We start from the raw sequence: 57,671 nt of genomic DNA on the forward strand, positions 1-57,671 counted from the left end.
ATTTGGAGAAAGGGCATAATATTCTTTTCACTCCTTGGGATCTGGATGCAAGTCTGGGGCGCACTGCCGGTGGAGGCATTCACGGAACCGATGACCCCAAATGGCACCCTTTCGGAGAACAATGCTCCCCGAAAAACGGTATGTATTTCACTCTTTTGCAGCATAATCCTCTTGAATATAAAACTCGATTACGTAACCGTTGGAATATGCTGAAAGATAACCTCCTCTCTCCCGATGCGGTATATACGCGCATGAAAACTTATGCCGACAAACTTACCAATAGCGGTGCATGGACACGGGAGAAAGCCCGTTGGCCCGAACATGCCGGAGACGTGTACGAAGAAATAGATTATATGAAATCGTATTTTGAAATTTATCACGACCTCTTCGAAAAAGCGGTGGCAAATTTCCCGACGGGCATAACGTCACCCGCTATGGACGAGTCAGATGACATCCTGCTGGTTTATACCGGTACAGGCAGCATAAACGCCAGTGTTTCCGACCCTAATAATAAAGGTGTAATTTCTGTGTTCAACGGGGCAGGACATCTCATTACCTTTTCGGAAACATCACAGTTGCAAATTGACGGATTGGTACCTGGTATATATTGTGTGCAACTCAGGTTTGCTAACCGGATTCTGGTTCAAAAAGTGGTTGTGAGAGAGTAGGGGGGACGTCGACACATTACCAGAAACAATTTAGAACGATTGCTGAATGATCATGAGGGATATTCTGAATGTATATAGCCCGATAACGCTCGACGAGATGAGTGGAATAAGTTTGATGAACCGGACGGATACCAAATTTGTTACCGGCATTGAAAGGGTTCGTGAACTGTTGTTTATGGCAAAGAACGATTATTTTGTACAGCAAACCGGTGGAATGCGGATATTGTCATACTATTCGGTGTATTTTGACACAAAGACATTCGATATGTACGTAGCCCATCAAAATGGTAAATTGAATCGCCAGAAGATACGTATTCGTTCGTATGTCGACTCGGGAGACAATTTTCTTGAAGTGAAAACAAAGAACAATCGTGGACAGACTGATAAAAAACGCATACCTGTCGATGCATTCGATCCGTTTAAACCGCAATACAACATTATATTTTCCGGTGACGTTTATGACGATAAACCAAACTGTGTCGATTTTCTCAAAGAATATCTCTATTATTCTCCCGTCACACTTAAGGAGTCGCTTGAGATTCGTTTTGATCGTATCACTCTCGTGAATAAGAAAAAGACCGAGCGACTGACAATTGACATGAATCTGAATTTCTTAAACACATATACTGGCATTACAAAGTCCCTCGAAAAACTTGCCGTAATTGAGCTCAAACGTGACGGATTAGTATATTCGCCCGTTCTTGAAATGCTTCGTACTTTGCGTATTTTGCCGATGGGATTCAGTAAATATTGCATAGGGTCGGCTATTACTAATCTGGCTTTAAAGCGTAATCGGATTCTCCCGAAATTGCGGCAGATTGAAAAGATATCCGTAGTTTGATGTACAAAATGACTATTTAGTAAAGCATCGATAAAAATACAGAATAACACATTTATCAAATATAATTTTTACATAATGGAAGATATTGAAACTTTAGATTTACTGGGAACACCGTTGATGGAAGGATACAATCTGGTCACCATGCTATTGAGATTTTCATTCAATATGCTTGTGGTGTGGCTCATGATTCATTGCCTCTATTACCCTAAGAGCAGACGGAGAGACTATTATTTCACATTTATGCTCATCAGTATCAGTATCTTCTTTCTGATTTTCCTGCTCGGTGGCGTGAAACTGAAAATCGGATTTGCACTCGGACTGTTTGCTATTTTCGGAATAATACGTTATCGTACGGAGTCTATGCCGGTGCGGGAAATGACGTATCTGTTTTGTATCATAGCAATATCGGTTATAAATGCTCTTGCCATCACAATAAGCTATGTCGAACTTGTTGTAACGAATGTCATATTCTTATTGGCCACATGGCTCTTTGAAAGTTACATACTACTGAAGCATGTATCGACGAAACTGATTCAGTATGATCGTATTGCGCTTATAACGCCCGACAAGCGTCTTGAACTGATAGCCGACTTGGAGCATCGCACAGGGCTGAAAATTAAATCGGTTGAAATCGGTGCGATTGATTTTCTGCGTGATATGGCGATAGTGAAAATACATTATGAGACAGATCATATGGGCGATAACAGTATTAACAACGAACTTAAACTATCTCGTGAAGAATGGACAGATGTAGAAAGACAATAACCTGTTATGCCCGTATTCCGATTCTTGTGGCAATATTCGTCGTTGGGTTGCTTTGGCCGACAAGTGTAAAAGCGCAATCTTCCGATTTCGGCATATGGTCGGCGGTTGGGGTCGAAAAGAAAATTAACAAGAAATGGAATGTCGGTGCGGAGACCGAATTTCGCACCCGTAACGATTCGAAGACACCCGAAAGATGGAGTTTCGGAGTGGATGGCAGCTATAAGTTAATGCGTTACGTCAAAGTTGCTGCTGCTTACAGCCTGCTTTACGATAATAACAAAGAGAAAATAACGTGGAATCCCGACGGTAACTACAACAATTGGCGTCCGTCTTATTGGGGAGTACGCCATCGCTTTTCCTTTTCCGTGACCGGGAATGTCGATATAGGAAGGTTGAAACTTTCATTGCGCGAACGCTGGCAGTATACTTATCGTCCGTCGAAGATTACCGAACGCTATGATTTTGATAATGCGCAATGGGAGACTACTGAAGTTCGTGGCAAGGGGCGGAACGTTTTACGTTCGCGATTTCGTGTAAGATACGATATTCCTCATTGCAAGCTCGATCCATATACTGATATTGAGTTGTTTAATTCGTGGTCACTGACTAAAATGCGCTACACTATCGGTGCTGATTATAAAATAAGGAAAAGACACGTTATCGGTCTTTATTATCGATGGCAGAACATTACCGGTGACGATGATGATAATCAGCCGGATTGTCATATTCTCGGTATGGGTTATACGTTTAAATTTTAAGATATGTATAAATTCTATTCAATAATAATATTTGTAGTCATGGCGGTATTTACGTCATGTGAGAATGATGACACCGATTTCAGTCATATCATTGATGGGGCTGAAGTTGAAGTGAAAGATATCGAATTTGATTCTACGCCACTTGACGAGGGAGTCGAAAACATTCCCTCTGACGATAACGACTACGTTGAAAACAGTGATTTTTATTCTGTTGTCAAAGTCGATTATCGTGGGATGACTGCTGTAGTGAGCGGTGATGTCGATATGGTAACCGTATTTGTCGAAGGTGCACATGTCACTATCCATTCTTATCGGCACAACATCGAGTATGTACTTAAGGGTTCGAGTGATAACGGTTCGTTCAAAATTTACAGCGACTACAAAATGAAAATCACATTGGATGGCGTTGCATTGCATCATCCTTCGGGTGCCGCTCTCAATAATCAGTGCGGTAAGTCACTCTATCTCGTACTTGCGCCCGGCAGCGAAAATACTCTCAGCGACGGTGATCATTACATAATGTCCGGCAATGAAGATATGAAAGGGGCTTTTTTTAGTGAAGGGCAAATTATATTCAGTGGCTCGGGAATTCTTAATGTAAAAGGGGGGTATAAAAATGCCATTGTCAGCGATGATTATATCGTGTTTCGTCCCGGTAATGTGATTAATGCCGGCAGCACAGCTGGTCACGGCATTAAAGCTAATGATGGGGTGAAGATAATGGGGGGAGTACTCAATGTGGAAGTGACTGTAGCGGCAGCCAAAGGCATTAATTCCGAGTATGATGTGATTGTGCGCGGAGGACGTACCACGGTTATCACATCGGGCAATCCGCGTGTTAAGAGTGATGATAGCAGCAGTTGTGCAGCAGTAAAATGTGACGGCTCATTCATCATGACTGCGGGAATGCTTAACCTCAAAAGTACCGGTGAGGGAGGTAAGGGTATCAATTCCGATAAAGACATTTCGATAATATCCGGAGAACTCAACGTTGTGACACTCGGCGACAAAGGTGTGGCATCGCCCAAAGGCGTTAAAGCGGACGGCGACATCACTTTCGGAAAGGCGGACATATATGTTTATAGTAAAGTGGGCCGTGCCATCGATGCTTTCGGCTCATTTACATTTGGTTCTGACTACGCTTCACTTATCGACAGTAAACATTTCTTTGAGATAAAATATTAATAAACCCTTAATGCCTAATATTGCTTTTGTTTAATATTTTTTGAAAGCAAAATTGAAACAAGTCAATCTTTTCTATTTTTTAAAAATATTTTGTTCGGAATAGTATAATTTCATTTGAAATCTTATAGTTATAGACATTTTTGGAAAATAAAAAAATAGTTTTAGACATCATTTTGTATTTATCATCGTAAGTTTGCAATAATATTCAAATATTTGATGATATCGATTCGATATAAAAGTGTTGTATAGCTTTCTGGAGAGATAATAAACTATAAAAATAGAAATTATATTGAAATATGTTGAGTATATGTGAAATGTTCGGGCTTTCAACTAATGGGAAATCGTATGAGGCCTGTTGAGTGAAGTTGATAGATGAAGGAGGGAAAATATATTGAGTAGGATTGAATTCTTGGTTGCGGCTTAGTACTTTTCCTTTTTCAAATGTAATATTATTAAAGAAAGTGTGTTATGTCAATGAATTGGAATGTAGTGGAAAGATAACTTTGTATTAAGGAAATAGTGTTGACGGTTTATCATTGAATAGTAGAGAAAATCCATTCATGACAAAGAATATTTCTGTAATTTTGGAACTGGATAGTATAACGTAATGGATTTTTAAAATTGTAAAGTGACTGGCATTGTAACTATTTTGTAAATTTCCCAATGGAATATATGTGGTAAAGTTATATTAAACTTAGGTTGACTACCTTTTGTAAGGTTAAATAGATGAATACTATGAATAGAGATAAAATATTGGAGAATAATTCTTCTCGACTTGCTTCATTAGATATATTACGGGGCTTTGACTTGTTTCTTCTTGTTTTTTTTCAACCTGTGTTTGTAGCATTAGGGCAACAATTAGATTTGCCTTTTCTGAATAGATTAGTCTATCAATTTGACCACGAAGCGTGGGTTGGATTTCATCTTTGGGATCTTGTAATGCCGCTTTTTTTGTTTATGACAGGGGCTTCGATGCCTTTTTCTTTGTCTAAATACAAAATTTCTTCTGCCGGCTGCCAGTTTGTCTATCGTCGGATTTTTAGGCGGGTTGTTTTGCTATTTTTATTTGGTATGATTGTTCAGGGCAATCTGCTGGGATTTGACAGTCAGCATATTTATTTATATTCTAATACATTGCAGGCCATTGCTGTAGGGTATCTCATAGCTGCTATTATCCAATTGCATTTTTCATTTAAGTGGCAGATTATAATAACCTTGTTACTACTTCTGGTATATTGGATTCCTATGACATTTTGTGGCGATTTTACACCCCAAGGAAACTTTGCAGAGCAAGTAGATAGATGGGTTTTAGGCCGTTTTCGAGATGGAGTTTATTGGAATGGAGATGGTACATGGAGTTTCTCACTTCAATATAATTATACGTGGATTTGGAGCAGTCTGACATTTGGAGTAACTGTAATGCTTGGAACTTTTGCCGGAAAACTAATGAAAGAGGGGGAGGCGAACCGGAAAAGGGTAGTGAGGATATTGTTGATAACCGGATTGATTTTGATAGGTGTAGCAGTGTTGTGGAGTTTGCAAATGCCTGTTATAAAGCGTCTGTGGACAGGCAGTATGACATTGTTGTCCGGTGGATATTGCTTTTTGTTAATGGCGTTTTTTTATTATTGGATTGATTATAAAGGCCGTATCTGGGGGCTGAACTGGTTGAAAATATATGGAATGAATTCCATTGCGGCTTATCTGTTGGGTGAAGTGATAAATTTTCGGTGTGTTGCAGCTTCGGTGAGTTATGGGTTGGAACAATACTTGGGTGATTATTATCAAGTATGGTTGACTTTTGCCAATTACCTTATTCTCTTTTTCATTTTGAGGGCCATGTATAAATGTGGATTATTCCTTAAGGTTTAATAAGTGGATGTAGTGGAGAAATGATATATTGGCGGAATGTAGAAAGTAAAATGAACCTGATAATCTGGAAAAAGGATATTTTTCATATTTAGAATATTAATAATTACGGCATAGAGAATGAGAAAATTGTATTTATGTTTTGTGAGTGTGTTTTTATCTTTTTCTGCGCTTTGGGCGGAGGGAACGGATTATACCCGGGGACTTTCCATTTGGTTCGATACCCCGAACAGTCTGGATGGAAGGGCGATCTGGTTGCGTGCTGACGGATCGGGGATGAATCCCGATAGAGAGTGGGAAAATGCTTCTTTACCGATTGGAAACGGTAGCTTAGGGGCTAATATATTAGGCTCGGTAGCTGCAGAACGGATTACCTTGAATGAAAAGACCCTTTGGAAAGGAGGTCCGAATACAGCCGGAGGGGCCGACTATTATTGGAAAGTGAATAAACAGTCGGCTTCGGTAATGGAAGAGATACGGCAGGCATTTACCGATGGCGATTATGAAAAGGCAGAATTGCTGACTCGGAAGAACTTTAATGGTTTGGCACATTACGAGGAGGGAGATGAGACTCCTTTCCGTTTCGGATCATTCACTACGATGGGAGAAATTTATGTGGAAACCGGATTGAGCGAGATAGGGATGAGTGACTATTACCGGGCACTCTCGCTGGATTCGGCTATGGCGGTGGTGAGTTTTAAGAAAGATAATACCCGGTATATGCGTAAATACTTTATTTCGTATCCGGATAGCGTAATGGCGATGAAGTTCACTGCTAATAAAACCGGGAAACAGAACCTGGTACTCCGTTATTATCCGAATTCGGAGGCAAAGAGCAGTCTGCGTGCGGACGATACCGACGGATTATTATATACTGGAGTATTGGAGAATAATGGGATGAAGTTTGCAATCCGTATCAAAGCGATAACGAAGGGAGGAACGACGACCGTAGAACAAGATCGTCTGATAGTGAAAGATGCCGATGAAGTAGTTTTCTTGTTGACTGCCGATACGGATTATAAGATGAATTTTCAACCGGATTTTAAAGATCCGAAGACATACGTGGGGAGCGATCCGGAGCAGACGACCCGAAAAACAATGGAAGGAGCTATCCGGAAAGGATATGATGAACTATATCGTGCCCATGAAGCGGATTATACCTCTCTTTTCAACCGTGTGAAGTTACAATTGAATCCGGAGGTAACTGCCCGGAATCTGCCTACCAATCTGCGTTTGGCAAACTATCGGAAAGGGCAGGCCGATTATCGTCTGGAGGAGTTGTATTATCAATACGGCCGTTATCTGTTGATCGCTTGTTCCCGTCCGGGTAATATGCCTGCAAACCTGCAGGGCATGTGGCACAACAACTTGAATGGTCCCTGGCGTGTGGATTATCATAACAACATCAATATACAGATGAATTATTGGCCGGCCTGCTCCACCAATTTAGGAGAATGTACCCGGCCGTTGGTTGATTTTATCCGGAGCTTGGTGAAGCCCGGTGCAGAAACGGCAAAAGCTTATTTCAATGCCCGTGGGTGGACAGCTTCTATTTCCGCCAATATTTTCGGTTTTACGTCGCCTTTGTCGAGCGAAGATATGTCATGGAATTTTAATCCGATGGCAGGTCCCTGGCTGGCTACCCATATTTGGGAATATTACGACTATACGCGTGACAAGGAATTCCTGAAAAGTACGGGATACGATCTACTTAAAAGCAGTGCACAGTTCACAGTGGATTATTTGTGGTATAAACCAGACGGAACTTATACGGCTGCTCCTTCCACTTCACCGGAACACGGTCCGGTGGATGAGGGGACTACCTTTGTACATGCAGTGGTGCGTGAAATCCTGCTGAATGCCATTGAAGCAAGTAAGGTGCTGGGAGTGGACAAGAAAGAACGAAAAGAGTGGGAGTATGTGCTTGCGCATCTGGCTCCTTATAAGATAGGACGTTACGGGCAGTTGATGGAGTGGTCCAGAGACATCGACGATCCGGAAGACGAGCATCGTCATGTGAATCATCTGTTCGGATTGCATCCGGGGCATACCCTGTCTCCGGTGACGACTCCGGAATTGGCTCAGGCTGCCCGGGTGGTGCTCGAACATCGTGGAGATGGAGCTACCGGATGGAGTATGGGTTGGAAACTGAACCAATGGGCAAGATTGCAGGATGGAAATCATGCTTATAAACTGTATGGCAATCTGTTGAAGAATGGGACATTGGATAATTTGTGGGATACGCATGCGCCTTTCCAGATCGACGGGAATTTTGGAGGTACGGCAGGTATCACCGAAATGCTGCTGCAAAGTCATATGGGATTCATTCAGTTGCTGCCTGCACTGCCGGATGCGTGGCAAGACGGTTCGGTAAGCGGAATTTGTGCAAGAGGCGGTTTTGAAGTGAATCTTTCGTGGAAGGATGGCAAGTTGGCAGAGGCGGTAGTGACCTCTGAAAAGGGTGTTCCGTGTACGGTGAGATACGAAGATAAGACGTTGTCTTTTAAGACAAAGAAAGGTAGCAGCTACCGGATTATAATGGACAATAATGAACTGAAAAAGAAAATAATTGAATGATGAAGAAAGGACTTTTTTTATTGCTGTTGCTTTGGTTATGGATGATACCGGCCGAAGCGGCTTATCAGCCTCAGTATTCAGTGGCCGGCTTCTATCCTTTGGATGATACCGGACGTACGGTGTACTCCATGAATCCTGCCTGGCGTTTCCATAAGGGAAGTGCCCCTGAAGCGTATCGGGTGGATTTTGAAGACAGTGCCTGGGAAGTGGTTTCATTGCCGGACGGAATAGAGTATCAGCCGACGGAAGCCAGTGGGTGTACGAATTATCAAGGGGAGGTATGGTATCGTAAGCATTTTACTCCGGTAGATGAATGGAAGAATAAGAAGCTGTTCCTGCATTTCGAGGCGATCATGGGTAAATCTAAAGTCTGGATTAACGGACATTTGGTGAATGAACACTTCGGAGGATATCTGCCGGTTATTGCGGATGTTACCGCCTATGTGGATTTTGGAAAAGACAATGTGATAGCCGTATGCGCTGATAATAGCGACGATCCTTCGTATCCTCCCGGTAAGGCGCAGGATGTACTGGATTTTACTTATAGCGGAGGAATTTACCGCGACTGCTGGCTGATTGCCCATAACGATGTGTACATTACAGATCCGAATTATGAAAATAAGGTAGCGGGTGGCGGATTATTTGTTGCTTATAATAATGTGTCGGAAGAAAGCGCGGATGTATTGCTGGATATTCAGGTAAGAAATGACCGTAAACAGTCTTTTAATGGAAAGGTGGTTTATGAATTGCTCGATGCCAATGGCGGGAAAGTGGGTGAAGCTGGCCGTAAACTTTCCATAGGCAAAGGAAAGGCGGTTTCCGGTGCCAGTAAGATAAAATTGTCTGCTCCGCATCTCTGGTCGCCGGAGTCGCCCTATTTGTATCAGTTGCATGTGTATATAAAAGATAATCAAGGAAATGTGATTGATGGTTATCGTCGTCGTATCGGTGTGCGCAGCATAGAGTTTAAGGGGAAGGACGGTTTTTGGCTGAACGGGAAACCTTATGAAGCTCCCCTGATAGGTGCTAACCGGCACCAGGATTTTGCGATTGTGGGCAATGCACTGTCTAATGGCATGCATTGGCGGGATGCAAAGAAATTGAGGGATGCCGGATTGAAAGTGATCAGAAATGCCCATTATCCGCAAGATCCCGCCTTTATGGATGCTTGTGATGAATTGGGGCTTTTCGTAATAGTCAATACTCCGGGATGGCAGTTCTGGAATGAGGCTCCGGAATTTGCGCAACGGGTTTATTCTGATATTCGCAATATGGTGCGTCGGGATCGGAATCACCCTTCCGTATGGATGTGGGAGCCGATTTTGAATGAGACGTGGTATCCGGCGGATTTTGCACAAAACGTGAAAAACATCGTGATGGAAGAATATCCGTATCCTTATTGCTATACAGGATGTGATTCGGAGGCGAAAGGACACGAATATTTTCCGGTACTTTTTAAGCACCCGCAACTGGGAGGAGTAGATAAAGAGGAAGCGGAACATCCGGAAATTACTTACTTTACCCGTGAATGGGGAGATAATGTGGACGATTGGTCATCGCACAATTCTCCCAGTCGTGCCAGCCGTGCCTGGGGAGAAACTCCCATGCTGATTCAGGCACAGGGGTATGCGAATCCTTCTTATCCGTATACCTGTTATGAGACGCTGTATCAGACAACCCGGCAGCATATCGGCGGATGTCTGTGGCATTCGTTCGATCATCAGAGGGGCTATCATCCCGATCCTTTTTACGGGGGGATTATGGATGCTTTCCGGCAGCCGAAGTATTCGTATTATATGTTTCAGGCGCAACGTAGCCCGCAGAAAAGCGATTTGATAGCCGAAACGGGGCCGATGGTATACATCGCACACGCGATGACTCCTTTCTCACCCAAAGATGTGACGGTTTATTCCAATTGTGACGAGGTTCGTCTTACGGTATTTAAAGAGGGAAAACAGTATCATTTTAAAAAGGAGAAAAGGGAGAAGGGAATGCCGTCTCCGGTGATTACGTTTAAGGATGCGTATGATTTTATGCAGGATAAGGCTTTGTCGCGTAAAAGAAAGCAGGCGGATGTATATATGTTTGCAGAGGGGCTTATCGATGGAAAAGTGGTGGCTACTCATCGGGTATCTCCGGCACGTCGTCCGTCCCGGCTTTTGCTGTGGGTTGATAATGAGGGGATGCAGATGGAAGCCAATGGCTCGGATATAGTTACGGTAGTAGCTGCTGTGGCAGATGAAAACGGGAATATCAAACGTTTGAATAACTATTTCGTTCGTTTCGAGATTGAAGGTGAAGGTACGATTTTGGGTGATGAGGACATTATGGCGAATCCACGTCCCGTACAATGGGGGACGGCACCTGTATTGGTGAAGTCGACTACCCGTCCCGGCAAGATTAAGGTTCGGGCTTCCGTATTGGTGGAAGGTACACAGATGCCCGCCAGTGAAACGATTGAAATAGAGACTTATCCGGCAACTGTTCCTTTGATTTTTGATGAGGCCGAAGAGAATGCTATGGGTAAGATAGTCAGAAAGAAAACTACCGGGAAAACGGAAGACGAAGATTGTGCACGCGAAGTGAAGAGATTACAAATGGAATTGAATCAATATAAACTGAAAGAGGTGGAACAACAACAAACGGATTTCGGTGAAAAAAGATGAATAGAGAAGTACAATGAAGAAAATTTTATTATCAATGGCTCTGCTTGCTGCGGTTTGTAGCGGGCAGGCACAAAACGGAGAAGAGTATTATGTGAAGCATCTGGATTTTCCACAGGGTGCTACACTTCAAGAGAAAGTGGATATGGCGGCAAGATTGGTACCGACGCCACAACAGTTGGCTTGGCAACAGATGGAACTGACTGCTTTCCTGCATTTCGGTATCAATACCTTTACAGGTCGTGAATGGGGAGACGGGACAGAAGATCCGGCCCTGTTCAATCCGACACAGTTGGATGCAGAGCAGTGGGTGCGTACATTGAAAGAAGCCGGTTTTAAGATGGTGCTTCTCACGGCGAAGCATCATGACGGTTTTTGTTTGTGGCCTACCAAGACTACGGCTCATTCGGTAGCTTCTTCATCTTGGAAGAATGGTAAAGGGGATGTGGTGAAGGAACTTCGGGACGCTTGTGATAAGTATGACATGAAATTCGGAGTGTATCTGTCTCCCTGGGATAGAAATGCGGCATGCTATGGGGATTCTCCGAAATATAACGAGTTTTTCATTCAGCAATTGACAGAGTTGCTTTCCAACTATGGGGAAGTGCACGAGGTGTGGTTCGATGGTGCCAATGGTGAAGGGCCTAATGGCAAGAAACAGGTTTATGACTGGGATGCATTCTATAAAACGATCCAGAAGTTACAACCGAAAGCTGTAATGGCTATTATGGGTGACGATGTGCGCTGGGTAGGCAACGAGAAAGGAATCGGCCGCGAGACGGAATGGAGTGCTACCGTGCTTACTCCGGGAATCTATTCCCGTTCGGAGAAAAACAACAAACAGTTGGGGGTATTTGGCAAGGCGCAGGATTTGGGAAGTCGGGATATACTCGGAAATGCAACGGAACTTTTCTGGTATCCTTCGGAGGTAGATGTTTCTATTCGTCCGGGTTGGTTCTATCATCAGGAAGAGGATAGTAAGGTGAAAAGCCTGAAACATTTGACGGATATTTATTTTCAGTCTGTCGGTTATAATTCGGTTTTACTGTTGAATATACCGCCGGATCGCCGGGGATTGATAAACGAAGCGGATGTGACCCGTTTGAAAGAGTTTGCCGAATATCGTAAACAGACTTTTGCCGATGACAGGGTGAAAGGCGGACAGAAGTTATGGGAAGCGAAACCGGGTGAAGAACGCATTTATAAACTGAAATCGGGTTCGGAGATCAATGTAGTGATGTTGCAGGAGGATATTTCGAAAGGACAGCGTGTGGAAGAATTTTCGGTAGAGGCACATACTGCTGATGGCTGGAAAGAGGTAGGGCAGGGGACTACCGTAGGTTATAAACGTATGTTACGTTTCCCTGCAGTAAAAACCGATCGGTTGAAAATTAAAATAAAGAATTGCCGTCTGACCGCCAATATCAGTAAGATAGCTGCTTTTTATGCGGTTCCTTTACAGGAAGAGGGTGAAACGGTCGATTGGAACAATCTGCCGCGTTCTGCTTGGAAACAGGTTTCTGCTTCTCCGCTCGTTATTGATTTAGGCAGTCCGGTATCGTTGGGGGCTTTTACTTATGCTCCTGCCAAAGCCGAAGCCAAGCCGACAATGGCGTTCCGGTATAAATTCTTTGTGAGCTTGGATGGTAATAATTGGAAAGAAGTTCCTTCAAGTGGAGAGTTTAGTAACATTATGCATAATCCGCTTCCGCAAACGGTATCATTTAAGGAGAAGGTGAAAGCCCGGTTTATCAAATTAGAAGCTACTACACCGACAGATACTCCTGCTGTGGTGGAAATAAATGAAATCGGGGTAACGGTGAATAAATAACGTCCACTCGCAACAAGGATGCTGCAGCATAGCTTCTCCTCCTTTTGGAAGCCATACGGAATATAAAGTTATATCGAACTTAGATTAAATAAATAATTGATGAGTACAATGAACATAAATAAGCGTAATTTATATACTACCGCCTCTGCTTTGGTTTTGTCTGGGCCATTAGTGGCTCAGCAACCGAATATTATTCTTTTTCTGGTGGATGATATGGGGTGGCAGGATACCTCAGTTCCTTTCGGGGCAGAGCCCACCAAGTTGAACGAAATTTATCATACCCCCAATATGGAGAGGTTGGCACAAAAAGGGGTGAAATTTACTCATGCTTATGCAAATTCCATCAGCTCTCCGTCGCGGGTAAGTCTTTTTACCGGGGCAAATGCTGCAAGACATCGGGTAACTAACTGGACCTTGAAGAAAAATGTTTCTACTGATCGCAAAAACGATCTGTTGGAATTTGGAGATTGGAATTACAATGGTTTGTGTCCGGAAGAGGGTGTGCCTTATACATTTTATGCCAAATGTCTACCCGAACTGCTTCGGGAAAACGGATATACAACCATGATGGTGGGTAAAGCGCATTTTGGATCATTGGATACTCCGGCAGCTGATCCGTTAACAATTGGCTTCGACTATAACATTGCCGGACATGCTGCCGGAGCGATGGGGAGTTATTTGGGAGAAGAAGGATACGGGGCTACCGGAAACCCCGAGTGGGCGAAGATATGGGCCGTTCCCAATCTGGAAAAGTATCATGGTACGGATACGTTTTTGACTGAAGCTTTGACGTTAGAGGCTAAAGGATTGATGGATAAGGCACTGCTTAAGCAAAAACCTTTCTTTTTGTATATGAGTCATTATGCAGTTCATGCTCCATTTGCTACCGATAAGAGGTTTTATGATAAGTATATTGCTAAAGGACTTTCTCATAAAGAAGCGCAGTATGCCGGACTGGTGGAAGGTATGGATAAGAGTTTGGGCGATCTGATGGATTATCTGGAAGAAAAAGGTATCGCACAAAATACGGTTGTCATTTTTATGTCGGATAACGGTGGTTATACAATAGGCCGTCCGGATAAGAACTTTCCATTAAGTGAGGGAAAAGGGTCACTGAAGGAGGGAGGTATTCGTGAGCCGATGATCGTCTACTGGCCGGGGGTGACGCAACCTTCTGCCGAAAATGCGACACCGGTGATTATTGAGGATTTCTTTCCCAGTATTTTGGAACTTGCCGGGGTAAAGAAAGGAATACATACTCCGCAAGTTGTGGATGGAAAAAGTTTTGTGCCATTCCTGAAGGGAAAACGGGGGGATATGAAACGTCCTTTATATTTTCATTATCCCAATAATTGGGGGGAACGTCATGGTACTACCGGTGCCCCGCAAAGCGCTATTATTGAGGGAGACTGGAAACTGATTTATTATTATGAATCACAGACTTCTGCTTTGTTTAATTTGAAAGATGACCTGTCGGAATTGCACAATCTTATCAATGAGGAGGCATGCGGGAAAATCGCTGCCAAGTTGGCGAAAGATTTGACTCGTCATTTGAAGAAAACAAATGCTATCATACCTGTATTGAAATCAACCGGTAGGCCGGTGAGATATCCGGATGGAACAGAGATAAAAACGGTTTCTTAATTGAATAATTTTATTATAGTAGTTAAGTAGTAAGTAGTCAAGTAGTTAAGTAGAAATGATTTGCCTGATGTGTTTTTCTTGACTACTTACTACTTGACTACTTTTTACTTAACTACTGATCATGAATTGTTGAGGCCTAATTGTTTCTTATTATTTCAAAGTCGGTATATATAGGTAGATGATCGCTGTACCCTCCCAGATATTTTATGCCGGAATAAGTGCGGAAAGGTTGTTTTCCTCCATATTTTTCATCATTGGATAACAGAAAAGGCAGACGGGCTACGTTTGCCTTTTTTTCGTCGGTATGGAAAGGTGATGAGCTGTCCAATAAGGTGCCGGATATAATAAGGTGGTCAAGTAATCCCCATTCTCCCTGATATTTGTAAGAGCCAAAACTGTATTTTTCGGTTTCTGCTCTTGATGCAAGTAGATGATAGAGCTGTAAGGGGGCGGGATGGGGTGGCGGGGCCAATGCACCCAGTGTTTGGGTTATTGACTTATTGTTTGGGTAATCATTAAAGTCTCCCATAATAATAAGTTGAGGATGTAGGCGGGTAGTCAGCAGACTGTCTGCTATCGAACGGATTTTTCCGGCAACTAACATACGGTAGGGTTCGGATACCTTGGCTCCGCCGGAACGTGAAGGAAGATGAACGACTAATACATCCAGACTGTCTCCTGTGGCGAGTAGTCCGCAAACATGGAGGATGTCTCGTGTTGGGCGGTTCTGCGGTCTAAAAGTACCGGTCGGGATGGAATGGTGGGATAGTAATTTAAAACGGTCACGTTGGTAGAGCAATGCTACATCGATGCCGCGTTCATCCGGAGAGTGAGTGATGACATAGCGGTATCCTTGTTCTTTTAAAGGAGAATAGCGTGTCAGATCGCGCATAACATTGTCATTTTCTACTTCACAAAGCCCCACCAGAACCGGTGGAACCCATTCACCGACAGCAGTAATGACGCGGGCTATATTGACTAATTTCTTTTTGTAACGCTGGTAGTTCCAGTGGCGGAGAGCATCGGGCAGAAACTCATAATCGTTTTTTAGGGAATCATGGTGGGTGTCGAATAGATTTTCTACATTCCAGCACATTACGCGGAAAGGGGGGTAATCGGCTTGAGCGGTGAGTCGGGGCATGTACAAGAAAAGGAATAATAAGACAATTATTCCTCTATTCATTTTCTTCTTCTTCTTTTTCTTGCCATTCATAACATCCGGCATCGGGTGCTTCGTCTATGGTTCGTGGCATTCCTTTCAGATCCAGAGGAAAGTCTTGGGCATCTTCGCTCAGTCCGATATTAATGGCAGCCGATTTTGGAGTTAACTGGAAATCGAACAATTGTTCTCCCCGTTTATCTGTTAGCAAAAAGTTATCGTCCTTTTTCCATGTCACATTGATTATCTTGTCATTTTTTTCTTCTACGGAATTGATGAGGCAGTGAGAAAAAAGATAGTCGAAAGCTATGGAAGAGTCATCTGAGCGTGAACCGTTGATTTCGTCATTAGAAGAGCCGGCTATGATACAATTGTGAAAAGCCGCATTGATAATAGGATAGGCTATTTCTCCTGATTCGTTTTTTAAGGCAAGGGCTACTCCTTGTTTTATATCCCAACTATAATAATTGGCCAGCGTACAGTGCACGAATTTATAATTTCCCCCAAGCAGGCTTACACAATTTTTTCCGGCATTACTGATTTCACAGTTACCAATGCTGGCTTGGCAAGAGGTCATTTCCAGTCCGTTTCCCGAGACTTGCCGGATAACGGAATTGGTAAGGGTCAGCTTCTTTTGGTCGATAGCCGATGAGTCGCAACGGATACCATATATTCCTCCGTGTATATCGACAAAGTTCAGAGAATTATCATAGCTTGAAGTATGGAAACGGATACCATCCCATTGTCCGGGCAAGCGGTCATAGGGGAGGTTGGAGAACATCTTGTCAGTACGGTCGCCTCGGAAAACAACGGGAGCTTCCAGTGTGCCTTCTGCTACGAGTTGTCCATGTACTTGGATGCTCGATTTGCCGTGAAAATAGAACCGGGTTCCGGCGCCAATGGTTAAGCGGGCACCTTCCTTTACACTCAGACTGTCATAGATGACGATAGGACGTGCGGAACTGATAAGGGTATCTTGTGTGATTTCCTTTTGGCGCAAAGAGACAAAATCTTGTCCATATGCCAGCAACTTAACGTTCTGTCGGTTGGTATTGGTGATGAATACGATGGAATCTTTCCGGAAGACAGGTTCGTCACTGTCTTGTGGAGCTAAAGTTGCTTCAATAAAGACATATAAGCTGTCTTTGCTCCGTATCTCCACATCATAAAAGGAATTGCCCTTCATGCCGTCCACATTGATGCGGAATCCGGAATTGGCGGCATCTGCCAATACGATCGATGAAATGATTAATGATTCTTTGTTGCGGTTATATACTTTCAGGATATGGGTGGAAGTGCCGATACCGGCTAATATGGTATCCATTCTTAACGTGTCTTGGGAAAAAGAGAGTGCAAGAGAGGGATCGGCGGAGAAGTTCTCGTCATCACAGGCCGGGAACAATACCAAACTTGCCAATAAAAATAAGAGAATGTATACCGGGTTTCTTTTCATATCTTGCTGTTATATAAATCAGGCACAGATTAGAGAATCCGTGCCTAATATAAACGAGGAATGACCTTGTTTATTATTTCTTTTCCGGGATATTTGCCAATACATCCAACAGGTGACGCCAGAATTTGTCTACCGAAGGAATGTGCATACGTTCGTCCGGTGAGTGAACTCCCGTCAGTGTAGGACCGAAAGAAATCATATCTAAGGAAGGATATTTATCGAGGAAAAGTCCGCATTCCAGACCGGCGTGAATTGCTTTTACCTGAGCGTCTACACCGAACAAACGTTTGTAGGAAGCGGCTGCCACTTCCAGAATGGCTGAGTGCGGATTCGGTTTCCAACCTGGATAACCGTCACCGAAAGTTACAGTTGCACCTGCCAACTGGAAAGCCGCACGAACGGTATTCGCCATATCATCGCGGGCGGAGAGGATAGAACTGCGCTGGCTGGTTTCGATACGGATTATATTTTCCGGTTTCATCTTAACGGATGCTAAGTTGGTGGAGGTTTCTACCAGTCCGGGGATATCCTGACTCATAGCATATACTCCGTGGGGTACAGCATAGAGTGCTTTCAACAGACGGGCGGTGGTATCTTGGTCAATAGCTTTGGTACGGGGTGTTTCCGATTCTAATACAAGTTTTAAATCCGGTTCTGTTACTGCGAGCTCATTTTCTATTTCGGCAGTAAAGATGTTCAGGTCAGCACGTACATCATGTTTGGCATCTTCGGGGACGGCACAGACAGCGTATGCTTCACGAGGGATAGCGTTGCGAAGGTTACCGCCATTAATTTCACATAAGTACAGGTCGTATTTGGCTATCATTTTACTGAGAAAACGGTTCAGTATCTTGTTGGCATTACCGCGACCCAGATGGATATCACCACCGGAATGTCCGCCTTTCAGACCTTTTACCTCTACTTTAAAGAAAAAGTAACCGGCTGGAACATCTGCCTCCTTATAAGTAAATTGGGCTACGGAGTCTATTCCTCCTGCGCAACCGATGAAAAGTTCCCCTTCATCTTCCGAATCAAGATTCAACAGGATATCACCGTTCATGAAACCTTCTTTCAAGGCAAATGCACCGGTCAACCCCGTCTCTTCGTCTACTGTGAACAGGCATTCCAACGGACCGTGCTCGATGGTATCATCTGCCAGAATAGCGAGTTCTGTGGCTACTCCGATTCCGTTATCGGCTCCGAGTGTCGTACCTTTGGCTTTCATCCATTCACCATCAATTTCTGTTTCGATAGGATCGACAAGAAAATCGTGCTCCACGTCATTATTCTTTTCGCAGACCATATCCACGTGTGATTGCAAAATGACGGTTTGCAGATTCTCCTTTCCCGGCGTGGCCGGTTTCTTGATCAAAACGTTTCCGGCTTCATCAACTTTGGTCTCCAGATTATGTTTTTCTCCGAACGCTTTTAAGTATGCGATAATTTTTTCTTCCTTCTTTGAAGGGCGCGGTACTTGGCATATTTCTGCAAAATACTTGAATACACCTGCCGGCTTAAGTTCTTGTTTTTCCATTCTTTTTTCTTTTTATTTGAGTGAATGTTTGAAATATAACCCCTTATTGCTAAAGATGGTTAAAATAAATCTACTTTCTGAACCCGTTTCTCTTTTTTTATAATAAAAAAGGCGGTTGAGTCCATACAAAAGTCTATATTTGCACCCACAAAATTAATAGAAATGCTCAATACAATACTGTTTACTTTGTTAATAGTTACTATTTGTATCTTATTATTAGGTATCAAGGTCTTTTTTGTGAAAGGTGGAAAATTTCCTAACGGACATGTGAGCGGCAATAAAGCTTTAAGAGATAGGGGGATTAGTTGTGCACAGTCTCAGGACCGTGAAGCACAGAAGAAATCCCGCTTTTCTATTGATGCCCTTGAAAAGGCTTTGAATGATAGTATGAACTAATTAATTAAAAACTATATTTTTACAAGTTATGAAGAGAATAAATTGCCTCATTAACGGTTTGGCTGCTCTTGCGCTTATCGTTTTGTTTTCACAATGCGCTGGTAAAGCTGATACAAAAACTACGACATCTGCCGGAGAAGCAACAGCTAATACTGTATCCGGTGATTTAAAGATCGCTTATGTGGAAGTGGATACGCTGCTTTCCAAATACAACTTCTGCATTGATCTGAATGAGGCTATGATGAAGAAAGAAGAGAATATTCGTTTGACACTGAATCAGAAGGCTGCTACTCTTGACAAGGATCAGAAAGAATTCCAGAAGAAATACGAAAACAATGCGTTTATTTCTCCGGAGAGAGCTCAGCAGGAATATAACCGTTTGATGAAGATGCAACAGGATTTGCAGGCATTACAGAATAAATTGACTAATGAGTTGGCTGCCGAAACACAGAAGAACAGTTTGCAGTTGCGTGACTCTATCAATGTTTTTCTGAAAGAGTATAACAAGACGAAAGGTTACAATTTGATTCTTAGTAATACCGGTTTTGATAACTTGCTTTATGCCGATAGTTCATTCAATATCACGCAAGAGATTATCGATGGCTTGAATGCAAGATATACTTCTGCTGCTAAAAAATAATTTTAAGATATTTATAGAAAAAGGGGCATAAATGCATCAACTGCATTTATGCCCCTTTTTTATATTCGCGGATTCGGAATTAATGTCCGGGCCTGCCGCCGCCACCGCCACTGCTACCAATTGTCGTTACCATTGAGCTGGTGGTGAAAGTGGTTGTTTTCGTTCCGGGAGTGTACACGGCTCCTGTGTAGTAGCCATGGAAATCTTCTCCACCGGAGATGCTGCCTCCTGTATAGATCATGTAATTGGTATTGGCTTTCAGGTCGGCACTGCTGAATAATAGAGTCATTGTCTGATAAGAACGCGGCAATTTATACGTAAACACATTCGTACCGTTTGCATCTTGTATGTTGATCAGATTGCCGGATGTTGCTGATGATGCACTATATAACACGGAACGTTGACTACAAGCCGATGAAGTAGGAGTGCTACTCGAGCCACCCGTACCTATTAGCACTCCTCCTGTGATAGAGAATGTATTCCTGTCACAATCGAATCCCTCTTCCGGACTGTTTGTGCCGGATGCGATCACAATACCACCGGTTACGGTCAGAGTGCCATTAGAGTCGATACCGTCATTGCCGGATGAATAACAATAGATATATCCGCCGTTTATCACTACTTGATTGGCTGCATTAATAGCGTCGTCATAAGTTTCTATGTCGTAAATTCCACCATTAATGGTTAGGACATCTTTACTTTCCATGCCTTCTCCTCCGTCTTGTGTACAGCGGATTGTAAATGTGCCCGAATGGGATGTAAGGTCTCCGATACATTTTATTGCTTTCGGGTTGGCATAATCTGCGTTTTCTCCATGTCCGGAAACCAGGAATTTAGCTCCGGTTGTAGTGGCGTCAACAACGGGGCCTTCGGCATTTACTGCACCGAAAACAATTTCACCGTCGGCCGAAATTCCCTTACCTGCACTACCTGTACTCTTCATTGTAACTGTGCCGTTTGTGATATGTATGTTACCGTTGCTTTTCATACAAGTGGCCGAATAAGAATCGAGTATACTGTTGGTATTCGTATACGTTCCTCCGTTACCGGAGGTTGTGATTTGGACATCGCCGCCTGAAATAACCAGGTCACCGTCTGTCGATATTCCTTTTCCTGCTGTTCCGGTACTTGTGATAATGATGTTGCCTCCTGCTATATAAACCGTTTGGTCACATTTGATACCTGTACAATAGGAAGGATCGTTATCAACAACTGCTACCGAACCGGTAGTCTGGATATGTATTGTTCCGTCATTAATCCGGAGATCGTTTTTGGTTTTGATCCCTTTGGATTGGTTACCGGATACCGACATATGAATTTCACCTCCGTTCATGGTGAAAGTGCCGTCGCATTTAATGCCTTTTACATCGTCGGAAGTAGAAGTTATTTGAACTTTTCCTCCGTTGATTTCAATGTATCCTTCGTCTCCGTCGAGTCCGTCACTATCGGAGGTTACTGTTACCGAACCTCCGTCGATACGGATGTAATCGTTGGCATGAATCCCATCGGAAGCGGCTCCGGTAATTGTTATGTTTCCGGAATTTACTAATAAATAATCATCACTGCAAATGCCATGCTTTTTATTACCCTGTACATATAGAGCACCTTCTCCATTGAAAATCAGTTGACCCTCACTGAAGAAGCATCCTTTCATGTCTTCTGAACCGGAGTCGGCATACTTCTTTCCGTCTGTTAATGTGTTTATCGTACCTTCCGTCAAATTGACTGTGACCTTTTTACCCGATTGGATATTGATGGCCGGGCCGTCTGCATTCGTTATATTTACTCCGTTCAGTGTCAATATAAATTTTTTATCGCTATAAATCTTAAACATTCCATTGGAAATAGTTCCGGTAAGTATGTATTCTACTTCCTCGGAGATGGTGGATGTTATGATAACATTTCCGTCATCTACGGAAATTGAAACACCTTCGAAAGCCAATGGATTAACAATCTCTATTCCGGTATCGGAATAGAGGATTTTTATTTGCAGAGAATTGTCTCCGAAACTCAGACTATCTATTTCGGTCATGGAATACGTAGGGGCATCTTGATCGTGCAAGTGTAAAAGTACGGCTTCATTTACAAATGTCATACTGTCGAGAACTGACAGGAGAACTCCTTGGGTTATTTTGTCTGAGCGATGTACAAACATCTTTTCTTGCGCCAGTATACTTTGTATACACAACGCACAAATTCCTGATAATAAAATAATCCGTTTCATGGTCGTCTGAATTTGAATACATGGTGGTCTATTTTCAGCAGATAAATTCCGGGAACCAAACGGTCTGTATCCAAATAGCCGGTTTCGCTGACTTGATCTTGAAAAATTTTCATTCCATCCAGCCCGTAAACAACTGCGGTAGTACCTTTTGCTATGTTTCTGATCTGTACATTTTTTGTGGATGGATCTACAAAGATGTAAACATTCTGTTCTCCGGTAAGAGAATTACTGATGCCTGTGGTTTCGTTACTGAAAGTAATTGTCCGTACTTCTGAATAGTGAAAGGAGCTTTCCTCTCCGTTCAGCCGGTTCAGCCATAGTGAGCCATTCTGAAAAGCCAGTTTCCTGATCTCGGATAGACGGAAAGTCTGTTCCGTGCCATCATTCAGATTGATGATTAAATTCTCTTGTGCTTGTATATGATATACATTTATCATAAATAGCCATCCGAGAATGATTGATGGTAATACTCTGATTCGATTCATATTTTTTAGCGTATTAAGAACTTGTCTAAATTTTCCTCTAAAAGTTTTATCAGTTTTTGAGTTTATTTTCGGCCTGTTTCCTTGTTTTCACTCGTCAGATAGCCCGTTATCCTCCTCTGAAAACAGAAAAATATCCTTAAATAATGATTCTTAAAAGAATGCTGAGCAAAATTTAAATCGGCTCTAAGTTTTAATCGAAATTGAGTATTTTTATATTAAATAACAATTAAAATCAATCAACAGGTCTTTTTTATCTGCCAATACTGAGATTTTGAGGTGTTTACAGAAATACTTAATATTTATGATTAGAGGATTTCCTTGTGGTAGTAATGAGATCTTGGAAAGAGGGGAAACCGGGGTAAATTTTTATATCGAACATAGAAGGGTCTGTTTGAATTTTCCTCTCAAAATAATACTGAGTAAAATTTAAGCAGGCTCCCAGGTAAATAAAAAAATGATGAGAAAACTTTTATTATAGCTTGGCTTCTTCTTGTGGAATGCGAAAAGCCGTGTAAAGTTCCAGAATGGCAGCGATGGTAAGACAGGCGATCCATTCATTTCCCCGGGTAGAGAACATGAAAGCTCCGGTCAGCACTAATGCGACGGCGCCGAATATTTGCTGGATGCGCAAGCGTTTCAATGTTTTGCTTTTCCCCTTTACCGGAGTATTGATTTGGGCAAGAGCTACAAAGCCAGCTCCGATGGTATATATATAAGGTGCATAAATCCATCCGGTGATGAATACTGCTGCTCCTACAAGAGCCATAAGAGCGCCTACGGCAAAAAGTGCGGGTACGAGTTGTTTCATTTATTTATTTTCAAATACGTAAATATCTTCATTGGGTTTCTTCATCAGATACTTTTCACGTGCTATTTGCTCGATGGCATCAGGATTACTGCTTAGCTCGTTGAGTTTCTTTGTGTTTTCTTCGTAGTCGGCACGGTATTTTTCGATTTCGCTTTGCAACCGACTGATTTCACGTGTATATCCGATACGCCGGATGGCGCTGTTTTCGTCCAGAAAACCGATGATGGCTGCAAAAGCCAACACAGTGATGAGATATTTGTGTTTACCGATAAACTCCCAGATTGTTAGTAAATTGCTCATAATTTCTCCTTTAATTCCGTATGCAAAGATAAAACTTATAACTTAAAACTTGCCACTTCCCGGCTAAAACTTCTCACTCATCACTTATTACTTATTACTTTTTTTGCGTACATTTGCAGAAACTCAAAAAACAGAGAGATCCCGACGTATGGAAAACTATATTGTATCTGCCCGTAAATATCGTCCGTCTACCTTTGAGTCGGTGGTGGGCCAACGGGCATTGACTACGACACTGAAGAATGCCATTGCCACGCAAAAACTGGCGCATGCCTATCTGTTTTGCGGGCCTCGTGGAGTAGGAAAAACCACGTGTGCACGTATCTTTGCCAAGACTATCAACTGTATGACTCCTACTGAGGATGGAGAGGCTTGTAATGCATGTGAGTCTTGTGTGGCTTTCAATGAACAGCGTTCCTATAACATTCATGAATTGGATGCCGCGTCCAATAATTCGGTAGATGATATCCGCCAATTGGTAGAGCAAGTGCGGATTCCGCCACAGATCGGTAAGTATAAGGTGTATATTATCGATGAGGTACATATGTTGTCGGCCTCTGCTTTCAATGCTTTTTTGAAAACATTGGAGGAACCTCCCCGTCATGCTATTTTTATTTTGGCGACGACGGAGAAGCATAAGATTCTTCCTACTATTTTGTCGCGTTGCCAGATTTATGATTTTAACCGTATCAGTGTGGAAGACACGGTGCAGCATCTGGCTTATGTGGCTTCTAAAGAGAATATCACAGCAGAACCCGAAGCGCTGAATGTCATTGCGTTGAAAGCGGATGGCGGTATGCGTGATGCACTTTCCATCTTCGATCAAGTGGTAAGCTTTACCGGTGGACACATTACGTATAAGAGCGTGATTGAGAATCTCAATGTGTTGGATTATGAATATTATTTCCGGTTGACGGACTGCTTTCTTGAGAATAAGGTGAGTGACGCCCTGTTGTTGTTCAATGATGTGCTGAACAAAGGTTTTGACGGTAGTCATTTCATTACGGGACTTTCTTCTCATTTCCGTGATTTGCTTGTCAGTAAAGATGCTGCTACTTTGGCATTGCTTGAAGTAGGAGCCAGCATCCGGCAGCGTTATCAGGAACAGGCACAGAAGTGCCCGTTGCCTTTTCTGTATCGGGCTATGAAGCTCTGTAATGATTGTGATATGAATTACCGTGCCAGCAAAAATAAGCGTTTGCTGGTGGAACTGGCCTTGATACAGGTTGCCCAGCTTACCACCGAGGGGGATGACGTGGGTGATGGGCGTCGCCCTAAGCAAGCTATAAAACCCATATTTACGCAATCTGTTGCTGCTCAGCAGTCACAGACTGTTCCTACTACGTCGCAAACTCAACCGGTTTCTGCTGTCGTTACTCCGGTTCAGCAACAACAGCAGCAACTGCAACAACCGGCGTCTGTCCAATCTGTTCCTGTGGCTGGGACTTCTCCGGTTATTCCATCATCAGCAGATATACCTGCTTCCGGATTGAAGGTGCCGGTGAAGGAAGAGAAGAAAATTCCGGTAATGAATAAGGCCGGTTTGGGGGTTTCTATTAAGCATCCTCAGAAAGAAGCTGTTTCGCAGAGGACGACTACGCCTCAAGCATCGTCTCAGGTTCAGTCTCAGCCCGAAGAAGATTATATCTTCAATGAAAAAGATTTGAATTACTATTGGCAGGAGTATGCCGGCCAGCTTCCTATCGAGCATAAAGCGCTTGCGATGCGTATGCAGAATATTCGTCTGACGCTACTTAATGATGATATAACTTTTGAGGTAGTAGTGGATAATGAGATTGTGGCAAAGGACTTTACTTCTATGATTCCTAATGTACAAAACTATCTTCGCAGTCGTTTGAAGAACAGGAAGGTGAAGATGACGGTCCGTGTCAGTGCACCTGCCGAGAACGTACGTGCCTTCAGCAGGGTAGAGAAATTCCAGATGATGGCAAAGAAAAATGAGGCATTGTTACAGTTGAAAGACGAGTTCGGGTTAGAGTTATATTAAATCTTGCACTTCTTCTTTCTGTAATATCTCCCAGAATCTTTGTGGCAACCAGATATTGGGTATGTTTATTGCGTTTTTGAACAATGGTGCAATATCGGCAGGACGGAATCCTGCTATTCCACATCCTATCTCAGTGACGAGGAATGTTTTTTCCGGATCGTTTTGAGCAAATTTTATGAATTGGTCTATGTAGGGGCGAATCGTTCCGATGCCGCCTTGCATGGTAGGGATGGCATACGTCTGTCCTTGAAGACCCGTGCCTTGCCCCCAGACGGCTCCCCATTGGTTCATAGCCAGACGGGCGGCACCTCCACCATGATAGCCTTGCAGGTTGCTGCCGAATACGAATATCTCATTAGGCTTTAATTCTGTGATGTGATTGGGGGTGATGCGTGTATTCATGATTCAATAATTCTTAGTTGCCCGTAAAGATAGTGATTCTTTTATTAATTTTGTGAATGCATTCCGGTCGTTCGTTCAATTTATTTCTGTTATAGAGAGAATTGGCGGACTTTTGTGATATGTTTCACTAAAATAAAAGATTTATGGAAAAGCAGAAAATGCAATTTAAAACTCGGAATGTAGGATTTATTGTTCCTATTGGTCTTTATCTTCTTTTTGCCGGAATGCTTTCCTGGAGATCTGTCGTGAGTGCCAGATCTTTTCCTATAGGCGTCATGGCTACTTGAGGGATGGCTATCCCTGTCCTCACTATTCTTTCGTTGTTTTGTTCTTATCTCTTTTCTCATTTGTATACTAAAAATAAGAAATGGGGATGCTGGGGATTCATTCTTTATATTGGAGCCATTATTCTTTATATCTATCTGCTAAGTAAGAATTGGGGATTGGTATTCTGGATGTTATGTTCTAATTTGCGTTCGCTTGCTTTAGGGGTTTTATTGTATATGTCTTATGATTGGTTTCGTAAAGTACGGAGACAAAAAGAATTAGAAAAACAGAATCTTCAAAGTGAACTTAAACTTCTAAAGAATCAGTTAAATCCGCACTTTTTATTTAATGCCTTAAATAATATCGATAGCTTGATACGTTCAGATCCTGAGAAAGCTTCCAAATCTTTGGTACAGATGTCTGATATGATGCGTTATATGATTTATGAGACGAATGTTCCCGAAGTATATTTCAGGCAAGAACTGGATTATATTAAAAACTACCTTGCTTTGCAACGATTGCAATATGATAATCCGGAATTAGTATCTTATGTATTGGAGGGTGAAGCCGGTGATATATGTATCGCTCCTATGTTGTTTATTCCTTTTATAGAAAATGCATTCAAGCATTGTACGGACAAGAAGGCAAAAGAGGCTATTTGTTTTCACTTTCAAATTCAAAGTTCGGAGATACTGTTTACGGCATCGAATCTTTATGATCCGTTGAAACGTATGAATAAAGATTCTTCTACCGGCATCGGACTCAGTACAGTAAAACGGCGGTTGGATTTTTTATATGCCGGCAGATATAATTTGAGGATTAATGAAGAAAATGGTTATTTTGGTGTATCATTAATATGCTGTGCAGGGATTTGAATATGATGTGTCCGACTATTTGGGGTCTCCTTGATCCCCAATGTGGCACTTGAAAACGAACCTCTTTAAACGAAGAAATCCTCAATAATCATGATTATCAAGGATTCTCTTTGGGTGGAAGACCGGACTCGAACCGGCGACATTCAGAACCACAATCTGACGCTCTAACCAACTGAACTACATCCACCATGTTTGCGTTTCTCTAACGCGGTGCAAAGATAGATATAATCTTTTAATCTGCAAATATTAGAAGGACTTTTTTTAATAAAAAATGTACTCTTTTATTCCCTTATTATGTTTGTTGAATAGGGAGCGGGTATCCTTAGTAAAGATTTTCAAGTGGTTACGTTCTGTAACGGATAGTGAGTCTGTCGGATAATTGATCGGATATAATATGTAATTCTTCTTTCGCGATAATACCGGCCGAGAAGTCCATACTAAACCGTATTCGCAATTGGTGACGCGGGTAATGCTGTCCTTTTCAAGTTCTAATTTAAACAAAATTCCTCCGTCTGTCCGGCGGGCAGACATATTGGAAATGAAATTTCCTAAAGAATAGACTACCGCATGTTGGCTACCTGCCGTGCTGTCCGTGCGAAGTTCCATTGGCTGTACTACATGGGGATGAGAACCGATGATATGAGTTACACCTTGCTGCAATAACCAGTCTGCGAGAGAGGTCTGTTCCCGGTTAGGGAGCGATTGGTATTCTTCACCCCAATGTATACAGGCAATGAGAACATCGGGTTGGAGTGCTTTCGCTTTCCGGATGTCCAGTGCCATCGTCTCTTTGTCAATGTAATTCACAATGTTGGGAGAAGTTGCTTTGAGACCGTTTGTACCATACGTATAGTTGAGAAGTACGATGCGGAAACCGTTCTTTTCTATCATGAGCGGATATCGCTGTTCGCGTGTTTCAGCATTGGTGTATGTACCTGCATATGGGATGCGGAGGGAGTCGAGCATGAGAATGGTTCGTTCCAGACCTTTTTTACCCCGATCCAGGCAATGGTTGTTGGCTGTTATCAATACGTTGAAACCCGCTTCACGGATGGCGGAAAGATATTCGTCCGGTGCACTGAAAGCAGGATAGCCACGATATGGTTTTCCGCCGAGGGTTACTTCCAGATTGGCGATGGCAATATCCGCCCGGCTGATTTCTTCTTTGACGAATTTGAAACAATCGGAGTAATCGTATCCGGCAGGAGTACGGGCGGCATTGATTTGTCCTTGGTGTTGCATCAGGTCACCGGCAAAAAGGAGTGTGATGCGGTGGGGAAGAAGGCTGTCATCCGCATTGGATATGATCGTATCTGAAACAGCCTTGACTGTATCTCCCTTTTCCTGCGACACAGATGTGCAGGAAAAGGAGAGAAGTAAGAGAATTATGAATGAGAAATATCTCATTTATAAATGGCTTTTTTACCGGCCAACAGCGTGTTCTTCATCAACGAAACAATGGTCATAGGGCCTACACCTCCCGGCACGGGGGTGATGTATGAACACTTGGGAGCAACCTCATCAAACTTTACGTCGCCCGTCAGTTTGAAACCGGATTTTTTGCTGGCGTCGGGTACGCGGGTGGTACCTACATCGATAATAACCGCACCTTCTTTCACCATATCGGCTTTCACGAAATTAGGCTGTCCTAAGGCAGCGATAATGATATCGGCTTCCTGACATTCTTTTACCAGGTCACGTGAGCGGCTATGGCAAACGGTGACTGTTGCGTCTCCCGGGTAGGCTTTCTGCATCATGAGGGCAGCCATCGGTTTACCGACAATGTTACTGCGTCCCAATACTACGCACTTTTTACCCGATGTTTCGATTTTATAACGCTTCAGCAGTTCGAGTATGCCGTTCGGAGTGGCAGATACGTAACAGGGCAGTCCGATAGACATGCGTCCTACGTTAATGGGATGGAAACCGTCTACGTCTTTGCGATAGTCGATGGTTTCGATTACTTTCTGTTCGGAGATGTGCTTGGGCAACGGGAGCTGTACGATAAAGCCGTCCACGTCGGTATCTTCGTTAAGTTCGCGTACTTTGGCCAGCAGTTCGTCTTCGGTCACATCGCTTTCATAACGGATAAGGGACGATTTGAAACCGCATACTTCACAGGCTTTTACTTTTGCAGCTACGTATGTTTCGCTACCTCCGTCGTGTCCTACAAGGATAGCGGCCAAGTGGGGACGTTTACCTCCATTAGCCACAATTTCTGCCACTTCATCGGCAATTTCTTGCTTTACTTGTTCGGAAATGGCTTTTCCATCTATAAGGGTCATGTTCAATAGTATTTTGGTGATGGGCAAAAGTAGAATAATTTGCCGAACTCTCCAAGTCAAAGGAAAAGAAAGAAAGGAGCTTGTTTTTGTCAAGAGCTGATTTACGTATTCTTAACAAAATAGCCGGCGCTTCGCAAGAAAATGTGTGCCGCATTGTAATCCGGTTACATTTGTATCGCAACTAATAATGAAATGCATCGTGACATTACTTGTTATGTACCGTGACATGCCTTGTTATTTTGTATAAGTATTGTTCGGAAGTGCCGTAAGCACCCATCCCGGAGCCTTTGGCAAGTGATTTAAAAAAGAAAAGGAGAAAGCCGAAGCTCTCTCCTTTATAGGTGTTTTAACTGAATATACTTTATGATTACGTCTGTAAAGATACGAAATCAGAATGCAATAATCAAGCTTTTAGCCGGAAATTATCAGCGTTTCATTTTAGGCATCATCTTACCCATCTTGCTGCCTGTTACCATCTTCATCATCTTACGGGTCTGGTCGAATTGTTTCAGCAGGCGATTTACTTCCTGAATAGTCGTTCCGCTACCTTTGGCAATACGTGTGCGGCGTGAGCCATTAAGTATTTCGGGATTGGAACGTTCTTCCGGTGTCATGGAGTAGATAATGGCTTCAATGCTTTTGAATGCGTTATCGTCGATATCGATATCTTTGATGGCTTTGCCTACACCCGGAATCATGGATGCGAGTTCCTTAAGGTTACCCATCTTCTTGATCTGTGCAATCTGGCTGAGGAAGTCGTTGAAGTCAAATTGATTCTTGGCAATCTTTTTCTGTAAACGTTTGGCTTCTTCTTCATCGTATTGTTCCTGGGCGCGTTCTACCAGCGAAACGATATCACCCATACCGAGGATACGGTCTGCCATACGTGCCGGATGGAACTGGTCGATAGCATCTAACTTTTCACCTGTTCCTACGAATTTGATAGGTTTATTTACAACCGAACGGATAGAAAGGGCTGCACCGCCACGGGTATCACCGTCGAGTTTAGTCAGCACTACACCGTTGAAGTCGAGACGGTCGTTGAACTCTTTGGCTGTATTTACAGCATCCTGTCCGGTCATGGAGTCGACTACAAAGAGAATTTCATTCGGCTGGATGGCTTCTTTGATCGCTGCAATCTCTTTCATCATTTCTTCGTCTACGGCCAGACGTCCGGCTGTATCGACGATGACGAGATCATAACCTTTGGCCTTGGCCTCTTTGATAGCGTTCTGGGCAATCTCCACAGGATTCTTGCTATCCGGTTCGGAATACATCGGAACATCGATCTGTTCGGCCAGTACGCGGAGCTGTTCGATGGCAGCGGGACGATATACGTCACAGGCTACGAGTAACGGTTTACGGTTTTTCTTTGTTTTGAGCATCCGGGCCAGTTTCCCGGAGAAAGTAGTTTTACCCGAACCCTGCAGACCGGACATCAGGATAATGGCAGGTTGGCCTTTGGTGTCGATTTCAACGGTTTCTCCACCCATCAATTGGGTCAGTTCGTCGTGAACGATTTTCACCATCAACTGACTCGGTTTTACGGCGGTAAGAACGTTCTGTCCTAATGCCTTTTCTTTTACCGTGTCAGTAAAGGTTTTTGCCACTTTATAGTTAACGTCGGCGTCCAACAAGGCTTTGCGTACGTCTTTCAGTGTTTCTGCTACATTGATTTCGGTGATCTTACCTTCACCTTTCAAAATCTTAAACGACCTCTCCAGTCTCTCGCTTAAATTATCGAACATGGTTATATTAATTACGAATTAGGGTGCAAATGTACTAAAATCTCTTGTATTTATATCTTTTTATTCTGCCATTTTGCTTTTTTGAGATAAATATAGCTTGTTATGAACAATAATGTATAATACACTATCTCAATGGTAAAACACCATTCGATAGGCGCTTTCAGCCACATTCCGATAAAGATTATATACGAACCGTAGATGAGGATCGTAATGGTTTCCAGCAGGAGGGCGGCTTGTGTATTGCCTGTTCCCGATATTCCGTTGAATACGACATTGGCAACCGAAGCGATCAGCATGGCACAGCAGATGACGTACACTGAAGGGACAGACTCCGTTATCAGTGCGGCTTCGTTGGTATAGATCGAAAGCATTGCCTGCGGAAATATTGCAGTGACAATAACCAGTGCCAGCATAATGAAGAATGAAAAACGGGCTATCTTATTGATGAGCGTCATGACGTGTTGTATGCCGCCTGCACCGATTGCATTACTTACCAGACTGTTGGTTGTCGTGGCCAGTGCATTGACCGGAATCAGCATCACGATATAGATGCTACGTACGATATTGGCAATGGCAAGTTCGCGTTGTCCTAACCTCTCTACGGCAATGAAGAATACGAACCACGTAGCCATTGACAGGAAGTACTGTAACATGGTGAAGCATGAGATGCTGAGTATGCGCATCAGCAACTGGGGATCGAAGGAACGGAACCGGTTCAAGCCGTATTTTTTCAGATCGACAGTAATGTACGTGTAAATAAGGAAAAACAGGATGGAACTGGCTTCGGCTATCACAGAAGCGATAGCGGCTCCCTTGATGCCCATTTCCGGAAATCCGAAGTGTCCGAATATCATGGCGTAATCCAGGATCACGTTGACAATGGCCATGACAATGGCATTAATCGTTAGCACTTTGGTACGGGTAATGCCGATGTATAATGCGCGGAACATTACATTGACAAATGAGAAGAAGAAACCGTAGGTGCGCCAGTCCAGAAACTCCATCGTGGCATCGAATATCGATTCGGAGGATACCAGCATGCGCATGATGTTGCTTCCGAAAGCTTTGGTGAAGCCAAACAGTAACAGGGCCATGACCAACAGGAACATAACGCCCTGCATCATTACGGGACCCACGTCCGCATAGCGTCCTTCTCCATTGCGGCGGGCAATGACGATTTGTGAACCGGTACTAAATCCGAAAGCGATCGTGAAGACGCATATATAGAAAAGCCCGCCCATCGCAGAGCCTCCGAGGGCTACTTCTCCGACTCTTCCGAGAAAGGCCGTATCAGTGACATTAATGACATTTTGTGCTAATAAACTGAGGAGTATCGGGTAGCTGACACTCCAAATCTGTTTGTTGGTATACATAAATCGGCGTTTAGGTTTGCAATTTGCAAAGATAGCTCTTTTATTCGGATATGATATCGAGAGGATAAGTAAAATTAATGACAGGTCGTTCCTGTTCATCGGCCGTTATGTTGTAGCTGCCTCCGAAATGCTGCAACAAAAGGCGATTGATATCATGACGTATGCTTACTTCCTGGGAATTGAATTCCGGATCGGCCAGTGGGCTGTTGCTGATGCGGAAACATATCTGTTTGCCGGAGTCGTCACGAGTCAGAGTGAAAGTGATTTCTCTGTGTGCCGTGTTTTTCTGCGGATAAGTCAGAGTGCTGACCAATGCTTGAATGAGCCTTCCGGTATCGGTTGTGATGGGTTGCGTCTCGATATGGGTATCGAAATATATTTCTATGGTTTCTTCATTGCGCATGCGGGCCATATAGATAGCGTCATTACAGAGTGCCACAGCATCATATTCCTGTATTTGGAACTTCATCATGTTGGCTTCCAGACGCGACAAGTCCAGTACGTCATTAACCAGTTGCATCAATTCTTCGGTATTTTTCTGGATGATGGCAGAGAATTCTTTTCTTGTGTCCTCGTCCATATTCGGTTCTGATGCTATCAGTTGGGAAAATCCTACGACTCCGTTCAGTGGAATGCGAATATTATAGCTCATGTTGGCAAGGAAATGATTCTTAGTCTCATTGGCTTTTTCGGCTATCCGGGTAGCTTTGCGGGTTTCACTTTCTGCTATTTTCAGGGCTTTACGTACTCGGAAGATGCGTAACATGAAAAATACCAATACGATTAATGTCGTGCCGATAACGATAAGTACAATAAGTTGTATTTTGTTTTTCAATTGTTCCTCTTCGAGGGCTATTTTATTGATGTGATAGTTGCTTTGTATCAGTTTCATTTGTTTGTCGGAAAGCTCGGTGACCAGTGAGTCTTTCATTTGCAGTACCTTTTCATAGATGGGCAGCGCTTCCTGGCTGCGGCCGGCTTCCACGAGTATGTCCGCTTTGGCAGACAATTGGTTGACGTAGTCGGAACTGAACGCTTCCTGTAATAAGACGATTGTGGAATCCAACTGGCTAAGGGCCTTGTCATACTCTTTACAGCGCCGGTAGTACAAAGCGTATGCATCGTAATAGAGCACGCGATACATAAAATAGGTATGTGGTGTGAGATACTTGGCTCCTTTTTGTAAATGTTCAAAAGCAGGGTGAGGCTGATTCATCTCTAAATAATAATAAGCATAATAGAGTTCATTGAAGATCAACGGATCCTGAAAAGCCTCTTCCATGGTGGGATTCTTTCTTATGTAGTCTTCAAGGATACTTTTCTGTTCATCGAGATATTTCTTCAGGTTTTCAAAGTCATCTTTGGCTTTACTGAGTGAAATGAGTTGGCAAAGTACGGAGTTGTGTACAATTACGTTATCCAGTTTGGGGAGTAGCATATGGGCCTCTTCCAATGCTTTTTTCCCTTCTTCCCAACGTCCGGTACCCATGTAAGCATTTGCCAGACATTGTTTGGCACCGATTAATCCGCGCACATTGTTGGCTTCCTGTGCCTTTTGGTACATCTCGAGTGATTTATTGATGGCAAATTCGATCTGCTCTCTATAAGAATAAAGATCTATCTGGCATCTTTGTGCGTCGAAATAATAATCCCACAGATTGCCTTCGCGGACAAAAGGCTCCATCTTTTCGATCTTTTGTATTACGCTGTCCAGTTCGTTCTGGTTGTAGTAATAGATAATCTGGAAATAAAGGGCGGTTCCGGCATATTTGGGATTATTCTGTGCGATAGCTTCTTGCAACAGCATATCCGAGTAGCGGATACAGTTGGGATTGGTTTGCTCCATCCGCGTGATATCCTGTATCATTTGCAGGCGTGCAGAGTCGTGCGGCATGCTTGTCAGCAGTCTTTCCAGACTGTCTCTTTTTGCCGAGGATGGAGTAGCCGTAGGCATACCTGTTAAAAAATGGCAACTCAGAATAAGGGTAAATATCAATTGTTTCATTGGGTATTCTCCTTTCTGTTGACTACCGGGATTATGGGGTGGGTGAACATAAAACGGGCCCCCTCGGTATATTCATGATCTATCCATATCCGGCCACCGACTTGTTCGATGATAAGTTGGCAGATGGAAAGTCCCAATCCTGTGCCCTGTGCACCTTCATTTAATTTTTCAAAGCGGTTGAATATCTGCTTTTGTTTTTCCAACGGGATACCGCAGCCGGTGTCGGTGACGGAAAAGAGCGCGACCGTATCCGATTCTTTCTCGACCTCGAGAGTGATAACACCCTCTGTCGTGAATTTGGTGGCGTTGATAAGTAAATTGATGAGCAGTTGCTGCAAACGGGAGTCGTCTGTTACAAGAGGAAGTGACTCTAATGTGGTAACAAAACGTACTTCGGCTTGTGTCTGTTTCACTTTCTCTACAGTTTCTACCACGTTACGGCAGATGACCACTGCATCGCTTTCTTTCAAATTGAATGTCAGTTTTCCTACATCTACACTTGAAAGGTCGATAACGTCATTGATAAGTTTAAGGAGAAGTTCTGAGTTTTGTTGTATAATCTCGTTGCATTGCTGGCGTGTGTCATTGTCGATGGAGTCATCCGTGAGAATGGCGGAGAAACCCGAAAGAGCGTTCAGGGGAGTGCGTATTTCATGGCTCATGTTCGATAGAAAGAGACTTTTGGTTCTTGTTGAGTTCTCTGCATATTGCTGGGCTTTTTCCAATTTCTCTTTTGACAGGAATAGTCGTTTGTTCCCTTTTTTAATAAGGAAAATGAGGAGGAGGATGAGGCCTAACATGGAGAGTACTGCAAGAATTCCCCATAAGATTGTTCTGTTACGTTCTTGCTGGTTTTTAATTTCCAGTTGGTCTATTTGGTAAATGGTACGTAATTCATTAATTTGGCGGACATAGCTGAGGTTGTCCAATGAGTCTTGTAATGCACTTGTCCTCTGATAGATAAAACAAGCTTTGTCGGTTTGCCCTTGTTTCGCCAGAAGCCGTGCGCATTGGATATTCAGTTGTACGTGTTGATACGGGGCATAAGACGGACGGAGTTCGCTGATGATTTTACCGTATTGCTCCAATGCCCGGTCATATTGTTCTGTCAGTTCGTAATAGCTGGCATGCATGTAATCCAGCATAAAGTTCATATGAAAGAAATTGTTTTCTGCATTTGCACGTGTTGCTTCGGTGAGGTATGCTTGGGCTTTGTCGGGCTGATGGGTCATTATCAGATAATATGCACGGCATATGGAGGTATAAAACAGATTGGATGATGTTGGAAACTTGTCGAATAGGCTTTCGAGTTGCTTTAGATATGCATGGGCTTCGTCGATTTTTTCTATTTTAAGCAGACTTAAGATAAGATTAGGCAGGATATGTATTTTTATCAAATCCTCATCATCTGATTTATCCAATATCCGTATGGCTTCTTCGTATGAGTCGATGGCTTGTTGCTGTATGTTGGATGCCAGGTAAACATCGCCTATGGCGCGGAGTGAAAGAGCTATCCCTTTGTCATATTCCATCTCTTTGGCCTTTTGATACATGATGTGGGCTTTATCTACAGCTACGGTAATATCGCCACGATTCGCATATGCTCTTGCTACCAGTTGCTTCAGATAAAAAAGAAGATCATATCGTTTGTCGGCTTCCAATTTCGGTTCGAGTTCTTTTTCCAATAAAATAATACTGTCGGAAGACATTTCCCTATCATAAGGCAGGTTATGATCGATAAGAATCTGTAACTTTTCCAGGTATTTGGAAGTGTTATCAACAGGATATGCCGGCAGGGAACATAGAAGTCCGGCCAGCATTCCTAATATATAGTAATAGATATGACTTCTCACTACCTGGTATACTGTTTGTGATGTATTGCTGCAAAAATAAATAAAAAGAGCGAAGATTTTATAAATCTCCGCTCTTTTTATTTATTTATTTATTTTCTATTGACGGTATTCCGTACTCCGGTGTCTTTATGATTGGGATATCCGGGGGTATGTTTTTTCCGGTGTTTATCCGTGTCTGCTCTGAAGTTATGATAATCATCTTTTAGCTATTCATGCTCATCAGGAATTCGTCATTGTCTTTAGTCTTTTCAAGACGGTCTTTTACGAAATCCATCGCTTCTATCGGGTTCATGTCCGCCAGATACTTACGTAATATCCACATACGGTCGAGTGTAGTCTTATCAAGCAGCAAATCATCACGACGTGTACTTGAAGCCACAATATTAACAGCCGGGAAGATACGTTTGTTAGATAAGTTACGGTCGAGTTGAAGTTCCATATTACCGGTACCTTTAAATTCTTCAAAGATAACCTCATCCATTTTCGAACCGGTATCGATCAATGCGGTTGCGATAATGGTCAGCGAACCTCCGTTTTCGATATTACGGGCCGCACCGAAGAAACGTTTGGGTTTATGCAGTGCATTGGCATCCACACCACCCGAAAGTACTTTTCCGGATGCCGGTGAAACAGTATTGTAAGCGCGTGCAAGGCGAGTGATGGAGTCTAAGAAGATGACAACATCGTGTCCGCACTCTACCAGTCTTTTGGCTTTTTCAAGTACGATGCCTGCAATTTTTACGTGGCGCTCTGCAGGTTCGTCGAAAGTCGATGCAATAACTTCTGCGTTTACGCTACGTGCCATGTCCGTTACTTCTTCCGGGCGCTCATCGATAAGCAACATTATCATGTATACTTCCGGATGGTTGGCGGCGATTGCGTTGGCAATATCCTTCATAAGTAATGTCTTACCTGTTTTAGGCTGTGCTACGATCAGTGCACGTTGGCCTTTACCGATCGGAGAAAACAGGTCTACTACACGTGCAGACATAGAATCGGAATATCCCCCTTTGCAAAGTCTGAACTTTTCGTCCGGGAAAAGGGGAGTCAGGTGATCGAAAGGAACGCGGTCGCGTACAAATGCTGCATCACGTCCGTCTATTTTCGATACCTTTACTAATGGAAAATATTTTTCGCCTTCTTTGGGCGGACGAATTACACCTTCTACTACATCTCCTGTTTTCAGACCAAATAGCTTGATTTGTGATTGGGATACATAAATATCATCCGGAGATGAAAGGTAATTATAGTCCGAAGAACGTAGGAATCCATAACCATCCTGCATGATTTCCAATACGCCTGTACCGGTCAGGATGTCATCGAATTCATAAGGCTTTTCACGCTCTATGACTTTACGTTCCGGTGCCGGTACATTTTCACCTGCATTTTGTTGTTGCGCAGGTCTTTGCATAGGCAGACGGGGATTGTTGTTATTTCTTGGAGCGTTATTATTATTGTTAGCGTTATTATTGCTGTTATTATTATTGTCACGTGGACGTATAACACGGGGGCGCGGTTGGTTTTGCGCTTGTTCAGGGGCAGGAAGGGTGATTGTTTCAGCCTTGGTCGATTCGAATTTACCGAATAATTCAGTTGGTAATTCTACTTTTTCAGATGGAAGATCTTCTATAGGAATGAAGTCGTCATCAGAGCTTTCCGACAGGATTTTACTTTCTTCATCAACAACGGCCGGAGCTTTGGGCTTGATAATCGGTTTGGAAATCGGTTTAGAAGCAGGCTTAGAGATTGGTTTGGAAGCCGGTTTCGCTTCCGTTTTCTTTTCTTCTTCCGCTTTCTTGGTTTCCGTTACCACCACTTCTTTTTCTTCTTTAGCGGCAGGCTGTTCTTCTACCGGTTTGTTTACTACTGGATTTTTGCGTGGACGTCCTACTTTCTTTTTCGGAGCGGCTGCAGGAGTCTCTGTTGCGGGAGTAGCGGTTTCTTGTTTTACAGTAGCGGCTTCTTGTGCTTGTGCTTTAGTTGCCGGAGCCGGTGCAGTTGTTTCTGCCTTGGTTATCTCACCGTTTTTGGTAGCAGAAAATACTTTGTTTTCTTTCTTCACTGCTACGCGTGACCGTTTTTTCTTGTCTTCGTTTCTTTCCTCTTTCAATTTATCTGCCGCAACTTTCTTAGTAGCGCCGGCGATAGCTTGTTCATCAAGGATTTTGTAAACAAGTTCTTCTTTTTTTAGTGAGTCTGTCTTTTTTATACCCAGTTCGTGGGCAATAGTTTGTAGTTCCGACAAATCTTTGTCGTTCAATTGGATAATGTTATACATACAGTATAGTAAGTTATTAATATTTTTCTGTTCAGCTGAAATATGAACAACACAACAGGACTTCACTTGTCACTGGTCATGTGAACATATGCTTTAAATTATGAATCTGGGATATTTCTGTTGAATTGGATATCTGGTTGTTTCCCTCTGGTGAGAAATAGCAGAGTGTTTCAACGGCGCAAAGATAATAAATAATTCTGGTTTCATAAATAAATCATCATTTTTTTCATTTAAAAGTGTATCTTTGTTACTTAAAATTGAACATTATGATAGTTACTGAAGCTCATCTTATTTATTTTTCGCCTACCCACACATCTAAACAAGTAGGTGAAGCAATTGTTCACGGAATAGGAATAACTAATTTTTCAACGACCGATTTAACCTTAAAACCGGTTGAAGAAATGGAGCTTCCGACTTCTGCATTGGCTGTTGTGGTAGTTCCTGTATATGGCGGACATGTAGCTCCGTTGGCAATGGAGCGTCTGGAAAGTATCCGGGGTAACGATACTCCGATAGCATTGGTGGTGGTTTATGGTAATCGTGCTTATGAGAAAGCTTTGACGGAACTGGATGCCTTTGTTTTGCTGAATGGATTTAAGGTAATTGCCGGGGCGACTTTTATAGGTGAACACTCTTATAGCAGTGCGAAATATCCGATTGCGGCAGGGCGTCCTGACTCTAATGATTTGGAATTAGCAGTGGAATTCGGCAAGAAATTGAAAGCCAAAGTAGAAGCAGCTTCCAGCCTGGAAACTCTTTATCCGATTGATGTCCGGGCTATTCCCCGGCCGCGACAACCTTTTTTTCCGTTATTTCGCTTTTTGCGTAAGGTGATAAAACTACGTAAGAGCGGTGTGCCTTTGCCGCGTACACCGTGGTTGGAAGACGAAAGTCTTTGTACGCATTGTGGTGCATGTGTACGTCATTGTCCGACAGGCGCCATATTGAAAGGTAATGAAACACAAACGGATGTAGAAAAGTGTATTAAGTGTTGTGCTTGTGTTAAATCATGTACGCAACAGGCGAGAGTGTATGATACTCCGTTTGCTGTGTTGCTTTCGCAGTGTTTTACCCGGCAGAAAGATCCGAAAACAATCTTATAGTCTATCAATAAAAATCTTCTTTCGCACGCTGAAACCGAATAACGGAAAGCAAGCGGAAGAGGAATTGGCACATTATTCCTCGTTAATCTTTAGGATGATTACTCTTTTTGTGTTCCCGTCTATTCGAAAACGATTGTCGGTCCGTTCTCCTATTACCCAAGCTATTTTGTCCCCGCAGCATAGAATCCATTGTTGTTCTTTCCGGATGACGGAGAATTTTCTGTCTGTCAGGTAGTCGCTTACTTTTTTCTTTCCTTTCATTCCAAAAGGGATAAAGGTATCTCCCGTCTGCCATTTTCTTAAGCTGAGTTTTTCGACTAATTTGTCAGCATCAAAGTAGGCAATGTGTTTGTCGCGGGAAATAATAAAATCCCTTGTGTATTCTCTTTCTTCTCTGATTAGTTTGAAAGGAGGGTATTCTTTTTCTTCCTTTTTGTCTATCAGCAGATATTCTCTGTCTTTCGTTATTCTCCAACCTTCTTTGCTTATAAATTGTTTGCCTGCTTGTTTATTTAATGCAGTCAGAATGTTTTTAGTTTGTGCCGGGTTGAATCCCAACGGATAGAGTATTTCGAATAGCAGTGTTTCCGGGGCGGGTTCGTTTAGCAATGCAGTGATACGGATATTGCCTTTTTCCATTATCCGTTGTTTCCCTTCATCTATACCTTTATTATATATACGCACTACATCGTTCAGATAATTACTGGTATCGATAATATGTTCTTTTGCTGCCGGATTAATTTCCTGCATAAGTGGCAACAGGTTCAGACGTATTTTGTTGCGGGTGTATTCGTCTTGCAGATTTGTACTGTCCGTCACGTATTGCTGACCGGTGCTTTGCAGGTAATCAATAATTTCTTTTCGGTCGATACATAAAAGCGGCCGCGCGATATCTCCGTTTTTAGGCCGTATTCCCAATAATCCGTTTATTCCTGTCCCACGTATAAGATTAAGCAATACCGTCTCTACGCTGTCATCTTGATGGTGAGCCACGGCGATGACATCGGCATTTGTCTGTTTTTTTATCTCTGCAAACCAGCGATAGCGCAATTCACGCGCTGCCATTTCAATCGATATTTTATTCTCGGTTGCATATTGTTCTGTCTCGAAATGCACAATATGCAAGGGTATTTTCATTGTCGCACATAAATCCCGAACGAACCGTTCATCCCTGTCTGATTCTTCCTTCCGTAGATGGAAGTTGCAGTGTGCGGCTTCGCAATTATATCCCAATGTATGAAGAATGTGTAACAATGCCACCGAATCGGCACCACCGCTCAATGCTACGATAATGTGGGCATTTGAAGAAAATAAATGCTCGTTATCAATATATTGTGCAACCTTTTTACGTATCATGTTGCAAAGATAAACATATTATAAATAATTTATAAAATGATTCGAATAATAAAATTAAACCGGTCTGATTGTTGTAACATTTGGCGTGTCGTTTCGTGTGAAAAGTATCTCTATTTAAAAACATTCTAAATAATTTGTATCGTAGAAACTTATCCGTTATCTTTGCAGAAAATTAATAGAACAAAGTATGCGTTTGTCCGAATTAAGAACAGGAGAGAAGGGTGTTATTGTTAAGGTACTCGGCCACGGAGGCTTCCGTAAGCGTATTGTCGAGATGGGTTTTATCAAAGGTAAGACCGTAGAAGTATTACTCAACGCCCCCCTTAAAGACCCCATTAAATACAAAGTATTAGGTTATGAGATTTCGCTTCGCCGGCAGGAGGCCGACATGATAGAAATCATCAGTGAACAAGAAGCGGCAGAACAGGTGCATCAGCATCAGGACTATCATCAAGGCATAAGCGAAAATGTTTATCCGGGTGAGGAAGAGTTGAAGCGGTTGGCACTTGGGAAGAGAAGAACTATTAATGTAGCTTTGGTTGGTAATCCGAATTGTGGAAAGACTTCTTTGTTTAATCTCGCATCCGGTGCTCACGAGCATGTGGGTAATTATAGCGGAGTGACTGTCGATGCTAAAGAAGGATATTTTGACTTTGAAGGTTATCATTTTAAGATAGTCGATCTCCCCGGTACTTACTCTCTTTCGGCCTATACACCCGAAGAAATTTATGTGCGCCGGCATATCATTGATGAAACTCCGGATGTGATCATTAACGTTGTGGATTCTTCCAATCTGGAGCGTAATCTCTATCTTACGACTCAGCTTATCGATATGAACGTCCGCATGGTTATTGCCCTTAATATGTATGACGAACTTGAGTCCAGTGGCAATACTCTCGATTATCGATTGCTGAGCAGACTTTTCGGCGTGCCTATGGTTCCTACTGTTTGTAAAAAGAATTTAGGTATCGACCATCTGTTCCATGTTATCATCAATCTTTATGAAGGGGGTGATTTCTTTGATAAAAATGGAAATATAAATCCGGAAGTTGCAAAAGAACTGCAAGACTGGCATCGTACCCACGTAGACGAAACTCATCACGAAGAACATTTGGAAGATTATGTTCATCCTCATAAATCGGGGGAACGCGTGTTCCGTCATATTCACATCAACCATGGCCCTGATTTGGAGAAAGCCATTGATGCGGTAAAAGAAGAAATCTCGAAAAATGAAGCCATCCGCTCTAAATATTCCACTCGTTTTCTTGCGATAAAACTTTTAGAAAACGATCCTGATGTTGAACGTATTATTCGTACGTTGCCCAATTCGGAAGAAATTATCCGGATACGCGATAAGGCAGCGAAACGTATCATGGTTGCATTGAATGAAGATAGCGAATCTGCTATTACCGATGCAAAATATGGTTTTATTAGTGGTGCATTAAAAGAGACATTTATTGATAATCATCAGGAGAAGGCGCAGATGACGAAGGTCCTTGATGCCATCGTGACACATCGTGTGTGGGGATATCCCATCTTTTTCCTTTTCATGTATATCATGTTTGAAGGTACTTTTGTGCTTGGGGAGTATCCGATGATGGGAATTGAATGGTTGGTAGAGGCGTTAGGGAGTCTGATCAATAATCATATGGGCGAGGGGCCGTTGAAAGATATGTTGATAGATGGCATTATTGGTGGAGTAGGCGGGGTGATCGTCTTTTTGCCTAACATCTTGATCCTTTATTTCTTTATTTCCCTTATGGAAGATTCCGGATATATGGCTCGTGCAGCTTTTATCATGGATAAAATAATGCATAAGATGGGACTTCACGGCAAATCGTTTATTCCTCTTATTATGGGATTCGGATGTAATGTTCCCGCTATCATGGCTTCCCGTACCATAGAAAACAGGAAAAGCCGTCTTGTAACGATGCTTGTCAATCCGTTGATGTCCTGTAGCGCCCGTCTTCCGATTTATTTGTTGTTGGTAGGCGCTTTCTTCCCGAACAATGCAGGATTGGTATTGTTTTCTATTTACTGTATCGGTATTTTGCTGGCAGTGCTGTTGGCTCGTTTGTTCAGCAAGTTTTTGGTTAAGGGTGATGATACTCCGTTTGTGATGGAACTGCCGCCTTATCGTATGCCTACAATGAAAGCTATTTTCCGTCATACGTGGGATAAAGGTGAACAGTATCTTCGTAAGATGGGAGGAATTATAATGATTGCATCTGTCATTATCTGGTTCTTGGGGTATTATCCCAATCATGATGCTTATGAGACGGTTGCCGAACAGCAAGAGAGCTCTTATATAGGGCAGATCGGAAAAGCAATCGAGCCGATAATCGAACCTATGGGATTTGATTGGAAGTTGGGCATTGGTCTGATTTCCGGAGTTGGTGCGAAAGAATTGGTGGTTAGTACGCTCGGTGTGCTTTATACAAATGATGCTAATGTGGATGATACCACTTTAGGAGAGCGGATTCCGATAACTCCGTTTGTCGCTTTCTGTTATATGTTGTTTGTGTTGATATATTTTCCATGTATTGCTACATTTGCAGCTATAAAACAGGAGTCGGGAAGTTGGAAATGGGCATTTTTCACGGCGGGGTATACCACTGTATTGGCATGGGTATTGACTTTTGCTGTTTATCAGATAGGAGGATTGTTTTTATGACCTGGGATTGGCAGGAATGGGTCGTTGCTTTACTAATAGTGTTATGCGTGGCTCGTATGGTATATGGGATTTATAATTTTTTTCGCAGTACGAAAAATAATGAAAATCCTTGTGCAAGTTGCGCAAGTGGCTGTGAATTAAAGCGTCAGCTCGATAAGAAGCAACAAGAGTGCAAAGTCACTAAAAAACATCCAAAGAAAAATTGCTGTGGATAGTTTGGTAGTTTGAAAATTTATACTACCTTTGCAACCGCAAATGGGAAATAAGGTTCCTTGGATGAGTGGCTTAGTCAGTGGTCTGCAAAACCATGTACGGCGGTTCGAATCCGCCAGGAACCTCAATAGTAAAGCGCTAATTACTGATAAATAAGTAATTAGCGCTTTTTTATTTTAAGTCTTGAAGTGGCACTACAATATTCCGGGGTCAACGTAAAAATCTGAGGGGTAAATTTAAAAATTAGTATTTTTGCCTTCAAATTTATTTAGTATGGATTCCAATGGTTATCGCTTTTTGCTTCCTGAAGGTACTTTAGATTACTTTGATCTTGTAGATGTGCAGGAAACCTGTTATAGATTCTATCAAGAAGGATATTAATGAACTGAAAGGTAGGGTTCAGTATTATGAGGGGAAAAGTATAATAGGGAACAATCAAATCTAACCATAGGTTACAATTGTCTTATGGTTATGGAACAGATATTTAATGAGGAACAGCAGGAAAAAGCGCAATTCATTTCGAATCATCCTTTGGCTAAGTTATCGGACTTGCGCTCAAATGAAATAAAAGATTTGGCGACAGTGTAGTGTTGCTATTTAGGCAAGATTGACGGTAGTGGTTGTGCTTTCCGACTGTTGACGAATTTATACTTCTTCTCAATAGCTACGTTGTTATTACCTTGAAGGGTAGTAATGATGCCAAAATTGACTATTGCAAGGCATTGGAAAAGTCACACACGGAACATTCGACGGAAGGCTTTCAGCAGTTGGTTGTTGAAGTGGAGATAGCTGCTTTGCAGAGGTATTTGTCTATCATAGCTTAACAGGTTATTTGAGAAGAAGTAAATTGTAGACATATGGATATTAAGGATAAAATAACTCAAACCCTCATAGGTATAACTGCTCAATTGCAGGAAATAAGTTCAGAGTTCTATATTATAGGTGCGTCTGCTATGATTTTGTCGAATATAAAGATAGGAGAAACATCAGATATTGATATTCTGACAACTGAAATGAATGCATCTAAGTTGCAATATTTACTGAAAGCGTATATGGAAGTTTCCCCTGAAACCAAAGAGAATGATTTATTTCACTCTAATTTTGCCAGATTTAATCTTCCTCTAATGGATATAGAGGTCATGGGAAACCTCCAAGTCAAGAAGAATAATATTTGGCAACCTGTTTGTGTACAAGAATATAGAGAAGTTTCAGTTGGAAAAATGATTGTCAGAATACCAACAATTGAAGAGCAAAAAAGAATTTTATCTCTTTTTGGTAGAGAAAAAGATTTAAAAAGACTTCAAATATTGAATCAGTACTCTTTATGATGTGTCATATAGGGAGTATCATTGGATATCAGATTATATTATAATGGAGCAGACTCTCCGGAAAGGAGAGATTCTATATTTATCAGTACCTGTATAATTGGCAGTATCCATAATTTTGTGTAAATAGAAACGGGATTCAGTTATAAGTTCTCTTATATCTGAATTCTGTTTTCAAAAATAAGCATAAATTGATTCATAATCAATCCCCAGTTAGTAATCGGCATTGTCCATTTCTTCTCAATCTCCATCAGAGAAAGGTATACCATTTTCTTCACAGCATCATCCGAAGGGAATGAAAGTTTTGATTTAGTGTACTTTCTGATTTTTCCATTCAGATTTTCTATGAGGTTTGTTGTGTAGATTATTTTCCTGATTTCCAATGGGAACTGGAAGAAAACAGTCAGGTCATCCCAGTTATTCCTCCATGAGAGGATGGCATAAGGGTACTTCCCTCCCCATTTCTTTTCCAAATTATCCAGTTCCACGACAGCAGCCTCCTTGTTGGGCGCGTTATAGATGTTCTTCATATCGGCTGTAAACTCTTTCTTGTCCTTGTAAACGACATATTTGCAGGAGTTCCTAATCTGATGTACGACACATATTTGCGTGGAAGATTGAGGAAATACGGCACGTATGGTGTCGGTAAATCCGTTCAGGTTGTCAGTGCAGGTAATCAGTATGTCCTGCACTCCGCGGGCCTTCAAATCTGTCAGGACACCCATCCAGAATGAAGAACTTTCTGATTTTCCCACCCACATGCCAAGGACTTCCTTCAAGCCGTTCTGTTTCAGACCGATACAGAGATAGACAGTCTTGTTGATGATTTTACCGTTGTCACGAACCTTGAAGACAATACCGTCCATCCAAACGATAAGATAGACCGGGTCCAAAGGGCGGTTCTGCCATTCCTGAGCAGCTTGATTGACTTTGTTCGTGATGATGGAAATGGCTGATGTGGACAGTTCTATCTCATAGATTTCACGCATCTCCTCTTCTATGTCGGACACGCTCATTCCTTTGGCATATAGGGAGATAACAAGTTTTTCTATGGAAAGCCCACGACTCTCGTGTTTGGGAACAACTATGGGCTCGAATTCACCGTTACGGTCACGGGGAATAGGTATGACCGCTTCACCGTGTTCGGTTTGGATTTTCTTGGGGTAGCTGCCGTTACGGGAATTGCCGCTGTTATGACCGGAAACCGAATTCTTCTCATAACCCAGATGGGCATCCATCTCACCTTCAAGCATTTTCTCCAATACCTGCGCGTGTAACTGCTTCAGAAACTTGCTGACATCAGCTTCTGTTTTGAACTGGCTAAGGAACTCCTTACTTAATACCTCATCAGGCACTACATGATTCTTCTCTTTCATAATTTTCTTCATTTTGCAAAGCTATTAAATAAAAAATACGGAACCCATACTGAAGCCCGTATTTTACATTTACACAAAATATTTTATAGTGCCGTATAATTATTCAAGTACTTGTTTCTCAGCTTTTAAAGATGAAGTACATTTTATCATAGGAGTGTATTTCAGCCCATCGGTTTCTTGCTTTTCATTTATTTTTGAAAAGCCTAAACTTTCGTAGAACCTCACAGCATAGGATGAAGAATTTACAGTTATTTTGTCTGCTATTTGATTTGCATAAGCATAGTCGAACAATTTTCTGCCTATACCTTTGCGATGATGGTCGGGATTTATAAAAAACAGAGAGATATGTGCACCGTTGAGCTTAGTCCCGATAATACCGATAAGCTCATTGTTATCAAAAGCTCCGCAAACAGTGAGTTCATTCATCAGCTTTTTGTTGTGGATGAACTTTTTAAATGTTTCTAATCCGTTGGTGTCAAAGTCGGTTGTTCCGCACTTGGTAAATACATCAAGTGATAGTGCAACCGCTTTGTCATATTCCTCATGATTTAATTGTCGGATATTCATACTTTATTTTGTTAAATTCTTCGCCATCCAGTAATTAGTCAGACAAAGCTGATTAGCCCTGCGCTTTTGTTCTACTTCTACTATGTAACCCTGTTTTTCAAAAAAAGGACGGGCGGTTATGCTTACTTCTGATGTAATGCGCATAATCCCTTCTTTAATAGCATATCGTTCTATTTCTTCCAAAAGCATAGTTGCGATACCTTTACCTTGAAAGTCTTTGTGGACGAACATAGAGTGTAGGTATCCTTGTGGGGTGATGGATGAGAAACCTACGAGTTGAGACTGCTGATTAACGGCAACAATAAAATAGTGAGTTTCTATCATCTTTCCTATTTTGGAAAGATCATCTCCGCACGATGCCCAGTCTTCAACTTCCTCTTGTGAATAATCATGCCTGTTTATTACAAGTACGGTATTTTTATATAAATCCTTTAGCTCAACGATGTCCGATTGTTGTGCTACTCTGATCGTGAAATCTGTTTTCATTTTCTATTTTGAATCAGTGATTGAATGTTAGAACGTATATCTGCTTTTCCGAAGTGTCCTTAAATACTTCTTCTTCAAAACTTCCAAACTTGTGGATGATATTAAATCCGGCCCATTTCAGATATGAATCTAATTCCTGAGGGAAAAATAATCTCATATCCATATTTTGAATTGACTGAAACTCACCATTTATAAAATAATGCCATTTTATACGGTTTATTTGAGTTGCATTTTCATAATGCATTATTTGTTTTATCAATACTTCCCTACCATCATTGGTTGTATATTCGGCAATTACTTTTTGTTCTTTTTCGCTTTCGACAATATACTGAATATTGGGATTAAAGCAGTCTAACAGAAATAATCCTCCTTTTTTGAGATGATTTTCAACACTCTTTAGTGCTTTAAATAAATCTTCATTTTTATATAAATGATGGATTGAATTGAAAGGAATAAAGATAAGGTCGAATTTCTCTTGTAAATTTAATGTCCTGATGTCTGCTTCAATAAAATTGATCTCTAATCCTGCTTCGAAAGCTTTTATTTTTGCTTGCTTCAGCATTGATGGAGTGTAATCAACTCCACTGATATGGTATCCGTCTTTTGCGATTGGAATCGTAAGCCTGCCTGTGCCACAGCAGAGTTCAAGTATTTTAGCATTCTTGTTTTGAGGTAACCACTTCTTATAAAATTGCAAATCAGATAAGAAGATGTTTAATCCATCATATATATTTGCGTCATAAATCAAATCACCAACTCTATAATCTGTATTCATTTTATTTTTAAATTATATTTATTGTACAATCTTATTGAAGTGCATTTTTATTAGTGCTAACTTGTTTATGGGTATAACTCAGATATCTTTATCATGCTATACGTTAGTAATAGTGTGTGCCTTTTCCTGAAATTTATGTATATATGCGCAAAATTAATAATTTCAATCATAATCTTGTGAATCAAATAAATAAAAAAACAACTCTTCTGAGAAATATCTTGTATTCCTAAAAGCATTCAACCGAAAAGACGCACTCTTTTATATGCTAAATAGCATAGCTAATGGGGGCTACGTATGACCTTGCCGTTGGATTTATAAGTAATAGCCTTGTGAAAGTGATTTGTTTATATGGTAAATGCCTTATTATACGAAGCGCTATTATGGTGGAATATCTATGCGAAAAGAGGGATTAATAAATAAGTTCCTCTTTTCGCATTAGATATTCTACCTTTATTTTTCTCATGGATGGTAATTTTGCTGATATAGATTTATTAATGAATATAAATACCATGAAGAAAAAAACAATTACTCTTACAGCAGTGTCACTTGTGGTGGCAAGTTGCGTAATGGCGCAAACTCATCCCTTTCAAGATGAGTCGCTCAGTTTTCACGAACGTGCCAAGAATCTGGTGTCGTTACTTACTTTGGAGGAAAAAATCAATCAGGTAGGACATCAGACATTGGCTATTCCCCGTCTGAATATAAAGGGATATAATTATTGGAATGAGGCCATTCACGGTGTTGCCCGTTCCGGACTGGCTACTTCGTTCCCGGTATCGAAAGCGATGTCGAGTACTTGGGATTTACCGTTGATATTCGATTGTGCTGTGGCTACATCAGATGAGGCACGTGTATATAGTAATACAAAGGATAAAGGTCTTATTTACTGGTGTCCTACTATTAATATGAGCCGTGACCCGCGTTGGGGACGTGATGAAGAGAACTATGGTGAAGATCCGTTCCTGACGGGAAAAATAGCGGTGGAATATATAAAAGGTATGCAGGGAGACGATCCGAAATATTATAAGACAATAGCGACAGCCAAGCATTTTGCTGCAAATAATTATGAGAAAGGACGCCATAGTACATCGTCGGATATGGATGCGCGTAACTTACGTGAATATTATCTGCCTGCTTTTGAGATGGCCGTTAAGGAGGGCAATGTACGCTCTGTCATGAGTGCGTATAATGCACTAAACGGTATTCCTTGTGGTGCTAATCATGAATTGCTTATCGATATTTTACGTACAGAATGGGGATTCAACGGCTTTGTTACTTCGGATTGCGGTGCGGTAGATGATGTTTACCAATCGAACAGGCACCATTTTGTGAATACTGCTGCTGAGGCTTCTGCGGTATCTATTGTGAATGGAGAAGATTTGAATTGCGGAAATACCTTTCAGGACTATTGTAAAGAAGCGATTGAAAAGGGATATATGCAAGAAGCGGATCTTGACACTGCTCTTGTAAGAGTATTTGAGGCGCGTTTCTCTGTCGGTGAATTTGACAATGCTTCCAATGTTCCTTGGAGAAGTATTTCTGACGATGTTCTTGATTGTGAAGAGCACCGTCAATTGGCATATAAGGCAGCACAGGAGGCTATCGTTTTGCTGAAAAATGACAATAATATACTCCCGCTCGATAAAACGAAAAGTGTTGCCGTTATCGGTCCTTTTGGTAATACAATCACTCTTGGAGGGTACTCCGGTTCACCAACGGCGCTAACTACTCCGTTTGGTGGCATTGCTGAAAAGATTGGGTACGTGGTAAATGACGGAACCATACAGTTTGAAGATTGTGAGGAACAAAGTGTACCGTCGGATAGCAAACGATTGACACATGAAGCTAACGGGTCTGCCGGAAATTTGGGATATATTTTCAATGGCGATTGGGTTGCTTTTAATGATATTAATTTGGGAGAAGGAAAATCAAGAGTTGACATTTATTCGGGTGCCAAGAACAACAATGCGACCATTGTAAAGTTCTATCTTGATGAAATAGATGATACACCGGAGGCGACTGTCACATGCCCTGCAACCGGTAACTGGAGTAAGTATGAAATAACGACTGCGGAAGTCGACCCGAATGTATTCAAGGGGGTACACAAGGTGTACGTACAGTTTGAAGGCGGAACAAACGGGGATAAGTATTGTGCGAATATGGACTGGTTTAAATTCTATGATCCGAATGCAAACAATCCGCTTGAAGAGGACGGTCCGCTTTACCTTTATAAGGGATGTGCAGTTACGGGGACGGCTGAAACAAACCTTGAGAGAGCCAAAGAAATAGCTGCCAAGGCGGATGTCGTTATATTTGCTGCCGGGACAGACCTTACCGTTTCCGATGAAAGTCATGACCGCACTAATCTTAATTTGCCGGGTGACCAACAAAAACTTTTGGAAGCTGTTTATTCGGCTAATCCGAACGTCATATTGCTGTTGCAGACTTGTTCGTCCGTGACAATCAATTGGGCTAAGGAGCATGTTCCGGCTATTATCGAAGCCTGGTACGGTGGGCAGGCACAAGGAAAAGCGATTGCTGATGTTTTGTATGGAGATTATAATCCTTCCGGTAAACTGACTTCTACTTGGTATAATGCGCTGAGTGATTTACCCAACGGTATGCTCAATTATGATATCCGCGATGCAAAATATACTTATATGTATCATGACAAGACTCCGCTTTATCCATTTGGATATGGTATGAGTTATACCACATTCGAATATCAAAAATTGAATATTAGCAAGAGCAGGCTCGCGGCAGGAGAGGAGTTGATTGTTAGTGCGGACATTACCAATACGGGCAAGTATGCCGGTGCGGAAATCGTTCAGTTATATGCTCATGTAAATTCAAGTATAGAACGTCCGCTTAAACAGCTTGTCGGATTTGCACGTGTAGAATTGGAGCCCGGTGAAACGAAAACTGTCACAATGCCATTGAAGCACGAACAATTGTCTTATTTTAATGAACAGACGAATACATTTGATGTGGAAGAAGGAAGCGTTGATATTTACGTTGCTGCAAGTTCGGCTGATGTACGGTTGACAGGTAAAATCAATACGGAAGCTGCAACTGTTAAAACCACTTATAAATCGGCTCCTACCGGTATACAGGATGTAATAAATAATCTTAAATTGCAAAACGACCGGATATACAATATTTCCGGTTATTGTGTCGGTACTGTTGAAGACTTCGAAAGATTGCCTAAAGGTTTTTATATTGTCGGTAATAAGAAAGTGATTAAGCAATGACTGTCTGGACATTTTAAGAACTTGTTTCAATTTTCCTCTTAAAATTAACCTCAGTCCGCTATAAGAATCATCTTGTAGCTTTTAGGAAAAACAGTTGCTAATACAAAGCAAGATTTCAGCAAAGTTTTGCATCAAAATATGGAAAGGGTGTCAAAAGTCGAACTTTTGACACCCTTTATGGTTATTTTCGTTGAACGAAAAGCGATTATGCTTTTTCTTTTAAGATCACATCATGGGCGCCACCTTCAACAATACTTGTTGAAGAAACCATTGTGATTTTAGCATTTTTCTGTAATTCAGGGATATTGATGGCGCCGCAGCTACACATCGTTGCTTTTATCTTGCCTAATGTTACGGCAAGGTTGTCCTTCATTTTGCCGGCATAAGGTACGTAGCTGTCTACTCCTTCTTCAAATTTCAATGATTCCGTTCCTCCCATATCATATCGTTGCCAATTTTGTGCGCGATTGGAACCTTCGCCCCAATATTCCTTCACATAGTTGTTTTTGATACAAAGTTTTTTAGTAGGTGATTCATCGAAACGGGCAAAATAACGTCCCATCATCAGGAAATCGGCTCCCATTGCCAAAGCAAGTACCATGTGATAGTCCTGAACCAAACCGCCATCGCTGCAAATAGGTACATATATGCCTGTACGGGCTTTGTATTCGTCACGAGCTTTGGCTACGTCTTGCAAGGCGGTAGCCTGTCCGCGACCAATGCCTTTCTGTTCGCGGGTGATGCAGATGGATCCCCCTCCGATACCTACTTTGATAAAATCTGCACCAGCTTCCACTAAATATTGGAATCCTTCTTTGTCGACAACATTTCCGGCACCGACCAGCACTTTATTGCCATACTCTTTTTTAATCCATGTCAATGTTTCGTATTGCCATTCCGAATATCCATCGGAAGAGTCAATACAAAGTACATCTACTCCGGCTTCAATTAATGCGGGTACGCGGTCTTTGTAATCGCGACTGTTGATGCCGGCACCGACTAATAATTTTTTGTCCGGACTGGATACTTCGTTCGGATTTTCTTTATGGCTGTCGTAGTCTTTGCGAAATACGAAATAGGCTAAGTTTTGATCTTTATCGATTATGGGGAGGGTGTTGAGTTTATGATCCCAGATAATCTGATTGGCTTCACTGAGAGTCAGGCCGACTTCACCCACGATCAGCTTTTCAAAAGGAGTCATGAAATCTTTGATCTTTTTGTCGCGGGCATCTCTTGAAATACGGTAATCACGGCTGGTGACGAGTCCGAGCAATTTGCCGTTCGGAGTACCGTCATGGGTGATTCCGATAGTAGAATGGCCGGTCTGTGCGAGTAAACGGAGTACATCGTCCAATGTGTGTTCCGGAGTCAGGTTGGAATCACTGGTTACAAAACCGGCTTTGAACTTTTTGACCTTCCGAACCATCTCAGCCTGGTTGGCGATGGGTTGTGAACCGAAAATGAAAGAGAGACCTCCGTTACGTGCCAGTTCGATGGCCAATTCGGGGCCTGATACTGATTGCATAATTGCCGAAACGAAAGGAATGTTCAATTCAATTGCTGATTGTGTACCGAGATTGTACTTTACCAATGGTGTTCGTAGCGAAACATTAGAAGGTACACACTGTTTGGTAGTAAGACCGGGAATAAGTAAATATTCACCAAAAGTTCTGGAAACTTCTTCTACATAAATAGCCATAATATTTCTTGTTTTATGGCGTGCAAAATTACTCATTTTTTTTATATTTAAAGATAAGCGGAGAGTTTTTTGTGAGATAGCGGCTAATATTAGTCTGGTTACCGGTTGAAACGGTTGTAGCTTCTCTGTTTTAAGACAACTTAGTAAAATCGCAATTATCAGTGATGGCCTTTAGGGTATGCGAATGATAATTATCCGTTTTGATTGCCGGATAGTATTGGTTATGTTGCTTATTTCCAAAGGAATATAGGAATGCAACTTTATTGGCCAAAAGTATGTATTTAATAGAGAGTTAAATATATACTTTTGGATACATAAAGTATATACTTTTACACCTTAATAGTATATATTCTTATTCTATGAGAAATGGATGGCTTATTTTCCTGTTAACATTGTTAATTAGTTTAAAGCCTATCCCCAATCCTCTCCGTGGGAGAGGGAGTACAGATACTCTTGTTTATTAATCAGTTACAAAACTAACTTAGCTTCCTCTTCCACGGGGAGGGTTGGGGAGAGGCTTGCCGCTTTTTCTTATCCGAAACAGAAGTGATACTCCGAACCGTTACTAAGATAAATAGTATTTTCTCTTTTTTCGATGAATATACTATTTTCCCGTGCTAACCATCCGATGGCTAACATGGCATCCTCAATAGCCAAATTGGTTCTTGAACAGAGCTCCTGTATTGAGATTCTTTTCATTTCATTGAGCACATGCCATACTTTTCTTGAGTTTTCTCCAATTTTTACTTTTTCCATAATGTTGGGTTTTAGTGTTGTCTCAGTTAAAACAAAAAACAGACATAAAAAAGCAGGAAATTGTTTTTCTGAATGAACATATCGGGTGGATTTTGTATTTCTTATTCTATAAACGTGGATTTGAAAAGATGCGCAGATAGAAATAATTGCGGGAAATGAAAAAGCATTTCCCGAATTTCGGAAAATGCTTGTAGATTGGTGAGCCTCTTGTCGGATTCGAACCAACGACCCCGAGATTACAAATCACGTGCTCTGGCCAACTGAGCTAAAGAGGCATTTTGGGGTTTTTCGGGTGCAAAGGTAGTAATTCTTTTGATTTTTCCAAAAGTGGAATTTGAAAAAATACTTTGGACAGGCTGTTTTGATAAGTCACATGATTTGTTTACTTTTGCAAATCAATATATTATATAGAAAAGGAATGAAGAAGATTTTTTTTAAAGTTTGCTGTCTGGCATTATTGACGGCGGGCAATATTGCTTGTACCGGACAGGGAAAAATAAATAAGGGAGAATCTGCTGCGGCTGATAGTGTGGCAGTAGTTATGGAAAATGAGACAGCTTTGCAGGCTGACAGTACGGGATATATTGTGAAGATAGGGAATATGGCGCCCGACTTTACCGTGACATTGACGGATGGAAAATCAGTGAGTCTTTCGGCACTTCGCGGGAAAGTGGTAATGTTGCAGTTTACTGCCAGTTGGTGTGGAGTCTGTCGTAAAGAGATGCCTTTTATTGAAAAGGATATCTGGCTGAAACATAAGAATAATCCTGAGTTTGCACTGATCGGTATCGACCGTGACGAACCTTTGGACAAAGTGCTTGCTTTTGCAAAAACCACCGGGGTCACTTATCCTTTGGGACTGGATCCGGGTGCTGATATTTTTGCAAAATATGCTTTGCGTAATTCCGGAATTACACGTAATGTGTTGATAGACCGTGAAGGAAAGATAGTTAAACTGACCCGTTTGTATAATGAAGAAGAATTTGCTTCATTGGTTCGGCAAATCGACGAAATGTTGAAAAAGTGATATTTATGGTAAGAGGCCGGTAAATGCTGGCTTTTTGCTTTTTATTTTGTGTATGTGAGAATTTCAATATCTGTTATTATCAATTACCCTATTATTTTATGGTTATAACTCTTATTATTTTGGTACTGTCTGCCGTCTTCTTCATGAGTGGCAAGGTACGCTCTGACTTAGTGGCCCTCTGTGCCTTGATTTCTCTTCTTATTTTTCAGATATTAACACCGGAAGAGGCGCTTTCCGGTTTTTCCAATTCGGTAGTGATTATGATGGTCGGTTTGTTTGTGGTTGGTGGAGCCATTTTTCAGACAGGATTGGCAAAGATGATAAGTAGCAAAATATTGAAGCTTGCAGGCAAGAGTGAGTTGCGACTTTTTTTGTTGGTGATGCTCGTGACTTCTGCTATCGGTGCTTTTGTAAGTAATACCGGTACGGTGGCATTGATGCTTCCTATTGTGGTAAGTCTGGCAGTTAGTGCCGGTATGAATCCCAGCCGGTTGCTTATGCCTTTAGCGTTTGCAAGCAGTATGGGAGGTATGATGACTCTGATCGGTACACCACCGAACCTTGTCATTCAGAATGCGTTGACCAGTGCGGGATTTGAACCTTTGTCTTTTTTCTCTTTCTTACCCGTAGGTCTTATTTGTGTGACGATAGGTACACTTGTATTGATGCCCCTCACCAAATGGTTCCTTTCCAAGAAAGGGAAAAAACAGGAGGTTAATGCTTCCGGAAAATCTCTGAACCAGTTGGTGAAAGAGTATGGCTTATCCAGTAATCTGTTTCGTTTACGTGCCGATACGTCCTCATTATTGGTCGGTAAAACAATCATCGACCTTGATGTACGGTGCAAATATGGGTTGAACATATTAGAGGTGCGCCGTGGCGATATTTCTCAAAACCGTTTTCTGAAAACGATTACACAAAAACTGGCCGAACCCGATACTGTGATGCAAGAACAGGATGTTCTCTATGTTACCGGAGAAGTGGAGAGTGTAGAGCGTTTTGCAGAAGATTACCTGTTAGAAATGCTGGACGGGCATACTACCGAAGAGGCGGCAAAGGCCAATAATTCATTGGACTTTTATGATATCGGCATAGCGGAAATCGTTTTGATGCCTTCGTCCAATTTAGCCAATCGTACTGTGAAGGATGCGGATTTGCGTGGGAAGTTTAATGTGAATGTATTGGGTATCCGGCGTAAGAAAGAGTATATTTTGCAGGATTTGGGTAATGAGAAAATGCATAGTGGCGATGTGCTGCTGGTACAGGGAACCTGGCAAGATATAGCACGACTTAGTAAAGAGGACGCCGATTGGGTGGTATTGGGACAACCTCTGAATGAGGCTGCCAAAGTGACGTTGGATTACAAAGCACCGGTAGCTGCTGCTATTATGGTGTTGATGGTAGTCATGATGGTATTTGATTTTATTCCGGTTGCTCCCGTTACGGCTGTGATGATAGCCGGTGTATTAATGGTGATTACCGGTTGTTTCCGTAATGTGGAAGCGGCTTATAAAACGATCAACTGGGAAACGATCGTACTGTTTGCCGGTATGCTCCCGATGTCTCTTGCTTTGGAGAAAACAGGTGCTTCGGAATATATATCTAATAGTCTTGTTACCGGATTGGGAAGTTATGGTCCGATTGTATTGATGGCGGGTATTTATTTCACCACTTCATTGATGACTATGTTTATCAGTAATACGGTAACTGCCGTCTTGATGGCGCCTATTGCATTGCAGAGCGCATTGCAGATAGGAGTCAGCCCGGTTCCGTTCTTGTTTGCCGTTACGGTAGCTGCCAGTATGTGTTTTGCTTCTCCTTTTTCGACTCCTCCCAATGCACTGGTAATGCCGGCCGGGCAATATACATTTATGGATTATATAAAAGTAGGATTACCGCTACAGGTGATAATGGGAATCGTGATGGTATTTGCATTGCCGTTGCTGTTTCCTTTTTAAAGCCTCTCCCCAACCCTCTCCCACGGAGAGGGTTGGGGAGAGGCTTTAAAAAAGTTTCGCCAGATAATCATAATGTTTCCCTTTCTTTATGATTTCTGCGTTAAATCCACATTCGGCAGCATAGAGGCTAAGTGTTTGAAAATCTACATACAGCCAATCGAACGGTGTACCTTTGATCTCTTTATATTGCATTTGGAAATCTATTTCTCCATAA

45 protein-coding genes, 3 tRNA genes and 1 pseudogene (2 of these 49 only partly in view) are annotated in these 57,671 nt (G+C 42.1%); 24 read left to right on the forward strand and 25 right to left on the reverse strand.

The features are described from left to right. From HMPREF1532_RS12780 to HMPREF1532_RS12825, 10 genes are all read left to right on the forward strand, one after another. Positions 1-668 carry the final stretch of a CotH kinase family protein gene (locus HMPREF1532_RS12780; RefSeq protein WP_005930132.1) on the forward strand. Its footprint begins 1,231 nt before the window's first position, so 668 of the gene's 1,899 nt are visible here — the last part of the coding sequence; its start codon lies off the left edge, out of view; its stop codon occupies positions 666-668. 46 nt (positions 669-714) lie between these two features. After that, entirely contained in the window at positions 715-1,509 is a 795-nt protein-coding gene (locus tag HMPREF1532_RS12785; protein ID WP_005930135.1) for a polyphosphate polymerase domain-containing protein, read from the forward strand. Positions 1,510-1,584: 75 nt separating this feature from the next. Beyond that, positions 1,585-2,274, forward strand: a complete 690-nt coding sequence (locus HMPREF1532_RS12790; protein ID WP_005930137.1) for a DUF4956 domain-containing protein — start codon at positions 1,585-1,587, stop codon at positions 2,272-2,274. Continuing rightward, positions 2,250-3,032, forward strand: coding sequence for a DUF2490 domain-containing protein (locus HMPREF1532_RS12795; RefSeq protein ID WP_005930141.1), 783 nt, complete (start codon positions 2,250-2,252; stop codon positions 3,030-3,032). Before HMPREF1532_RS12790 ends, HMPREF1532_RS12795 begins: the two co-directional genes overlap by 25 nt. Positions 3,033-3,071: 39 nt before the next feature. Continuing rightward, positions 3,072-4,217 (forward strand): carbohydrate-binding domain-containing protein, encoded by a 1,146-nt coding sequence (locus HMPREF1532_RS12800; protein ID WP_005930143.1) that lies wholly within the window; start codon positions 3,072-3,074, stop codon positions 4,215-4,217. A 735-nt stretch (positions 4,218-4,952) separates the two neighbouring features. Continuing rightward, positions 4,953-6,089 (forward strand): acyltransferase family protein, encoded by a 1,137-nt coding sequence (locus tag HMPREF1532_RS12805; protein WP_005930146.1) that lies wholly within the window; start codon positions 4,953-4,955, stop codon positions 6,087-6,089. Positions 6,090-6,206: 117 nt separating this feature from the next. Next, positions 6,207-8,663, forward strand: coding sequence for a glycoside hydrolase family 95 protein (locus tag HMPREF1532_RS12810; RefSeq protein ID WP_005930149.1), 2,457 nt, complete (start codon positions 6,207-6,209; stop codon positions 8,661-8,663). Further along, positions 8,663-11,329 (forward strand): glycoside hydrolase family 2 protein, encoded by a 2,667-nt coding sequence (locus HMPREF1532_RS12815; protein ID WP_005930153.1) that lies wholly within the window; start codon positions 8,663-8,665, stop codon positions 11,327-11,329. Before HMPREF1532_RS12810 ends, HMPREF1532_RS12815 begins: the two co-directional genes overlap by 1 nt. A 13-nt stretch (positions 11,330-11,342) precedes the next feature. Then, entirely contained in the window at positions 11,343-13,157 is a 1,815-nt protein-coding gene (locus tag HMPREF1532_RS12820; RefSeq protein WP_122282028.1) for an alpha-L-fucosidase, read from the forward strand. Positions 13,158-13,265: 108 nt separating this feature from the next. After that, the gene (locus HMPREF1532_RS12825) at positions 13,266-14,801 is read left to right on the forward strand and encodes a sulfatase (RefSeq protein WP_005930158.1); all 1,536 of its coding nucleotides are present in this window, start codon (positions 13,266-13,268) and stop codon (positions 14,799-14,801) included. A gap of 136 nt (positions 14,802-14,937) precedes the next feature. Here the strand turns inward: HMPREF1532_RS12825 and HMPREF1532_RS12830 are convergent, their stop codons facing one another. From HMPREF1532_RS12830 to HMPREF1532_RS12840, 3 genes are all read right to left on the reverse strand, one after another. Then, complete coding sequence (locus HMPREF1532_RS12830; protein ID WP_005930160.1) at positions 14,938-15,984, reverse strand: endonuclease/exonuclease/phosphatase family protein; 1,047 nt, start codon at positions 15,982-15,984, stop codon at positions 14,938-14,940. Next, positions 15,977-17,413 carry a hypothetical protein gene (locus HMPREF1532_RS12835; RefSeq protein WP_005930162.1) on the reverse strand — a complete coding sequence of 479 codons (1,437 nt, stop codon included), beginning with the start codon at positions 17,411-17,413 and terminating at the stop codon, positions 15,977-15,979. Before HMPREF1532_RS12835 ends, HMPREF1532_RS12830 begins: the two co-directional genes overlap by 8 nt. Before the next feature lie 73 nt (positions 17,414-17,486). After that, positions 17,487-18,947, reverse strand: coding sequence for an aminoacyl-histidine dipeptidase (locus HMPREF1532_RS12840; RefSeq protein ID WP_005930164.1), 1,461 nt, complete (start codon positions 18,945-18,947; stop codon positions 17,487-17,489). Between the two features lie 162 nt (positions 18,948-19,109). On the opposite strand from HMPREF1532_RS12840, the gene HMPREF1532_RS12845 reads away from it, so the two are divergent. Both HMPREF1532_RS12845 and HMPREF1532_RS12850 read left to right on the forward strand, forming a co-directional pair. Then, entirely contained in the window at positions 19,110-19,343 is a 234-nt protein-coding gene (locus tag HMPREF1532_RS12845) for a hypothetical protein (RefSeq protein WP_005930166.1), read from the forward strand. A 28-nt stretch (positions 19,344-19,371) separates the two neighbouring features. After that, positions 19,372-19,983, forward strand: coding sequence for an OmpH/Skp family outer membrane protein (locus HMPREF1532_RS12850; protein WP_005930170.1), 612 nt, complete (start codon positions 19,372-19,374; stop codon positions 19,981-19,983). A gap of 79 nt (positions 19,984-20,062) precedes the next feature. Here the strand turns inward: HMPREF1532_RS12850 and HMPREF1532_RS12855 are convergent, their stop codons facing one another. The 4 genes from HMPREF1532_RS12855 to HMPREF1532_RS12870 form a co-directional block, all read right to left on the reverse strand. Then, positions 20,063-22,207, reverse strand: coding sequence for a carbohydrate-binding domain-containing protein (locus HMPREF1532_RS12855; RefSeq protein ID WP_005930173.1), 2,145 nt, complete (start codon positions 22,205-22,207; stop codon positions 20,063-20,065). Next, entirely contained in the window at positions 22,204-22,692 is a 489-nt protein-coding gene (locus HMPREF1532_RS12860; protein WP_005930175.1) for a T9SS type A sorting domain-containing protein, read from the reverse strand. Before HMPREF1532_RS12860 ends, HMPREF1532_RS12855 begins: the two co-directional genes overlap by 4 nt. Positions 22,693-23,164: 472 nt before the next feature. Beyond that, positions 23,165-23,500, reverse strand: a complete 336-nt coding sequence (locus HMPREF1532_RS12865; RefSeq protein WP_005930178.1) for a hypothetical protein — start codon at positions 23,498-23,500, stop codon at positions 23,165-23,167. After that, the gene (locus HMPREF1532_RS12870; protein ID WP_005930181.1) at positions 23,501-23,800 is read right to left on the reverse strand and encodes an FtsB family cell division protein; all 300 of its coding nucleotides are present in this window, start codon (positions 23,798-23,800) and stop codon (positions 23,501-23,503) included. Positions 23,801-23,948: 148 nt separating this feature from the next. Between HMPREF1532_RS12870 and HMPREF1532_RS12875 the strand changes: the two genes are divergently transcribed. Then, positions 23,949-25,805, forward strand: a complete 1,857-nt coding sequence (locus HMPREF1532_RS12875; RefSeq protein ID WP_005930184.1) for a DNA polymerase III subunit gamma/tau — start codon at positions 23,949-23,951, stop codon at positions 25,803-25,805. Here HMPREF1532_RS12875 and HMPREF1532_RS12880 read toward each other — a convergent pair. After that, the gene (locus HMPREF1532_RS12880) at positions 25,797-26,207 is read right to left on the reverse strand and encodes an A1S_2505 family phage non-structural protein (RefSeq protein ID WP_005930188.1); all 411 of its coding nucleotides are present in this window, start codon (positions 26,205-26,207) and stop codon (positions 25,797-25,799) included. The two genes, HMPREF1532_RS12875 and HMPREF1532_RS12880, sit on opposite strands and share 9 nt — an antisense overlap. Before the next feature lie 290 nt (positions 26,208-26,497). Here HMPREF1532_RS12880 and HMPREF1532_RS12885 point away from each other — a divergent pair, with 290 nt between their 5' ends. Next, on the forward strand, positions 26,498-27,349 hold the full coding sequence (locus HMPREF1532_RS12885) for a sensor histidine kinase (protein WP_005930194.1): 852 nt from the start codon (positions 26,498-26,500) through the stop codon (positions 27,347-27,349). A gap of 112 nt (positions 27,350-27,461) precedes the next feature. On the opposite strand, the gene HMPREF1532_RS12890 is transcribed toward HMPREF1532_RS12885, so the two are convergent. The 8 genes from HMPREF1532_RS12890 to rho form a co-directional block, all read right to left on the reverse strand. Then, positions 27,462-27,537: transfer RNA gene (locus HMPREF1532_RS12890), tRNA-His, on the reverse strand. A 73-nt stretch (positions 27,538-27,610) separates the two neighbouring features. Further along, positions 27,611-28,756, reverse strand: coding sequence for a CapA family protein (locus HMPREF1532_RS12895; RefSeq protein ID WP_005930198.1), 1,146 nt, complete (start codon positions 28,754-28,756; stop codon positions 27,611-27,613). Then, positions 28,753-29,634 carry a bifunctional methylenetetrahydrofolate dehydrogenase/methenyltetrahydrofolate cyclohydrolase FolD gene (folD, locus tag HMPREF1532_RS12900; RefSeq protein ID WP_005930201.1) on the reverse strand — a complete coding sequence of 294 codons (882 nt, stop codon included), beginning with the start codon at positions 29,632-29,634 and terminating at the stop codon, positions 28,753-28,755. Before folD ends, HMPREF1532_RS12895 begins: the two co-directional genes overlap by 4 nt. Before the next feature lie 425 nt (positions 29,635-30,059). Next, complete coding sequence (ffh, locus tag HMPREF1532_RS12905) at positions 30,060-31,382, reverse strand: signal recognition particle protein (RefSeq protein WP_005930203.1); 1,323 nt, start codon at positions 31,380-31,382, stop codon at positions 30,060-30,062. A gap of 50 nt (positions 31,383-31,432) precedes the next feature. Continuing rightward, entirely contained in the window at positions 31,433-32,755 is a 1,323-nt protein-coding gene (locus tag HMPREF1532_RS12910) for an MATE family efflux transporter (RefSeq protein ID WP_005930206.1), read from the reverse strand. 40 nt (positions 32,756-32,795) lie between these two features. Continuing rightward, complete coding sequence (locus tag HMPREF1532_RS12915) at positions 32,796-34,760, reverse strand: tetratricopeptide repeat-containing sensor histidine kinase (protein WP_005930210.1); 1,965 nt, start codon at positions 34,758-34,760, stop codon at positions 32,796-32,798. Then, on the reverse strand, positions 34,757-36,580 hold the full coding sequence (locus HMPREF1532_RS12920; RefSeq protein WP_044094577.1) for an ATP-binding protein: 1,824 nt from the start codon (positions 36,578-36,580) through the stop codon (positions 34,757-34,759). Before HMPREF1532_RS12920 ends, HMPREF1532_RS12915 begins: the two co-directional genes overlap by 4 nt. Positions 36,581-36,815: 235 nt before the next feature. After that, the gene (gene rho / locus HMPREF1532_RS12925; RefSeq protein ID WP_005930215.1) at positions 36,816-38,891 is read right to left on the reverse strand and encodes a transcription termination factor Rho; all 2,076 of its coding nucleotides are present in this window, start codon (positions 38,889-38,891) and stop codon (positions 36,816-36,818) included. Positions 38,892-39,157: 266 nt separating this feature from the next. Here rho and HMPREF1532_RS12930 point away from each other — a divergent pair, with 266 nt between their 5' ends. After that, entirely contained in the window at positions 39,158-39,994 is an 837-nt protein-coding gene (locus tag HMPREF1532_RS12930; protein ID WP_005930219.1) for a 4Fe-4S binding protein, read from the forward strand. 72 nt (positions 39,995-40,066) lie between these two features. Here the strand turns inward: HMPREF1532_RS12930 and tilS are convergent, their stop codons facing one another. Then, positions 40,067-41,350 carry a tRNA lysidine(34) synthetase TilS gene (gene tilS, locus HMPREF1532_RS12935; protein WP_005930222.1) on the reverse strand — a complete coding sequence of 428 codons (1,284 nt, stop codon included), beginning with the start codon at positions 41,348-41,350 and terminating at the stop codon, positions 40,067-40,069. 187 nt (positions 41,351-41,537) lie between these two features. Between tilS and feoB the strand changes: the two genes are divergently transcribed. The 6 genes and pseudogenes from feoB (at position 41,538) to HMPREF1532_RS12950 (ending at position 45,565) form a co-directional block, all read left to right on the forward strand. Further along, entirely contained in the window at positions 41,538-44,024 is a 2,487-nt protein-coding gene (feoB, locus tag HMPREF1532_RS12940; RefSeq protein ID WP_005930224.1) for a ferrous iron transport protein B, read from the forward strand. After that, complete coding sequence (locus HMPREF1532_RS21815) at positions 44,021-44,239, forward strand: hypothetical protein (RefSeq protein WP_005930226.1); 219 nt, start codon at positions 44,021-44,023, stop codon at positions 44,237-44,239. The genes feoB and HMPREF1532_RS21815 overlap by 4 nt, the downstream gene beginning before the upstream one ends. A 51-nt stretch (positions 44,240-44,290) precedes the next feature. Continuing rightward, a tRNA-Cys gene (locus HMPREF1532_RS12945) sits at positions 44,291-44,362 on the forward strand. 148 nt (positions 44,363-44,510) lie between these two features. Next, positions 44,511-44,588, forward strand: a pseudogene (locus HMPREF1532_RS22040) (ISAon1 family transposase N-terminal region protein); the annotation flags it as partial. Positions 44,589-44,917: 329 nt separating this feature from the next. Then, positions 44,918-45,061: a hypothetical protein gene (locus tag HMPREF1532_RS20950; protein ID WP_187373831.1), complete on the forward strand. Its 144-nt coding sequence runs from the start codon at positions 44,918-44,920 to the stop codon at positions 45,059-45,061. A gap of 33 nt (positions 45,062-45,094) precedes the next feature. Next, complete coding sequence (locus tag HMPREF1532_RS12950) at positions 45,095-45,565, forward strand: hypothetical protein (protein WP_005930231.1); 471 nt, start codon at positions 45,095-45,097, stop codon at positions 45,563-45,565. Positions 45,566-45,717: 152 nt separating this feature from the next. On the opposite strand, the gene HMPREF1532_RS12955 is transcribed toward HMPREF1532_RS12950, so the two are convergent. From HMPREF1532_RS12955 to HMPREF1532_RS12970, 4 genes are all read right to left on the reverse strand, one after another. After that, on the reverse strand, positions 45,718-46,938 hold the full coding sequence (locus HMPREF1532_RS12955; RefSeq protein ID WP_425265810.1) for an IS256 family transposase: 1,221 nt from the start codon (positions 46,936-46,938) through the stop codon (positions 45,718-45,720). A gap of 99 nt (positions 46,939-47,037) precedes the next feature. Next, the gene (locus HMPREF1532_RS12960; protein WP_005930237.1) at positions 47,038-47,505 is read right to left on the reverse strand and encodes a GNAT family N-acetyltransferase; all 468 of its coding nucleotides are present in this window, start codon (positions 47,503-47,505) and stop codon (positions 47,038-47,040) included. 3 nt (positions 47,506-47,508) lie between these two features. After that, the gene (locus HMPREF1532_RS12965; RefSeq protein WP_005930239.1) at positions 47,509-47,991 is read right to left on the reverse strand and encodes a GNAT family N-acetyltransferase; all 483 of its coding nucleotides are present in this window, start codon (positions 47,989-47,991) and stop codon (positions 47,509-47,511) included. 13 nt (positions 47,992-48,004) lie between these two features. Next, complete coding sequence (locus HMPREF1532_RS12970) at positions 48,005-48,766, reverse strand: class I SAM-dependent methyltransferase (RefSeq protein ID WP_005930241.1); 762 nt, start codon at positions 48,764-48,766, stop codon at positions 48,005-48,007. 509 nt (positions 48,767-49,275) lie between these two features. On the opposite strand from HMPREF1532_RS12970, the gene HMPREF1532_RS12975 reads away from it, so the two are divergent. After that, a complete protein-coding gene (locus HMPREF1532_RS12975; protein WP_224206283.1) occupies positions 49,276-52,017 on the forward strand; it encodes a glycoside hydrolase family 3 C-terminal domain-containing protein in 2,742 nt (913 codons plus the stop codon). Between the two features lie 205 nt (positions 52,018-52,222). Here HMPREF1532_RS12975 and HMPREF1532_RS12980 read toward each other — a convergent pair whose 3' ends face one another. From HMPREF1532_RS12980 to HMPREF1532_RS12990, 3 genes are all read right to left on the reverse strand, one after another. Continuing rightward, on the reverse strand, positions 52,223-53,716 hold the full coding sequence (locus HMPREF1532_RS12980; protein ID WP_005930249.1) for an IMP dehydrogenase: 1,494 nt from the start codon (positions 53,714-53,716) through the stop codon (positions 52,223-52,225). Between the two features lie 531 nt (positions 53,717-54,247). Continuing rightward, positions 54,248-54,472, reverse strand: a complete 225-nt coding sequence (locus HMPREF1532_RS12985) for a winged helix-turn-helix domain-containing protein (protein ID WP_005930250.1) — start codon at positions 54,470-54,472, stop codon at positions 54,248-54,250. Positions 54,473-54,673: 201 nt separating this feature from the next. Next, positions 54,674-54,747 (reverse strand) — tRNA-Thr (locus HMPREF1532_RS12990). Between the two features lie 143 nt (positions 54,748-54,890). On the opposite strand from HMPREF1532_RS12990, the gene HMPREF1532_RS12995 reads away from it, so the two are divergent. Together HMPREF1532_RS12995 and HMPREF1532_RS13000 are read left to right on the forward strand one after the other, a co-directional pair. After that, the gene (locus HMPREF1532_RS12995; protein WP_005930252.1) at positions 54,891-55,499 is read left to right on the forward strand and encodes a TlpA family protein disulfide reductase; all 609 of its coding nucleotides are present in this window, start codon (positions 54,891-54,893) and stop codon (positions 55,497-55,499) included. A gap of 98 nt (positions 55,500-55,597) precedes the next feature. Next, positions 55,598-57,457 (forward strand): SLC13 family permease, encoded by a 1,860-nt coding sequence (locus HMPREF1532_RS13000; protein WP_044097534.1) that lies wholly within the window; start codon positions 55,598-55,600, stop codon positions 57,455-57,457. Positions 57,458-57,502: 45 nt separating this feature from the next. On the opposite strand, the gene HMPREF1532_RS13005 is transcribed toward HMPREF1532_RS13000, so the two are convergent. Beyond that, positions 57,503-57,671, reverse strand: partial view of a class I SAM-dependent methyltransferase gene (locus tag HMPREF1532_RS13005; protein WP_005930257.1) — the 3' end only. 557 nt of this gene lie beyond the right edge of the window; 169 of the gene's 726 nt are visible here — the last part of the coding sequence; its start codon lies beyond the right edge, outside the window — the gene reads right to left on this strand; its stop codon occupies positions 57,503-57,505.

It is taken from the genome of Bacteroides salyersiae WAL 10018 = DSM 18765 = JCM 12988 (assembly GCF_000381365.1).
GTDB lineage: Bacteria > Bacteroidota > Bacteroidia > Bacteroidales > Bacteroidaceae > Bacteroides > Bacteroides salyersiae.

Bases quoted from the DNA above. Each gene is read 5' to 3' on its own strand.
- HMPREF1532_RS12785 (WP_005930135.1), top strand. From the start codon at position 715: ATGATCATGAGGGATATTCTGAATGTATATAGCCCGATAACGCTCGAC.
- HMPREF1532_RS12790 (WP_005930137.1), top strand. From the start codon at position 1,585: ATGGAAGATATTGAAACTTTAGATTTACTGGGAACACCGTTGATGGAA.
- HMPREF1532_RS12795 (WP_005930141.1), top strand. From the start codon at position 2,250: ATGGACAGATGTAGAAAGACAATAACCTGTTATGCCCGTATTCCGATT.
- HMPREF1532_RS12800 (WP_005930143.1), top strand. From the start codon at position 3,072: ATGGCGGTATTTACGTCATGTGAGAATGATGACACCGATTTCAGTCAT.
- HMPREF1532_RS12805 (WP_005930146.1), top strand. From the start codon at position 4,953: ATGAATAGAGATAAAATATTGGAGAATAATTCTTCTCGACTTGCTTCA.
- HMPREF1532_RS12810 (WP_005930149.1), top strand. From the start codon at position 6,207: ATGAGAAAATTGTATTTATGTTTTGTGAGTGTGTTTTTATCTTTTTCT.
- HMPREF1532_RS12815 (WP_005930153.1), top strand. From the start codon at position 8,663: ATGAAGAAAGGACTTTTTTTATTGCTGTTGCTTTGGTTATGGATGATA.
- HMPREF1532_RS12820 (WP_122282028.1), top strand. From the start codon at position 11,343: ATGAAGAAAATTTTATTATCAATGGCTCTGCTTGCTGCGGTTTGTAGC.
- HMPREF1532_RS12825 (WP_005930158.1), top strand. From the start codon at position 13,266: ATGAACATAAATAAGCGTAATTTATATACTACCGCCTCTGCTTTGGTT.
- HMPREF1532_RS12830 (WP_005930160.1), bottom strand. From the start codon at position 15,984: ATGAATAGAGGAATAATTGTCTTATTATTCCTTTTCTTGTACATGCCC.
- HMPREF1532_RS12835 (WP_005930162.1), bottom strand. From the start codon at position 17,413: ATGAAAAGAAACCCGGTATACATTCTCTTATTTTTATTGGCAAGTTTG.
- HMPREF1532_RS12840 (WP_005930164.1), bottom strand. From the start codon at position 18,947: ATGGAAAAACAAGAACTTAAGCCGGCAGGTGTATTCAAGTATTTTGCA.
- HMPREF1532_RS12845 (WP_005930166.1), top strand. From the start codon at position 19,110: ATGCTCAATACAATACTGTTTACTTTGTTAATAGTTACTATTTGTATC.
- HMPREF1532_RS12850 (WP_005930170.1), top strand. From the start codon at position 19,372: ATGAAGAGAATAAATTGCCTCATTAACGGTTTGGCTGCTCTTGCGCTT.
- HMPREF1532_RS12855 (WP_005930173.1), bottom strand. From the start codon at position 22,207: ATGAAACGGATTATTTTATTATCAGGAATTTGTGCGTTGTGTATACAA.
- HMPREF1532_RS12860 (WP_005930175.1), bottom strand. From the start codon at position 22,692: ATGAATCGAATCAGAGTATTACCATCAATCATTCTCGGATGGCTATTT.
- HMPREF1532_RS12865 (WP_005930178.1), bottom strand. From the start codon at position 23,500: ATGAAACAACTCGTACCCGCACTTTTTGCCGTAGGCGCTCTTATGGCT.
- HMPREF1532_RS12870 (WP_005930181.1), bottom strand. From the start codon at position 23,800: ATGAGCAATTTACTAACAATCTGGGAGTTTATCGGTAAACACAAATAT.
- HMPREF1532_RS12875 (WP_005930184.1), top strand. From the start codon at position 23,949: ATGGAAAACTATATTGTATCTGCCCGTAAATATCGTCCGTCTACCTTT.
- HMPREF1532_RS12880 (WP_005930188.1), bottom strand. From the start codon at position 26,207: ATGAATACACGCATCACCCCCAATCACATCACAGAATTAAAGCCTAAT.
- HMPREF1532_RS12885 (WP_005930194.1), top strand. From the start codon at position 26,498: ATGGCTATCCCTGTCCTCACTATTCTTTCGTTGTTTTGTTCTTATCTC.
- HMPREF1532_RS12895 (WP_005930198.1), bottom strand. From the start codon at position 28,756: ATGAGATATTTCTCATTCATAATTCTCTTACTTCTCTCCTTTTCCTGC.
- folD (WP_005930201.1), bottom strand. From the start codon at position 29,634: ATGACCCTTATAGATGGAAAAGCCATTTCCGAACAAGTAAAGCAAGAA.
- ffh (WP_005930203.1), bottom strand. From the start codon at position 31,382: ATGTTCGATAATTTAAGCGAGAGACTGGAGAGGTCGTTTAAGATTTTG.
- HMPREF1532_RS12910 (WP_005930206.1), bottom strand. From the start codon at position 32,755: ATGTATACCAACAAACAGATTTGGAGTGTCAGCTACCCGATACTCCTC.
- HMPREF1532_RS12915 (WP_005930210.1), bottom strand. From the start codon at position 34,760: ATGAAACAATTGATATTTACCCTTATTCTGAGTTGCCATTTTTTAACA.
- HMPREF1532_RS12920 (WP_044094577.1), bottom strand. From the start codon at position 36,580: ATGCTGGCCGGACTTCTATGTTCCCTGCCGGCATATCCTGTTGATAAC.
- rho (WP_005930215.1), bottom strand. From the start codon at position 38,891: ATGTATAACATTATCCAATTGAACGACAAAGATTTGTCGGAACTACAA.
- HMPREF1532_RS12930 (WP_005930219.1), top strand. From the start codon at position 39,158: ATGATAGTTACTGAAGCTCATCTTATTTATTTTTCGCCTACCCACACA.
- tilS (WP_005930222.1), bottom strand. From the start codon at position 41,350: ATGATACGTAAAAAGGTTGCACAATATATTGATAACGAGCATTTATTT.
- feoB (WP_005930224.1), top strand. From the start codon at position 41,538: ATGCGTTTGTCCGAATTAAGAACAGGAGAGAAGGGTGTTATTGTTAAG.
- HMPREF1532_RS21815 (WP_005930226.1), top strand. From the start codon at position 44,021: ATGACCTGGGATTGGCAGGAATGGGTCGTTGCTTTACTAATAGTGTTA.
- HMPREF1532_RS12950 (WP_005930231.1), top strand. From the start codon at position 45,095: ATGGATATTAAGGATAAAATAACTCAAACCCTCATAGGTATAACTGCT.
- HMPREF1532_RS12955 (WP_425265810.1), bottom strand. From the start codon at position 46,938: ATGAAAGAGAAGAATCATGTAGTGCCTGATGAGGTATTAAGTAAGGAG.
- HMPREF1532_RS12960 (WP_005930237.1), bottom strand. From the start codon at position 47,505: ATGAATATCCGACAATTAAATCATGAGGAATATGACAAAGCGGTTGCA.
- HMPREF1532_RS12965 (WP_005930239.1), bottom strand. From the start codon at position 47,991: ATGAAAACAGATTTCACGATCAGAGTAGCACAACAATCGGACATCGTT.
- HMPREF1532_RS12970 (WP_005930241.1), bottom strand. From the start codon at position 48,766: ATGAATACAGATTATAGAGTTGGTGATTTGATTTATGACGCAAATATA.
- HMPREF1532_RS12975 (WP_224206283.1), top strand. From the start codon at position 49,276: ATGAAGAAAAAAACAATTACTCTTACAGCAGTGTCACTTGTGGTGGCA.
- HMPREF1532_RS12980 (WP_005930249.1), bottom strand. From the start codon at position 53,716: ATGGCTATTTATGTAGAAGAAGTTTCCAGAACTTTTGGTGAATATTTA.
- HMPREF1532_RS12985 (WP_005930250.1), bottom strand. From the start codon at position 54,472: ATGGAAAAAGTAAAAATTGGAGAAAACTCAAGAAAAGTATGGCATGTG.
- HMPREF1532_RS12995 (WP_005930252.1), top strand. From the start codon at position 54,891: ATGAAGAAGATTTTTTTTAAAGTTTGCTGTCTGGCATTATTGACGGCG.
- HMPREF1532_RS13000 (WP_044097534.1), top strand. From the start codon at position 55,598: ATGGTTATAACTCTTATTATTTTGGTACTGTCTGCCGTCTTCTTCATG.